The organism is Streptomyces sp. NPDC002536, assembly GCF_053594995.1.
This window is the reverse complement of record NZ_JBSFWU010000062.1, coordinates 1-44,556: the sequence shown is the minus strand read 5'-3', so window position 1 is coordinate 44,556 and position 44,556 is coordinate 1. Positions and strand designations below refer to the sequence as shown.

At 72.1% G+C, this 44,556-nt stretch carries 37 protein-coding genes and 1 pseudogene; 15 read left to right on the top strand and 23 right to left on the bottom strand.

Features of this window, described 5'->3' with window-relative positions; translation table 11 throughout:
• Positions 1-23: 23 nt before the first annotated feature.
• Positions 24-122: pseudogene (locus ACWD4B_RS22490) on the top strand (roadblock/LC7 domain-containing protein); the annotation flags it as partial.
• 488 nt (positions 123-610) lie between these two features.
• On the opposite strand, the gene ACWD4B_RS22485 reads toward ACWD4B_RS22490, so the two are convergent.
• Positions 611-940 (bottom strand): hypothetical protein, encoded by a 330-nt coding sequence (locus ACWD4B_RS22485; protein ID WP_451422409.1) that lies wholly within the window; start codon positions 938-940, stop codon positions 611-613.
• Positions 941-1,152: 212 nt separating this feature from the next.
• On the opposite strand from ACWD4B_RS22485, the gene ACWD4B_RS22480 reads away from it, so the two are divergent.
• The gene (locus tag ACWD4B_RS22480) at positions 1,153-2,418 is read left to right on the top strand and encodes an MFS transporter (RefSeq protein ID WP_451422408.1); all 1,266 of its coding nucleotides are present in this window, start codon (positions 1,153-1,155) and stop codon (positions 2,416-2,418) included.
• Here ACWD4B_RS22480 and ACWD4B_RS22475 read toward each other — a convergent pair.
• The 8 genes from ACWD4B_RS22475 to ACWD4B_RS22440 form a co-directional block, all read right to left on the bottom strand.
• The gene (locus ACWD4B_RS22475) at positions 2,390-3,619 is read right to left on the bottom strand and encodes an aspartate kinase (protein ID WP_451422407.1); all 1,230 of its coding nucleotides are present in this window, start codon (positions 3,617-3,619) and stop codon (positions 2,390-2,392) included. The two genes, ACWD4B_RS22480 and ACWD4B_RS22475, sit on opposite strands and share 29 nt — an antisense overlap.
• A gap of 44 nt (positions 3,620-3,663) precedes the next feature.
• Positions 3,664-5,067, bottom strand: a complete 1,404-nt coding sequence (locus ACWD4B_RS22470; RefSeq protein ID WP_451422406.1) for an aspartate aminotransferase family protein — start codon at positions 5,065-5,067, stop codon at positions 3,664-3,666.
• Between the two features lie 51 nt (positions 5,068-5,118).
• The gene (locus tag ACWD4B_RS22465; protein WP_451422405.1) at positions 5,119-9,117 is read right to left on the bottom strand and encodes a Pls/PosA family non-ribosomal peptide synthetase; all 3,999 of its coding nucleotides are present in this window, start codon (positions 9,115-9,117) and stop codon (positions 5,119-5,121) included.
• A gap of 503 nt (positions 9,118-9,620) precedes the next feature.
• The gene (locus ACWD4B_RS22460) at positions 9,621-11,003 is read right to left on the bottom strand and encodes a M1 family metallopeptidase (protein WP_451422404.1); all 1,383 of its coding nucleotides are present in this window, start codon (positions 11,001-11,003) and stop codon (positions 9,621-9,623) included.
• A 4-nt stretch (positions 11,004-11,007) separates the two neighbouring features.
• Positions 11,008-11,871 (bottom strand): ABC transporter permease, encoded by an 864-nt coding sequence (locus tag ACWD4B_RS22455; RefSeq protein WP_451422403.1) that lies wholly within the window; start codon positions 11,869-11,871, stop codon positions 11,008-11,010.
• Complete coding sequence (locus tag ACWD4B_RS22450) at positions 11,831-12,709, bottom strand: ABC transporter ATP-binding protein (protein ID WP_451422402.1); 879 nt, start codon at positions 12,707-12,709, stop codon at positions 11,831-11,833. Before ACWD4B_RS22450 ends, ACWD4B_RS22455 begins: the two co-directional genes overlap by 41 nt.
• Positions 12,706-13,161: a MarR family winged helix-turn-helix transcriptional regulator gene (locus ACWD4B_RS22445; protein WP_451422401.1), complete on the bottom strand. Its 456-nt coding sequence runs from the start codon at positions 13,159-13,161 to the stop codon at positions 12,706-12,708. The genes ACWD4B_RS22450 and ACWD4B_RS22445 overlap by 4 nt, the downstream gene beginning before the upstream one ends.
• 4 nt (positions 13,162-13,165) lie before the next feature.
• Complete coding sequence (locus tag ACWD4B_RS22440) at positions 13,166-14,266, bottom strand: DUF1259 domain-containing protein (RefSeq protein ID WP_451422400.1); 1,101 nt, start codon at positions 14,264-14,266, stop codon at positions 13,166-13,168.
• Positions 14,267-14,383: 117 nt separating this feature from the next.
• Between ACWD4B_RS22440 and ACWD4B_RS22435 the strand changes: the two genes are divergently transcribed.
• Complete coding sequence (locus tag ACWD4B_RS22435; protein WP_451422399.1) at positions 14,384-15,238, top strand: SAM-dependent methyltransferase; 855 nt, start codon at positions 14,384-14,386, stop codon at positions 15,236-15,238.
• Here ACWD4B_RS22435 and ACWD4B_RS22430 read toward each other — a convergent pair.
• The 3 genes from ACWD4B_RS22430 to ACWD4B_RS22420 form a co-directional block, all read right to left on the bottom strand.
• Entirely contained in the window at positions 15,192-16,484 is a 1,293-nt protein-coding gene (locus ACWD4B_RS22430) for an aspartate kinase (protein WP_451422398.1), read from the bottom strand. The two genes, ACWD4B_RS22435 and ACWD4B_RS22430, sit on opposite strands and share 47 nt — an antisense overlap.
• 91 nt (positions 16,485-16,575) lie before the next feature.
• On the bottom strand, positions 16,576-17,889 hold the full coding sequence (locus ACWD4B_RS22425) for an aspartate aminotransferase family protein (protein ID WP_451422397.1): 1,314 nt from the start codon (positions 17,887-17,889) through the stop codon (positions 16,576-16,578).
• The gene (locus ACWD4B_RS22420; protein WP_451422396.1) at positions 17,886-21,959 is read right to left on the bottom strand and encodes a Pls/PosA family non-ribosomal peptide synthetase; all 4,074 of its coding nucleotides are present in this window, start codon (positions 21,957-21,959) and stop codon (positions 17,886-17,888) included. The genes ACWD4B_RS22425 and ACWD4B_RS22420 overlap by 4 nt, the downstream gene beginning before the upstream one ends.
• Before the next feature lie 456 nt (positions 21,960-22,415).
• On the opposite strand from ACWD4B_RS22420, the gene efeU reads away from it, so the two are divergent.
• Together efeU and efeB are read left to right on the top strand one after the other, a co-directional pair.
• A complete protein-coding gene (gene efeU, locus ACWD4B_RS22415) occupies positions 22,416-24,488 on the top strand; it encodes an iron uptake transporter permease EfeU (protein WP_451422395.1) in 2,073 nt (690 codons plus the stop codon).
• A 39-nt stretch (positions 24,489-24,527) separates the two neighbouring features.
• Complete coding sequence (efeB, locus tag ACWD4B_RS22410) at positions 24,528-25,796, top strand: iron uptake transporter deferrochelatase/peroxidase subunit (protein WP_451422394.1); 1,269 nt, start codon at positions 24,528-24,530, stop codon at positions 25,794-25,796.
• A gap of 147 nt (positions 25,797-25,943) precedes the next feature.
• On the opposite strand, the gene ACWD4B_RS22405 is transcribed toward efeB, so the two are convergent.
• Positions 25,944-26,714 (bottom strand): G1 family glutamic endopeptidase, encoded by a 771-nt coding sequence (locus ACWD4B_RS22405; protein WP_451422393.1) that lies wholly within the window; start codon positions 26,712-26,714, stop codon positions 25,944-25,946.
• A 141-nt stretch (positions 26,715-26,855) separates the two neighbouring features.
• Here ACWD4B_RS22405 and ACWD4B_RS22400 point away from each other — a divergent pair, with 141 nt between their 5' ends.
• A complete protein-coding gene (locus ACWD4B_RS22400; RefSeq protein ID WP_451422392.1) occupies positions 26,856-27,836 on the top strand; it encodes a helix-turn-helix transcriptional regulator in 981 nt (326 codons plus the stop codon).
• A 96-nt stretch (positions 27,837-27,932) separates the two neighbouring features.
• Positions 27,933-28,736: a transporter substrate-binding domain-containing protein gene (locus ACWD4B_RS22395; protein WP_451422391.1), complete on the top strand. Its 804-nt coding sequence runs from the start codon at positions 27,933-27,935 to the stop codon at positions 28,734-28,736.
• On the opposite strand, the gene ACWD4B_RS22390 is transcribed toward ACWD4B_RS22395, so the two are convergent.
• Positions 28,652-29,905 (bottom strand): MFS transporter, encoded by a 1,254-nt coding sequence (locus tag ACWD4B_RS22390; protein ID WP_451422390.1) that lies wholly within the window; start codon positions 29,903-29,905, stop codon positions 28,652-28,654. The two genes, ACWD4B_RS22395 and ACWD4B_RS22390, sit on opposite strands and share 85 nt — an antisense overlap.
• 194 nt (positions 29,906-30,099) lie before the next feature.
• Here ACWD4B_RS22390 and ACWD4B_RS22385 point away from each other — a divergent pair, with 194 nt between their 5' ends.
• Positions 30,100-30,732 carry a response regulator transcription factor gene (locus ACWD4B_RS22385; RefSeq protein WP_451422389.1) on the top strand — a complete coding sequence of 211 codons (633 nt, stop codon included), beginning with the start codon at positions 30,100-30,102 and terminating at the stop codon, positions 30,730-30,732.
• Positions 30,725-31,582, top strand: coding sequence for a cyclase family protein (locus tag ACWD4B_RS22380; RefSeq protein ID WP_451422388.1), 858 nt, complete (start codon positions 30,725-30,727; stop codon positions 31,580-31,582). Before ACWD4B_RS22385 ends, ACWD4B_RS22380 begins: the two co-directional genes overlap by 8 nt.
• A gap of 64 nt (positions 31,583-31,646) precedes the next feature.
• Here ACWD4B_RS22380 and ACWD4B_RS22375 read toward each other — a convergent pair whose 3' ends face one another.
• A complete protein-coding gene (locus ACWD4B_RS22375) occupies positions 31,647-32,189 on the bottom strand; it encodes a hypothetical protein (RefSeq protein ID WP_451422387.1) in 543 nt (180 codons plus the stop codon).
• Entirely contained in the window at positions 32,186-32,542 is a 357-nt protein-coding gene (locus ACWD4B_RS22370) for a hypothetical protein (RefSeq protein WP_451422386.1), read from the bottom strand. Before ACWD4B_RS22370 ends, ACWD4B_RS22375 begins: the two co-directional genes overlap by 4 nt.
• On the opposite strand from ACWD4B_RS22370, the gene ACWD4B_RS22365 reads away from it, so the two are divergent.
• On the top strand, positions 32,537-32,737 hold the full coding sequence (locus ACWD4B_RS22365; protein WP_451422385.1) for a hypothetical protein: 201 nt from the start codon (positions 32,537-32,539) through the stop codon (positions 32,735-32,737). The two genes, ACWD4B_RS22370 and ACWD4B_RS22365, sit on opposite strands and share 6 nt — an antisense overlap.
• A 32-nt stretch (positions 32,738-32,769) precedes the next feature.
• Positions 32,770-33,330, top strand: a complete 561-nt coding sequence (locus ACWD4B_RS22360; RefSeq protein ID WP_451422384.1) for a hypothetical protein — start codon at positions 32,770-32,772, stop codon at positions 33,328-33,330.
• Between the two features lie 31 nt (positions 33,331-33,361).
• Here ACWD4B_RS22360 and ACWD4B_RS22355 read toward each other — a convergent pair whose 3' ends face one another.
• Genes ACWD4B_RS22355 through ACWD4B_RS22345 form a run of 3 tightly spaced genes read right to left on the bottom strand, consistent with a single transcriptional unit; the run spans position 33,362 to position 35,284 of the window.
• Complete coding sequence (locus ACWD4B_RS22355) at positions 33,362-33,775, bottom strand: arsenate reductase ArsC (protein WP_451422383.1); 414 nt, start codon at positions 33,773-33,775, stop codon at positions 33,362-33,364.
• The gene (arsB, locus tag ACWD4B_RS22350) at positions 33,768-34,868 is read right to left on the bottom strand and encodes an ACR3 family arsenite efflux transporter (protein ID WP_451422382.1); all 1,101 of its coding nucleotides are present in this window, start codon (positions 34,866-34,868) and stop codon (positions 33,768-33,770) included. Before arsB ends, ACWD4B_RS22355 begins: the two co-directional genes overlap by 8 nt.
• Positions 34,865-35,284: an ArsR/SmtB family transcription factor gene (locus tag ACWD4B_RS22345; protein ID WP_451422381.1), complete on the bottom strand. Its 420-nt coding sequence runs from the start codon at positions 35,282-35,284 to the stop codon at positions 34,865-34,867. The genes arsB and ACWD4B_RS22345 overlap by 4 nt, the downstream gene beginning before the upstream one ends.
• A 98-nt stretch (positions 35,285-35,382) precedes the next feature.
• Between ACWD4B_RS22345 and arsM the strand changes: the two genes are divergently transcribed.
• Entirely contained in the window at positions 35,383-36,153 is a 771-nt protein-coding gene (gene arsM, locus ACWD4B_RS22340) for an arsenite methyltransferase (protein WP_451422380.1), read from the top strand.
• An 88-nt stretch (positions 36,154-36,241) separates the two neighbouring features.
• Here arsM and ACWD4B_RS22335 read toward each other — a convergent pair whose 3' ends face one another.
• Both ACWD4B_RS22335 and ACWD4B_RS22330 read right to left on the bottom strand, forming a co-directional pair.
• Positions 36,242-37,033: an SDR family NAD(P)-dependent oxidoreductase gene (locus tag ACWD4B_RS22335; RefSeq protein WP_451422379.1), complete on the bottom strand. Its 792-nt coding sequence runs from the start codon at positions 37,031-37,033 to the stop codon at positions 36,242-36,244.
• The gene (locus tag ACWD4B_RS22330; protein WP_451422378.1) at positions 37,030-38,736 is read right to left on the bottom strand and encodes a dihydroxy-acid dehydratase; all 1,707 of its coding nucleotides are present in this window, start codon (positions 38,734-38,736) and stop codon (positions 37,030-37,032) included. Before ACWD4B_RS22330 ends, ACWD4B_RS22335 begins: the two co-directional genes overlap by 4 nt.
• A 246-nt stretch (positions 38,737-38,982) precedes the next feature.
• Here ACWD4B_RS22330 and ACWD4B_RS22325 point away from each other — a divergent pair, with 246 nt between their 5' ends.
• Together ACWD4B_RS22325 and ACWD4B_RS22320 are read left to right on the top strand one after the other, a co-directional pair.
• The gene (locus ACWD4B_RS22325) at positions 38,983-39,783 is read left to right on the top strand and encodes a YmdB family metallophosphoesterase (RefSeq protein ID WP_451422377.1); all 801 of its coding nucleotides are present in this window, start codon (positions 38,983-38,985) and stop codon (positions 39,781-39,783) included.
• Between the two features lie 17 nt (positions 39,784-39,800).
• The gene (locus ACWD4B_RS22320) at positions 39,801-40,604 is read left to right on the top strand and encodes a class II aldolase/adducin family protein (protein ID WP_451422376.1); all 804 of its coding nucleotides are present in this window, start codon (positions 39,801-39,803) and stop codon (positions 40,602-40,604) included.
• Between the two features lie 8 nt (positions 40,605-40,612).
• On the opposite strand, the gene ACWD4B_RS22315 is transcribed toward ACWD4B_RS22320, so the two are convergent.
• On the bottom strand, positions 40,613-41,044 hold the full coding sequence (locus ACWD4B_RS22315; RefSeq protein WP_451422375.1) for a DNA mismatch repair protein MutT: 432 nt from the start codon (positions 41,042-41,044) through the stop codon (positions 40,613-40,615).
• A gap of 257 nt (positions 41,045-41,301) precedes the next feature.
• Complete coding sequence (locus tag ACWD4B_RS22310) at positions 41,302-41,766, bottom strand: NUDIX domain-containing protein (protein ID WP_451422410.1); 465 nt, start codon at positions 41,764-41,766, stop codon at positions 41,302-41,304.
• Between the two features lie 531 nt (positions 41,767-42,297).
• Between ACWD4B_RS22310 and ACWD4B_RS22305 the strand changes: the two genes are divergently transcribed.
• A complete protein-coding gene (locus ACWD4B_RS22305; RefSeq protein ID WP_451422374.1) occupies positions 42,298-44,439 on the top strand; it encodes a protein kinase domain-containing protein in 2,142 nt (713 codons plus the stop codon).
• Positions 44,440-44,556: the final 117 nt, after the last annotated feature.

Sequence of the window (44,556 nt, the reverse complement as noted above, 5' to 3'; positions counted from 1 at the left end):
CCGACGGCAAAGAACTCGAGGGACTGCTGGACGACTTGGCCCAGCGCGTCGAATCGATACGGTACGCGCTGGTGCTGTCCAACGACGGCCTGGTGCACGGATGTTTGGGCGGCGGCCGCCGGGGCCGTCAGGCCCGCCGCGGTCGGTACGGACGTCAGCACGACCAGGCTCGCAGCCAGTGCCGACCAGCGCATACGTCTGATCCTCACCACTTTTCTCCCCTGCCCTCTCGGTGTCATGTCGCGATGTCATGTCACGGACTGTCGCCGCAGTGTGGACGCGCAGCATGTCGCCTGCGCGAACACTCCGCTCAGCATGGCGGAATGAGGGGAAAACAGGGATGGGGCGGGAGTGCCGACTCCGACGGCTGATCCCCGGGTGAAGAACACCCGCGATGGAGGCATCATGCACAGCATGGACCCCGATGAGCTCAGCGCCGATGAGATCAACGACCTGCTCGACGAGAACGAGCAGGATTCCGGGTGGTACGAGGACGACGCCTACGACTGGGTGCGCTGACCTCCCGGCCGGCCGCGCGCAGGCGAACGGGTGAACGCACGGCCGGAAGGCCCCCCGTGGTGCCTTCCGGCCCTGCCGCGCGCGTGCGGGCTCAGCCGCGGACCTTGTGGAACCACAGGCCGACGTTCGCGCCGCCGCTGAAGACGGCGCACACGTGCCGGTCGTAGCGGTTCCGGTCGTAGGGGTGGCTGTAGGCGTACTGGTTGCAGTTGTCGAAGGTCCAGAACCAGGTCTGGTACTCGTAGCACGGGTTGACGTTGCCGTTGTCGGCGCAGTCGGGGGCCGGGGACTCCATGATCCTGGCCGTGGCGGCGGGGTGTGCCCGGACGGCTCCCGATGCGGTGGCGCCGGTGGTGCCCAGGGCGCCCAGGGCGAGTGCCGCGGTGAGCGCGGCGGCGGTGCGGCGGAGCTTGGTCGTCATGAGGGTCCTCCTCGGTGGGCCGGTGCCGGTGCACCAGCGTGGCCGGGTCCGCGGAGCGCGGCCAAGCAGTTCGGGGAGGGCTGAAACGTAGGCCATGGATCGCCGGTTGGGGTGTTTCGCCCCTCTCGCCACGATCGGGTGTTGTTTCAGGAAGAGTCATGCTTTGTCTGCCATGTGCCCTCTAGCGTGGCGCCGTTCGGTCAGGAGGGCGCATGGAATATGTGCGGCTGCTGCGGATGCGGCCCGTGCTGGTGCTGTGGCTGGCCCGGAGTCTCTCCGTACTCGGCGACCACCTCTACGCGGTCGCGGTGATGTGGACCGTCTACGCGAGCACCGGTTCGGCCTCGCTCATGGGGCTCGTGGCGACCCTGGAGTCGCTGCCCTACGTCCTGCTCGGCACGGCGGGCCGCCGGCTGGTGTCCCGCTGCGCGTCCTACCGCGCCCTGTCCCGGGTGGACGCCGCGCGGGCCGGCCTGGTCCTCGCCCTGCCCTTCGTCTGGACGCCGGACGGCCGGGGCGTCTCCGTCCTGCTCATCGGCGTGTTCGTGCTCGGCATCCTCGGCGCCCTCTTCGACCCGAACCTGGAGGCGCTGCTGCCCGGGCTCGCCGGACCGGAGCGGGTGCAGCCGGTGACCGGGCTGTTCGACCTGACCAGCCGCATCGCCCGCATCGGCGGCCGGGCCGGCGCCGGCGTGCTCCTTCTGATGGTCTCCAAGCTGCAGCTCTTCGCGTTCGACGGCGCGGCCTTCGCGGTGTCGGCCGCGGCCCTCGGCTGGCTCGGCCGCCGCGGCGCCGCCGTGCCGCAGCACCGGCCCCCGCCCGGTCCGGACCCCTCGGTGCGGGCCTGGCCGCTGCTGCGGGCCCACCCCCGGATCGGCGTGGCGATCGCGGTGCACGGCCTCGTGCCGTTCTGCTCCGCCGCGACGAGCGTGGCGATGCCGGCCCTGCTCGCCACCCGGTTCGGCGCCGGCGCCGGGGTCTACGGCCTGGTGACCGCCGCGCTCGGCGTCGGGGCGCTGATCGGCAACCCCGTGGCGGGCAACTGGCGGCCCGGGGGCTGGCCGGTCGTGTGCTGCTGCGCGTGGGCGGTCGAGGGGCTGACGACCGTGTGCATGGGACTGGTGGGACGGGTCTCGGCACTGGAGGGTCTGTCCCTGGTGATGGGGCTGGCCGCCCCGCTGGGCACGGTGACGCTCCGGACGCGGCTGGCGCGCTTCCCCTCGGCCCAGCGGCTGCGGCTGATGGCCGTCGAGCACACGGCGGCGCGGTCGGGAGCGGTGGCCTCGACGCTGCTGGTGCCGATGCTGGCCGATGTGTCGGTGCGGGGGGCCTTCGGCATGGCGGGGGCGGTGGTCACGGCGGCTGCTGTGGGGGGCTTTTTCCTCCCCACTCCGCCCTTGCCGGGGTCCGGGGCGCCGCCCCGGGCCCCGGACCGTGCCGCGTCCGGCGTCACGCCCCCGCAGGTGCCGGGGCGTTGAGCCCGAACGCCGAGTGCAACACCCGTACCGCATCGCAGAGATGGTCGTCCTGGCACAGCACCCGCACCCCCGGCCGCAGGTACGTCACCGCCTCGATGCCCACGCCGGCATCGGCGAGCACGCTGCAGCAGCGGGCCACCGAGCCCGGCCCCGCCGAGGGAGCGGCGCCGATCACCGAGATGCTGCCGATGCGGTCGTCGCAGCGCACCCGGACCGGGTCCGGGGCGCCGGCACCGGCGTCCTCGATGGCGGCGAGGACGGCGGGGATGTGGTCCGCGTGCAGGACGAACGACAACTCCCCGGGCCCGGCGTCGTGCTGGCGCACCTCGATGTCGAACCCGCCCTCGGCCGCGGCGGCCGCGTGCAGAATGCGGCCGGCCGCACCGCCGCGCCCGGGCGGGGCGGCGACGGTGATCCGGGCGGCCTTGTGGTGGGTGACCCCGGTGACGGAGCCGCCGGGCGCCCCGGAGTCCTCGCAGAGCAGGGTGCCTTGCCCGGGGCCGTGCGCGGCGCGCACCCGTACCGGCACGCGATGGCGCTGGGCGTACGCGACCGAACCGGCCGCGAGGACCTGGGCGCCGCCCGCCGCCAGCCGGCGCATCGCCTCGTAGCCGATGCGGTCCAGCCGGCGGGCGTCGGGGACGATCCGCGGGTCGGCCGTGTAGACGCCGTCGACGTCGGTGCAGATCTCGCACAGCTCCGCGTCGAGGGCGGCCGCGAGCGCCACGGCGGTGGTGTCGGAGCCGCCCCGCCCCAGCGTGGTGATCTCCGGGCCGCCGTCGGCCCGCCCCTGGAAGCCGGCCACCACCGGGACGAGCCCGGCGTCCAGGGCCTGCCGCACGCGCTCCGGCGCGACGCCGGTGATCTGCGCCCGGCCGTGGTCCGCCGTGGTGGCGATGCCGGCCTGCGCGCCGGTCAGTGAGCAGGCGGGGACGCCCAGCGCGTCCAGGGCCATGGCGAGCAGGGCGCTGGATATGCGCTCGCCCGCGCTGAGCAGCATGTCGGTCTCCCTGGCGGGCGGCAGCGGGGCCACCTGGGCGGCCAGGTCGAGCAGGTCGTCGGTGGAGTCGCCCATGGCGGACACCACCACGACCACATCGGTCCCGCCGGCGCGGGACTTGGCGACGCGTTCGGCGACGAGCTTGAGCCGCGCGGCGTCCGCGACCGACGAGCCACCGTACTTCTGAACGATGAGGGCCACGGGTACCTGTCTCCTTCAGTGGGTGAGCCGACAGGGGGGGGCGGCTACCGGCCTGCGGCCGGGACGGTGACGGAACCGGGGGCGGCCGTGCACTCCTCGATGGCGGACACCAGGATGCTGCAGGCGGTGTCGACGACGTCCTCGGTGACGTTGAGCGGCGGCAGCATCCGCACCACGCAGTCGTCCCGGCCGCCGAGTTCGACGATCAGACCGCGGCGCAGCGCGTGCTGCTGCACGGCCCCGGCGACGGCGGAGGCGGGCCGCCCGTCGCCGGGCACGGCCAGCTCCACGCCCCACATCAGCCCGAGGCCGCGCACCTCCCGCACCCACGGGCAGCTGCGCAGCGCGCCGAGCCGGTCCTCGAACTGGGCGCCGCGGGCCCGCACGTTGGCGAGGACGTCCTCGTCGTGGATGATGCGCACGGCTTCGGCGCCGGCCGCGAAGGCGAGCTGGTTGCCGCGGAAGGTGCCGGTGTGGGCGCCGGGGGCCCAGGTGTCCAGCCGCTCGTCGTAGAGGATCATGGCGACGGGGGTGCCGATGCCGCTGAGCGCCTTGGAGGCGACGATCACGTCGGGCTCGATGCCGTACTGCTCGAAGGCGAACCAGGTGCCGGTGCGGCCGCAGCCGGTCTGCACCTCGTCGACGACGAGCGGGATGCCGAGCTCGCGTGTGATCTCCCGGACCCGGGTGACGAATTCCGGCCGGGCCGGGATGACCCCGCCCTCGCCCTGGACGAGCTCCATCACCACGGCCGCGGGGGCGGCGACGCCGCCGTTGCCGTCGCGCAGCGAACGCTCCAGCAGCGTCGCGCAGTTGGTCTCGCAGGTCTCGGGCGACAGGGCCAGCGGGCAGCGGGTGCAGTAGGAGTACGGGAAGAAATGCGTGCCGGGCATGCCGTTGGGCACCGGTTGCTTCTGGGCGACGAGCCCGGTGAGCGCCATGGCGGCGTGGCTGCTGCCGTGGAAGGCGCCCTGGAAGGAGACGATGTCGCCGCGGCCGGTGGCGGTCTTGCACAACTTGACGGCGGCGTCGACCGCGTTGGCCCCGGTCGGGCCGCACATGTGCACCTTCATCCGGTCGCGGAGGGCCGGCGGCAGCATCGACAACTGGGCCTCGATGAAGGCGTCCTTGGCCGGGGTGGGGAAGTCCAGGCCGTGGGCGAGGCTGCCGAGCTGCCGGGCCGCGGTCGCCACCAGGGCCGGGTGGCTGTGCCCGAGGGACAGGACACCGGCGCCGGCCAGGAAGTCGATGAAGACGTTGCCGTCCACGTCCCTGACCCAGGGCCCGGAGGCCTCGGCCAGGGCTATGGGGAGCCGGCGCGGGTAGGTGCGGGCGTTGGACTCCCGCCGTTGCTGGCGCGCCAGCAGCTCGGCCGAGCGGGGGCCGGGCAGATCGCCGTGGATCCGGGGCCCGGTCCAGGTGGCGGGATCCGTCAACTGCACTGTCATGGTTGCTCCGTGGAATGGGGGAGAAACGGAAGGGGACGGGGGTGCGGCGGTTCAGTACGGTCGGGCCGGGATGCCGCGCCAGTTGCTGCGGGCCGGCAGGTTCTCGCCCTTCATGACCAGCGAGAGGGCGTCGAGACAGGTGCCGTCGCCGACGTGCGCGTCGTAGAGCACGACGCAGCGCGAACCCACCGAGGCGCCCTCGCCGACCCGGACCCGGGACATCTTCATCACCCGGTCCTCGAACAGGTGGGTCTGCAGGGACGTCGCCTCGCCGACCGCCGCGTCGTCGCCCACCTCGACCAGGTCGAACTCGGTCATGAACGTGGTGTTCAGCCAGGTACGCCGGCCGATGCGGGCGCCGAACAGGCGCATGACGGGGGCCATCCACGGGCTGCCGGTGAGAAGGTTCACCAGGCCGGGCACGACCAGGTTCTCGAACAGCCCGGTGATCAGCTCGGTGCGGCGCACCCAGATGCCCCACAGCGGCTCCGTGCGCGCCCGGTAGCGGCCGATCACCAGCCACTTGAGGGCGACGACCACGAGGGTGGCGGCCAGCGAGGACGCCAGGAGCAGCCCGGGGGCCAGGGCGAGCAGGGCGAGCGGGGGAGCGGTCTCGGCGGTCAGCGCCATGGCGTAGAGCAGGGCCAGTATGGTCAGCCCGCCGAGCGTCGCGGGCAGGGTGACCCGGAAGAACTCGATGGCCAGGCGCGCCGCGATGAGCCCCGGGGTCGGGGCGAAGGTGTACTTGGCGGGGAAGTCCGGGCTCTCCTCGCGGGTCGGCAGGAACAGGGCGGGCGAGCCGAGCCAGGTCGTCTCCGGCTCGATGTCGCCGGGCGGGGCGACGGAGTGCACGCCCAGCAGGCTGTTGTCGCCCAGCCGCGAAGAGCCCGGCACCAGCGCCCCGTTGCCGACGAAGCTGCGCCGGCCCACGGTGGCGGGCGCCAGGGCGAACCGCCCGTGGTGGAAGACCGCCGGGCCGACGACGGCGATGTCGGCGACGAAGCTGCGCTCGCCGATCTCCAGCAGGTCGGGGTCGACGAAGCTGACGGTGGCCACCTCGGCCCAGCGCCCGGTCCGGGCGCCCAGCGCCCGCAGGAACGGCACGAGGTAGAGGGTGGAGTACAGGGCGTGGGTGGCGGTCAGGCTCAGCGTCATCATCCCGTCGCCGAGCCACTTGGCCGCGCCGAAGCCGCTGCGCTCGCGGTGGATGCCGGTACGGGCCCGGGGCAGCAGCCCGCGCTTGACGGCGAGGACGAGCAGGCAGGTGGAGACGGCGGCCAGCGGCCCGGCCGCCGCGGCGGCGGCCAGCGCTCCGGCGGGCCCGTGCTCCGCCGCCGCCCAGGCGGTCAGTATCCCGCCCGGCGCGAGCACCAGTGCGGGGGCGAGCATCAGCAGTACGGCGCCCAGGGCGTAGCCGGCCAGTACGGGCAGCGGCCAGCGGCCGTGGTCGGGGTCGGCCTCCAGCCGGGCGAGCAGCGCGGGCTTGCCGCTCTGCCGCACGGCGGGGGAGCCCGCCCAGTACTCCCCGTCGGGGACGGCGTGGTCGGCGGGCACGAGCGACTGGTCGCCCAGCGCGGCGGCGTCACCGATGTCCGCGCCGGGCAGGACGACGCTGTTGGTGCCCAGGTGACTGCCCGCGCCGAGGCGTACGGGGGCCAGCCGGAGCCAGCCGCCCTCGACGGCGAACGGCTGGACGCGTGCCCCGTACCCGATGCTCGCCGCGTCGCCGATCTCCACCAGCGACGGCACGGCCGGCGGGGCGGCGATGTGGCAGCCGCGGCCCACCCGGGCGCCGAGCAGTCTCAAGTAGGGCGGCAGCAGCGGGGATCCGGCCAGCACGGCGGCGGGGGAGAGGGCCAGTATCTTGCCCTGGAGCCAGAAGCGCAGGTACGTCGCGCCCCACAGCGGATACCAGCCCGGCCGCACACCGGCCATGAGCAGCCGTCCTGCGAAGGCGGGCAGCAGGACGAGGTCCACCACCGTCCACGCGAGGTCGACGGGGACGAACTCGCCCCAGCCCAGGTGCGCCAGGGTGCCGACCGGACCGCCGCCGATGCCGTCGACGGGCAGGGCCAGCGTGACGCACAGCCGGTAGAACAGCACCAGGAGCGGCAGACTGAAGACAAGCAACCAGGCGTACAGCAAACCGAGTTGGGCCAGACCGCAGGCCCATACCCGGAGCGTCGAGTGTCGCCGCGGGGCCGGGGCGGGCACGGCCGGGCGCTGCGGGGGAGCGGCGGCGGCCCCGGCGCGTTCCCGGAGGAGGGCGGCGAGCCCGCGGACGGTGGGACGGGCGTAGAGGTCGCCCATCGCCACGCCCTCCAGGTCCGGTTCCCTGCGCAGCCGGGAGACGAGGCGGGCCGCGGACATGGAGTGGCCGCCCAGGTCGCAGAAGAAGTCGTCGTCGGCGGAGAGTTCGGCGGTGCCGAGCACCTCCTGCCAGACGGCGGCCAGTTGCCGCTCCGCAGCGGTCTCCGGCGCGGTGCGGCGGGTGCGGCGGCGGCCGAAGGGGGCCGACGCGGGGGCGGGGAGCCGCGAGCGGTCCACCTTGTCGGCGGCGAGCAGCGGCAGGGCGTCGAGGACCTCGACGAAGGCGGGGATCATGTAGTCGGGCAGCCTGCGGCGCAGCGCGGTGTGCAGGCGCTCGCGCAGCTCGTCCTCGTCCTGCCGGCCGCGGTCGTGCAGGGTGAGGTAGCCGACGAGGGCCTGTGCGCTCCCGTCGGTCCCGTGCGGCACGACGACGGCGCTCTCGACGGCCGGGTCCTCGCGCAGGACCTCCTCGATCTCGGCGCATTCGATGCGGTAGCCGCGGATCTTGACCTGGGTGTCGACGCGGCCGAGGTACTCGATCTCTCCGGTGGGGGTGAACCTGCCGAGGTCGCCGGTGCGGTAGAGGCGGGGCACGTCGGCGCGGTCGGCCTCGACGGGGTTGGCGATGAAGCGTTCGGCGGTCAGTTCGGGACGGTTGACGTAGCCCACGGCCACGCCCGGCCCGCCGACGCAGATCTCGCCCTCGGCGCCGTCGGGGACCGGCCGCAGCCGCTCGTCGAGCACGTAGACCCGGTAACTGGGCAGCGGGCGGCCGATGGTGACCGGCTGGTGCGGGTGCAGCTCGCCGCAGGTCGCGGTCACGGTGGACTCGGTCGGCCCGTAGGCGTTGAGGATCCGCCGCCCGCTGCGCGACCAGCGGTGCACCAGGTCGCGCGGGCAGGCCTCGCCGCTCACCAACAGGCTGCGCAGGGCGGGGAGTTCACCCTCGATGGTGGTGAGCAGGGTGGGCACGCAGCACAGCACGGTGATGGCGTGCTCGGCGAGGAAGTCGGCGAGCCCCTGGCCGACACGGCGTTCGCCGCCCGGCCCGGTGTAGAGGGTGGCCCCGGCGATCCACGCCGGCCAGATCTCCTCGACGGAGAAGTCGAAGGCGAGCGAGAGCCCCTGGTAGACGCGGTCCTCGCCGTGCACCTGGTAGATGGGGGTGGCCACGCGCAGGAAGTTGACGACGTTGGCGTGGCTGACGGCAACACCCTTGGGGCGACCGGTGGTTCCGGAGGTGTAGATGATGTAGCACAGCGACGAGGGGTCGTCCGGCGGGACGGCGCGGTCCGGGGGCAGGTCCGCCGCCTCGGCCTCGGCCAGGTCGACGTCGAGCACCGGGCAGGCCGCCAGGGCGGTGCGCTCGCGCAGGGCCGGGGCGGTGAGCAGGCACTGCACTGCGGCGTCCGCGGCGATGAACGCCACCCGGTCGGCGGGGAACGCCGGGTCGAGCGGCACGTAGGCGGCACCGGCCTTGAGCACGGCGAGCAGGGCGACGTAGGTCTGCGGCGAGCGGTCCAGGAGGATGCCCACCGTGCCGCCCTCGTGCACCCCGCGCTGCCGGAGCAGCCGGGCCAGCCGGTTGGCGCGGGCCTCCAGCTGCGCGTACGTCAGCCGGGTCCCCTCGCAGACGACGGCGACGGCCTCCGGCGTCCGGTCGCAGGTCCGCTCGAAGAATTCGAAAAGGAATCGTACGTGGCGTACTCCGTCACCTTGTACCGGGTCGGGAGAATTCATGACGTGAGCCGGTGCGGTGGGCACCGGGCTCACTCTCGTTTCGGGCACGTGTCCCCCAGGTGAATGGGACGTACAGATATTTCCGCACGCCTTCGCGGCAGCTTCGGGAGGGGCCGTGAGGTGGGCGGATTTCACGGGCGGAAGATTTGGCTGCCGTTGCCGGCGGTGAGTTTTCCGGGCGGCCGCCATTAACAGCGCGTCAGGAAAACTAGGTGGCTGTATCCCGGGGGAACAGCGGGATTCTAGCCGACGTGGGACGCCCCAATTCACGCCATCAGGGCATGTCACGCACGTGGCGGATGTGGTGTGGGTGAATCTCTGCGGCGCTTGGTCCGGACAGGGGACGCGGTGATGCCGATATCCGTCCCGTGGTCAAGGTGAAATCAGGCCCGGCCGGTGTGCGTCGCACGGCTGGTTCCCGCTGGTTGCGAAGACACGCAAGTAAAAAATTCATCTTGTTACTTTGCGGTGCTGTAAACACCGGGCCAAGAATTGCTTGGTGATTATTCCGGACGACCCGCACCGGGCCCGGTACCGGGAATTCCGGGTACCGCCCGGCCATTGATCCAGTCCCCGAAAAATCCGCCGAGGGGCATGTCCGCCACCTGCTCGGCGAGGGCGATGAAACCCCTGGTGCCGCCATTGCCGCCGCGATACCGGGCGAGCCACTCGCGGATCAGCCGGAAAAACTTCTCGTCCCCCGCGGTCAGCCGCAGCGCGTACATGGTCAGGGCGCTCCGGCTGTACACCCAGTCCTCGAACAGGGCGGCCGGGCCGGGGTCCGCGAGCACCGTGTCCGGGTCCGCGGCGCGCACCTCCGCCAGGTGCTCGGCCGCCAGCGTGCGCGCATCGGCCTCGCCGCACGCCTCCCACCACAGCCACTCGGCGTAGGTGGCGAGCCCCTCCTTGATCCACAGGTCCTGCCAGCCGGCGATCCCGGCGCTGTTGCCGAACCACTGGTGGGCCAGCTCGTGCGCCACCTCGTCCTCGTACCCGCGCCGGCCGTCGACGCGGTCGGTGCCGAACACCGCGAACGTCTGCGCCTCCAGCGGATCGCCCACGTCGTCGTCGACCACCACGGCCCCGTACGCCTCGAAGGGGTACGGGCCGAACAACTCGGTGAACACGGTCAGCATCTGCGGCTGGCGGCCGAAGTCGTGGGCCGCGCGTTCCGCCAGACGCTCGGGGAAGGCATTGCGCAGCAGCACGCCCGGCGGGCCGCCCGACTGCTCGTGGAAGACGAACCGGCCGATGGCCAGGGTCGCCAGGTACGGCGCCATCGGCCCCGCGTGCTCGTACACCCACGTCGTGCGCCCCCGCCCGGCCGGACTGCGCAGCGTGAGCGTGCCGTTGGCGCACACCTGCCAGCCGTCCGGGACCGTCACCTCGAACCGGTACGCCGCCTTGTCGTCCAGCCGGTCGTTGCAGGGGAACCACGACGGCGCGCCCACCGGCTCGCTGGAGACGCGGATGCCCTCGCGGGTGGTGAACCAGCCCGCCTCGTCGTCGAGTTCGGGGATCCCGACGGGCCGCGGGACGCCGCGGTAGTGCACCGTCACCTCGACGGGCTCCCCGGCGGGCAGCGGCCGCGGAGCGGCGACGAGCAGCTTCCTGCGGCGGTGCCGGAACCGGGCCGGTGCCCCGGCCACGTCGACGCGGGACACGTGCAGCCGGGCCAGGTCGAGCTCGATGACGTCGATCTGCTCCGCGGGCACGACGGTCAGCTCCGCGGCCGCCAGGATGCGGCCCGAACCCGGCTTCCAGTCCAGACGGATGCGGTAACGGCGCACGCCGTAGCCGCTGTTGCCGTGACCCGGGAAGTACATGTGCGCCGGTCCGGGCATCCCGATGCCCCCGGCGGGACGGCGGCGGGCGGGGCGGCGCATCGGCTCAGCGGGCCAGCCGGCCCAGCAGCGAGGCCGCGGAGGCGATGCCCAGCGCCGCGGCGACGACGAGCACGGCGAAGTCGGTGCCCAGATGGGCGGGCGTGCCGATGAGCAGCCCGCGCAGCGCGTCCACCTGGTAGCTCAGCGGGTTCGCCCTGCTGACGACCTGCAGCCAGCCGGGCATCGCGGACACCGGGTACAGCGCGTTGGAGCCGAAGAACAGCGGCATCGTGATGGCCTGGCCGATGCCCATGAGGCGGTCGCGGGTGAGCACGATGCCCGCGATCGTCATCGACAGGCAGGAGAAGAAGGCCGAGCCGAGCAGCACCACGACCAGGACGCCCAGCAGCCGCAGCGGATTCCAGGTCAGGGCGACGCCCAGCGCCGCCGCGATGGCGATCACGACCACGGCCTGGATGACGGCCTTCACCCCGGCGGCGAACGCCTTCCCGGTCACCAGCGCGGCCCGGGGCGTCGGGGTGACGAGCAGCTTGGTCAGCACGCCCGAGTCCCGCTCCCAGATGATCATGATGCCGTAGAAGATGGCGATGAACATCGCGGACTGGGCGATGATGCCGGGCGCGAGATAGTCCAGGTAGGGCACGTGGCCGGTGGGGATGGCACGGATGCGGGTGAAGGTCTCGCCGAAGATCAGCAGCCACAGGGCGGGCTGCACGGCACGCGTGTAGAGCTCGGTGCGGTCGTGCCGCAGCTTCTGCAGCTCGACGGCGCACATCGCGGCCACCCGGGCCGGCACCACCCGCCAGCCGCTGCGGGCCTGCGGCGGGGTCAGCAGCAGGGCGTAGCGCTCCTCCGGTGGGAGGGGGTCAGCCGATGCGGGAGGCGGTGCGGCGGGTGCGGCGGACATCGCTGAACTCCCCTCGTTCGTCGGGGCCGGGCTCGTCGAGCCCGCTTCCGGCGAAGTGCCGGAAGACGTCCTCCAGGGACGGCGGGGGAGACTCCGCCCCGCCGGACTCCCGGCGGTGGGCGACCAGCTGGTCCTTGAGCTCCGCAGGCGTGCCCAGCGCGCGGATCCTGCCGCGGTGCATCAGCGCCAGCCGGTCGCAGCGCTGGTCGGCCTCCTCCATGGAGTGGGTGGTCACCAGGACCGTCATCCCGGTCCCGGCCCGGATGTCGGTGATGCGCTCCCAGACGCTGTCGCGGGCGATCGGGTCGAGGCCGATGGTCGGTTCGTCCAGGATCAGCAGCCGGGGCGCGCTGACCAGGGCCTGCGCCAGCTCCAGGCGGCGCACCATGCCGCCCGAGTACGTCGCGGCCGGCCGGTCGGCGGCGGAGGTGAGGCCCACCGCGTCCAGCGCCTGCGCCACCCGGGCGGCGCGCTCGCGGCGGGCCACGTCGAAGACCCGGGCGAAGAGGGCGACGTTCTCCTGTCCGGTCAGGCTCCCGTCGGCGGAGAGCTGCTGCGGCACGTAGCCGAGGAGGCGCCGCACCGCCATGCGCTGCCGGGCCGCGTCGTGGCCGAAGACGCTGACCACGCCCGGCGGCACGGGCAGCAGCGTGGTGATCGCCCGGATCGTGGTCGTCTTGCCCGCGCCGTTGGGACCGAGGAGGCCGAAGACCTCGCCCGGCTCCACCTGCAGGTCCACGCCGTCGACGGCCTTGGTGCTGCCGAACGCGTAGTGCAGGCCGGTGCAGCGGACGGCCGCGACGGGCTCGCCCCCTCCGGTGTCACGGACCGGGTTCACGGAACCTCCCCTGTCTCGCGCAGCGACTCGGCCAGCCTGCGCAGCGCCGGGAGCGCCGCCGTCAGAGCGGCCCGGTCGTCGGCGGCGAGCCTCTCCATCCGCTCGTGGAACAGGGCCGTGCGCTGCGCGTCCCAGTCCCGCAGCTGCTCCCGGCAGGCGGGGGTCGGGTGCAGCAGTGCGGCGCGCCGGTCCTGCGGGTCGGCCTCGCGGTGCAACAGCCCTGCCGCCACCAGCTGGTTGACCAGGGTGCTGACCGAATTGGCCGCCAGGCACAGCTCGCGGGCGGCGGCGGAGACGCCGATGCCCGGCCGGGCCGCCACCACGCGCATCAGCTCGGCCTGGGCCCCGCGGAGCCGCGGCTGGGGCATCGCCCGCCACAGCCGGCGCCGGGCCAGCCGCTGGATGCCCGCCAGCACTCCGGCGAGCTCGTCGGGGAGACCACCTGCGGCCATATCATCAGGTTAGCTCTGTGTGAGAGCTAACGGAAGGCGTTCGCACGGCGCCCGGGCGCCGGGATGCGCCGTGTTCTCGGTGTGCGCCGGGTTCCGCCGGGTCATGGGAGCCGGCCGGGTGCGCGGGCTCGAACGGGGCGACGTCGGTGGCATCCACCGCGCGGCGCAGGGTCCGGGCGATCTGCACGGCGTCGCCCACCGCCCAGAAGTGGACGAAGAACAGCCGCGGTTCGTCGTCCAGTCCGTGGTTGTGCAGCTCGATGATGCTGACGCCGCCCCGGTGCAGCGCCGCCAGCACGTGCTGGACCTCGTCGGCCGTCATCGCGAAGTCGCCGTTGACCGCCGCCCGTCCGCCGCCGAGCGGCTGGAAGAGGAACGCCGACATGGCCCCCAGTCCGGGCGGCATCACCAGGCAGCCCATCGTCACCGTCTCGCGGCGGAAGAAGAGGCACTTGTGGACCCCTTCGTCGTCGAACCCCTTGACGCCCAGAACGGCGGCGATCCCCTTGGTGTCCAGCCCCTTCACCCGCTCGACCGGCCGTGCCCGGGCCGGGGTCGCGGTCCGGTCGAGCGCCGAGCGCAGCGCGCCGGCCAGGGCCTTGGCGTCGTGGCGGTGACCGTGGACGTGGACCCACCAGACCTCGGGGGAGTGGGCCAGCAGGTGCTTGTGGATCGCCGTTTGGTGCAGGCCCTTCGCGTGCAGGGAGCCGATCACGTGCTGCAACTCGCTCTCGGCGATGGCCAGATCGCCCATCAGCAGGGTGCTGCCGTCGTCGTAGCGGACGAAGGACACGTGGGAGCCCACGGCGAGCGCCGGGTGCACGGACACCCCGCGGGAGGTCACGCGCAGGTCGTCGCGCAGGAAGCCCAGCTGGTACTCGGTGCCCGCCATGATGCCCGTCCGGCCCATCGCCCGGGCGACGCCGTGCCAGTCCTCGGCCTTCGTCGTCACGGGCCGCAGCCGCCTCGTGGCGCCCGCCCCGTCCTGCACCGCCGGTCTGCCGCCGCGCGCCGCGGCCGTTCCCGCACCGGCCAGGACCGGGGCGAGCGCGGCGGCGGTCAGTACCCGCCGCCGCAGCACGTTCTCAGAATCGGAAGTATCCATGCCCTGCTGCGTACTACGAAGCTGCGGACAATGCACTTATTGAAGGGTGAAGCATGATCAACTACGAACAAATGGACCAGTGGTTTGCGGCGGAAGGGATCGGAAGAGGTATCAGGCATGACCGAGAGCAAAGCGGCGCATGCCGCCGATGTGGCGCGTACGTACTACGACTCCGACGATGTCAACGGCTTCTACGTCCATGCGTGGGGCGGTGACGACATCCACGTCGGGATCTACGCCGACGGGCACGACACGGTCGCCGTGGCCTCCCGCCGCACCGTCGGGCACGTGGCCGGGAAGGCCGCCGACCTGCTTCGTCCCGGCGGCACCGTGCTGGACCTGGGATCCGGCTACGGAGGCGCGGCCCGCGCCCTGGCGGAGCAGTACGGCTGCCGGGTGACGGCCCTCAACATCAGCGAGGTCCAGAATCGCCGGCACCGCGAACTCAATGCCGCACGCGGCCTCGACGGGCTCGTCGACGTGGTCACCGGCAGCTTCAACGACATCCCCTTCCCCGACGGGAGCTTCGACGTCGTCTGGTCCCAGGAGGCCCTCTGCCACAGCGGCGACCGCGCCCGCACGCTCCAGGAGGCGGTACGGGTCCTCCGGCCCGGCGGCCGGCTGCTCTTCACCGACACCATGGCCGCCGAGGACGCCCCCGAGGAGGAACTGCGCCCCCTCGCCGAGCGCCTGACCAACGCCGACTTCGCCACCCCCGGCTACTACCTCGGCCAGCTGCGGCAACTTGGCCTGTCCGACGTTCAGTTCGAGGACCTCACCGCCCACATGCTCACTCACTACGAGCGCATCACGGGAGAGGTCGAGGCGCAGGACCCGCAGCTGCTGGGCGCCGTGAGTGCCGCGTACGTCGAACGTCTGCGGGAGAACCTGCCCCGCTGGGCGTCCGCCTGCCGTGCGGGCCTGCTCAGCTGGGGTGTCTTCGACGCCCGCCGGCCGCCTGCGCCACAGTGATGCCCTCGCCGAGTCCGAAGGCCTTGTGCAGGGCGCGGATGCCCTCCGGGAGCCGGGGGGAGCGGCAGACCGCCGAGATCCGGGTGTCCGAGGCGGAGACCGTCCCGACGGGCACCCCCGCCCCGGTCAGCGCCTCGCGGAACGCCGCGAGCGCGCCGGTCCGCTCCTTCATCCCGGACCCGACGAGCGAGACCCGGCCGATGTCGTCCCGGTACGTCACGCCCTCGTAGCCCAGCTCGTCCCGGTGCCGGCGCAGCTCGGCCAGCACGGAAGGGGCGTCGCCCGCGGGGAGCACCAGGGTGATGTCGCTGCGCGGCCCGTCCGGCGACGGCACGGCGTGGTGGACGACCAGGTCGCTCTCGGCGCCGGCGTCGGCCAGCAGCCGGAAGACGTCGGCCGTGGCCCCCGGCCGGTCCGGGACGGCCGTCATGGTGACCTCCGCACTGGCCAGGTCGTGGGCCACGCCTGTGAACGCGGCCGGGGGGGTGCGGAGTTCCTCCGGCGCCCCCGCGGACACCATCGTGCCGGGGCCGTCGCCGTCGCCGTCGTCGGAGGAGCGGACGTGGACCGTCACCCCGTACCGGGAGGCGTACGCGACGCTGCTCGCCGCCAGCACCTTCGCCCCGCCGGCGGCCATGGCCTGCATGGCCTCGTACGTCAGGTGCTGCAGCTGCCGGGCCTCCGGCACGATGCGCGGGTCCGCGGTGTAGACCCCGTCCACGTCGGTGTAGATCTCGCACACGTCGGCCTTGAGGGCCGCGGCCAGGGCTATCGCGGTGGTGTCGGAGCCGCCGCGGCCCAGCGTGGTGACCTCGTTGGTCTCCCGGCTCACCCCCTGGAACCCGGCGACCAGCGCGATCGTGCCGTGGTCCAGGGCCTCCCGCACGCGCCACGGTTCGATGCCGATGATCCGCGCCCTGCCGTGCGCCGAGCTCGTGATCACCCCGGCCTGCGCCCCGGAGAAGGAGCACGCAGGGGCGCCGAGCGTGTGGATCGCCATCGCCGTCAGGGCGTTGGATATGCGCTCGCCCGCCGTCAGCAGCATGTCGAGCTCGCGGCGCGACGGCACCGGACCCATCTCGTGGGCCATGCGCAGCAGATGGTCGGTGGTGTCGCCCATGGCGGACACCACCACCACGAGGTCGTGCCCCTCGGCGTGCGCGGCGACGACGTGCTCGGCGACGTGCTTGATCCGATCGGTGTTCCGGACCGAGGAGCCGCCGTACTTCTGGACGATGAGTGCCATCAGATCGCGCCTTCCCCGGAGGCCGCACCGCCGTCGGGGCGGCCGGTGGACAGGGCCGGCCGGTACGGTCCCGGCCGGGACGGGCGGAGCGTCACGGACTGCATGACGTGACCGCCTTCACGAGAATCGAACAGGCCGTGTCGACGACCTCGGCCGTGACGTTCAGCGGCGGCAGGATCCGTACGACGCAGTCGTCCCGGCCGCCGAGTTCGACGATCAGCCCCTGCCGCAGCGCATGGGCCTGCACCGCCGAGGCCATCGCCCCCGCGGGCCGGCCGGTTTCCGGGTCCGCCAGCTCGATCCCCCACATCAGGCCGCGGCCCCGCACCTCGCGCACCCACGGGTGACCGCGCAGCACGGCGAGCGCCTCCGCGATCTGGTCCCCGCGCGCGCGGACGTTGTCGAGGACGCCGTCGCGCCGGATGATGCGGATCGCCTCCACGCCTGCGGCGAAGGCCAGTTGGTTGCCGCGGAAGGTGCCGATGTGGGCGCCCGGCCCCCACTTGTCGAGCACGGCGTTGTAGAGGATGAGGGCGACGGGCAGGCCGGCGCCGCTCAGCGCCTTGGACGCCACGATCACGTCCGGCTCGATGCCGTACTGCTCGAAGGCGAACCACGTCCCCGTGCGCCCGCAGCCCGTCTGCACCTCGTCGACGATCAGCGGAACGCCGAGCTCCCGGGTCACGGCCCGGACCCGCTGCGCGAAGTCCAGGCGCGCCGGGACGACACCGCCCTCGCCCTGCACCAGCTCCATCAGCACCGCGGCCGGCCGCGGCATCCCGCCGAGGCCGTCGGCCAGCGCCTCCTCCAGCGCGCCGGGGTCGTTGTACGGGAAGAAGTGCACGCCGGGCATGGTGTTCTGCACGGGCTGCTTCGCGGTCACCAGCCCGCTGAGCGCCATGGCGGCGTGGGTGCTGCCGTGGAAGCCGCCCCGGAAGGAGACGACGTCGCCGCGCCCGGTGGCGATCTTGCACAGCTTGACGGCGGCCTCCACCGCGTTGGCGCCGGTGGGCCCGCAGAAGTGCAGCTTCATGCGGTCGCGCAGCCCCGGGTCCAGCATGGACAGCTGGGCCTCGGTGAAGGCGTCCTTGGCCGGGGTGGGGAAGTCCAGGCCGTGCGTGAGCAGGCCCAGTTGCCGGCCCACGCAGGCGACGAGCTCGGGGTGGCCGTGCCCGAGGGAGAGCACCCCGGCACCCGCGAGGAAGTCGATGAAGACGTTGCCGTCGACGTCCCGGACGAAGCTCCCGGAGCCCTCGGCCAGTGCGACGGGCAGATGGCGCGGGTAGGTGCGGGCCGCGGACTCCCGCTGCTCCTGCCGCGCGAGGAGGGCGGCCGACTGCGGACCGGGCAGGTCGCCGGCGACGTGCGGGCCGGCCCAGGTGCCGGGACGGGCGAGAACGGTCATGACAGGCCTCCGCCAGAGTGAGCCGGTGCAGGGTCGCAGGGACGGGCCGGAATGCCTTGCCACCGGGTCCCGTCCGGCAGCGCTTCGCCCTTCATCACGAGAGACAGCGCATCCAGCCGGGCCCCGGTACCGACCCGTGCGTCGTAGAGCACGACGGAACGGGCACCGACCGAAGCACCTGCCCCGACCGTCACGTGGGACATCTTCATCACCCGGTCCTCGAACAAGTGGGTCTGCAGCGAGGTGACTTCGCCGACCGCGGCGTCGTCGCCCACCTCGACCAGATCGAACTCCGTCAGGTACGTCGTGGCCAGCCACACCCGCCGCCCGATGCGGGCGCCGAAGAGCCGCAGCACGGCGCCGATCCACGGGGTTCCGGCGAGGAGGTTGACCAGCGAGAGCACCACCAGGTTCTCGTACAGACCGGTCACCAGCTCGGTACGGCGCACCCAGATGCTCCACAGGGGTTCCACCCGCGGCCGGTAGCGCCCCACGACCAGCCACTTCAGCGCCACCGTGATCAGCGTGCAGGCCAGGCCCGCGCCCAGCAGCAGGGCCGGGGCGAGGAACAGGAGCGCGGTCGCCGGGAAGCGCCGGGCGATCTCCATCGCGGCGTACAGGATGCCCAGGCCGCTGAGCGTGCCGACGGTCGCGGGCAGGGTCACCCGGAAGTACTCGATGGCCAGCCGGGCCGCGATCAGAGGGCGGGTGGGGGCGTAGGTCAGCTTCTCGGGGAACGGCAGGCTCTCCTCGCGGTGCGGCAGGAAGATCGCGGGCGACCCCAGCCAGGTCGTCTCGGGGTCGACCGGCCGGAGCGGGGCGAGGGAGTGCACGCCCAGCAGGCTGTTGTCGCCCAGCCGGCCGGCGCCCGGCAGCAGGGCCCCGTTGCCGACGAAGCTGCGCCGCCCCACCTCCGCGGGCGCGAGCGCGATGCGGCCGCGGTGGAAGACGGCCGGGCCCACGACGCTCACGTCGGCCACGAAGCTCTGCTCGCCGACGACCAGCATGTCGGGGTCGACGAAGCTGACCGTCGCCACCTCCGACCAGCGGCCCGTGCGGGCGCCCAGCCCGCGCAGGAACGGCACGAGGTAGAGCGTGGAGTACAGGGCGTGCGTCAGCGTCAGGCTCATCGTCATCATGCCGTCGCTGATCCACTTGCGGACCCCGAACCCGCTGCGCTCCGGGCGGATGCCGGCCCGGGCCACGGGCAGGACGGTCCGCTTGACGAGGAGCGCGGACGCGCAGAGGGCGAGCACGACCAGGGGGCCGCTCGCGGCGACGGCCGCCAGGCCCCAGCCGGCGCCGTGGTACCAGGCGGCCCAGGCGACGAGGGTCGCGGCCGCGGCCGTGGTCAGCAGCGGGATCAGCAGGAACAGCAGGGCCCCGGCCGCGTACCCGGCCAGCACCCCGGGCGGCCAGGGCCGTTCGTCGGCCTCGGCGTCCAGGGCCGCCAGCAGCGGCGGACGGGCGTCCTGCCGGGCGGCCGGGGCGCCGGCCCAGTGCTCGCCGCCGGGCACGGTGACGTCCTCGGGCACCAGCGACTGCTCGCCCACCGTCGCCCGGTCGCCGATCACGGCACCGGCCAGCACCACGCTGTTGGTGCCCACGAAGCTGCCGGACCCGATTCGCACGGGCGCCAGCCGCAGCCGGCCGCCCGCGACGGTGTACGGCTGGAGCCGGGCCCCGTAGCCGATGCTCGTGCCCTCGCCGATCTCCACCAGCGGGACCGGCAGGGGGACGGCCGAGAGATGGCAGTGCCGTCCGACCCGGGCGCCCAGCAGCCGCAGACAGGGCGCCAGCAGGGGCGAACCGGCCAGCAGTGCGAGCGGGATCAGCGTGAGGATCCTGGTGTGCAGCCAGAAGCGCAGATAGGTCACGCCCCACAGCGGATACGTCCCCGGGCGCACCCCGGCCATGAGGAGCCGGCAGCCGAGCAGCGGCAGCACCAGCATGCTCACGGCCAGCCAGGCCGCCTCCAGCAGCACGAACCACGGCAGCGGGATGTCGGAGAGCACGTCCAGGGCGCTGCCCGCCACGGGCTCCTGCACGGGGACGTCCCAGGCCTCGAACAGCCGGTACAGCAGGACCACCATCGCCAGGCCGGGCAGCAGCAGCCACACGTACACCCCGGCGAGCTGGGCCACCCCGCACGCCCGGACGCGGGCGGTGGAGTGGCGCAGCGGGGCCTGCGCCTCGGCGGGCCGCGCGGCGGGGACGGCCGAGGCCTCGACGAAGGCCGCCAGGTCCCGGACGGTGGGGTGGGCGTACAGGTCGCCCATGGCCAGGCCCTGCAGCTGCGGGTCCTGGCGCAGCCGGGACATCAGCCGGGCGGCGCTCATCGAGTGGCCGCCCAGGTCGCAGAAGAAGTCGTCCTCGACGGAGACGTCGTCGGTGCCGAGCACGTCCCGCCACAGTGCGGTGAGCCGGTGCTCCAGCGGAGTCCCCGGCGCGGCGCCCGGCCCCGGGCGCCGGGCCAGCGGGGGAGAGGAGGGCGCGGGCAGGGCGGCGCGGTCCACCTTGTCGGCGGCCAGCAGCGGGAACTCGGGGAGGATCTCCAGGTGCGAGGGGATCATGTAGCCGGGCAGTCTGCTCTGCAGCCGGACGCGCAGCCGTTCGCGCAGTTCCGCCCCGGCCACGGGGGAGGGGCCGCGGCGGAGGGTCGCATAGGCGGTCAGGCCCTGGGCGGCCCCGTCCCGCTCCAGCGGGGTGACGACGGCGTTCTCCACCGCCTCGTCCTCGCGCAGGACGGCCTCGATCTCGGCGAGTTCGATGCGGTAACCGCGGATCTTGACCTGGGTGTCGACCCGGCCCAGGTACTCGATCTCGCCCGTGGCCGTGAACCGCCCGCGGTCGCCCGTGCGGTAGATGCGCGGCACGTCCGCGTCGTCCCGGGCGACCGGGTTGGGCACGAAGCGCTCGGCGGTGAGTTCGGGACGGTTGACGTAGCCGATGGCCACGCCGGGGCCGCCGATGCAGATCTCGCCGCTCTCGCCCTGCGCGACCGTCCGCAGTCTGTCGTCCAGGATGTAGACGCGGTAGGTGGGCAGCGGGGTGCCGATGGTGACCGGCCGGTGCGGGAGGAGCTCGCCGCAGGTGGCGGTGACGGTCGCCTCCGTGGGCCCGTAGGCGTTGAGGATCCGGCGCCCCGGGCGCGACCAGCGGCGCACCAGGTCGGGCGGGCAGGCCTCCCCGCTGACGAGCAGGCTGCGCAGGCTGGGGACGTCCGTCTCCAGGGTGGAGAGCAGGGTGGGCACGCAGCACAGCACCGTGATCCCGTGCCGTACGAGGAAGTCCGCCAGCTCCTGCCCGGCGCGCCGGCCCTCGCCGGGCCCGGCGACCACGGTCGCCCCGGCCGCCCACGTCGGCCAGATCTCCTCGACCGCGAAGTCGAAGGCGATCGACAGGCCCTGGTAGACCCGGTCCTGCGCGGTCACCCCGTAGACCGGGGCGGCCACGCGCAGGAAGTTGACGATGCTCGCGTGCGAGACGGCCACGCCCTTGGGCCGGCCCGTGGTGCCGGAGGTGTAGATGACGTACGACACGGACGCCGGGTCGACGGCGATGCCCGGTCTGCTGTCCGGCACGGCGGCCAGCGCGCCTTCGGACCGGTCGAGCTCCAGCACCGTGCAGGGCAGGTCCCGGGTCCGTTCGCGCAGCGACGACGAGGTCAGCAGGGCGCACAGCCCGGCGTCGCGGGCGATGTACGCCAGCCGGTCGGCGGGGAAGGACGTGTCGAGCGGGACATAGGCGGCCCCCGACTTGATGACGCCGAGCAGGGCGGCGTAGCTGTCGGCGGACCGGTCGAGCAGGATCCCGACGGCGCTGCCCTCCGCTGCGCCGTGCGCCCCGAGCAGGTGGGCGATGCGGTTGGCGCGGCGGTCGAGCTCGGCGTAGCCGATGCGCCTGCCGTCGCAGAGGACCGCGGTGGCGTCCGGCGTCCGATCGCACGCGCGCTCGAAGTAGGCGGCCAGGGTGCGGACGTCCGGGAGAGCGTGGCCGGACGTCCGTGACGGTACGCCCGGGTCTGCGTCCGTCCCGACGGAATCGGTTGTCGCTGTCGCCTCTGCCATGGCCTTCTCCCTGCGCGCTCCTGCGCGGCAGATCGCCGTGCCCGGCACTGCTCATCCATGAATACGGTCGGGGGCCGGGTTCGACTCAGGCGGAACGCCCGAATTCCCGTGCCACATCCGGCAAATTCTTGCCATCGATGGTTAAAGGAAAAGGAAAACGGGGAGGTCGGCCGACCGTCCACAGCGGTCACGGGAGGGATGCTCCGCCTCCTCCGCCCCTCGGTGCTCTTCCCACGGTAAGTAGCCATCCGGAAAAGGGAAAACGGGGGCGGTGCAGTACCCTGCGTCCGCGGCGACGGACACCCGAGAGCGTCCATTTGTGCCGTTTCTGCCGGTCAGGGGCGGGTTCCAGCGAAGATGATCTTGTGACTACAGATCTGTAGACAGCTTAGGCTTGCCTGAATAAGGTATGGCTTCGCTAACCAGCACTACCGACGCCGCGGCGGGGAGAACAGCATGTGGGACGACGCGTTTCCGAGCTTCTTGATAGGTCTGAGAGAAGGGCTGGAAGCCGGACTCATCGTCTCGGTCCTCGTCGCCACCCTCGTGCGCGCCGGCGCCAAGTCCCGCCTCCCGCAGGTGTGGACGGGCGTCCTGGGCGCAATAGCCCTCTCCCTGAGCTTCGGTGCGGTGCTGACCTTCACCGCGGCCAGCCTCTCCGCCACCGCCCAGGAGGCGTTCGGCGGCACGCTCAGCGTCATCGCGGTCGCCTTCGTCACCGCCATGGTCTTCTGGATGCGGCGCTCGGCCCGCAACCTCTCCGGTGAGATCCGGGAGAAGGTCACCAGCGCCCTCGCCATGGGCACCGGCATGCTGATCGTCACCTCGTTCCTCGCCGTGGGCCGCGAGGGCCTGGAGACCGCCCTGTTCCTCTGGACGACGGCACGCGCCGCCGGCGAGTCCGCGGGCCCGATGCTCGGCGCCGGCATCGGACTCGTCATCGCCGCGGGGCTCTGCTGGGGCCTGTACCGCCGGGTCCTGAAGATCAACCTCACGAAGTTCTTCACCGCCACCGGCGTCGTCCTCATCGTCATCGCCGCCGGCGTCCTCGGCTACGGACTGCGCGACCTCCAGGAGGGCGGCGTACTGCCCGGGAAGACCGCGTTCGCGTTCGACCTGAGCCAGAACATCGACGCCGGATCCTGGTACGGCACGCTCGTCCAGGGCGTGTTCAACCTGACCCCCTCCATGACGTGGCTGCAGGTCGTCTCCTACGCCGCCTACCTCGCCGTCGTCATGACGCTGTTCGTACGGGGCGTGCGCGGCACCCGCCCGGCGAAGGCGGAGGCCAAGGCGGAGGCCAAGACCGAGGCTGCGCAGGCCGGTTCCGCCGCCGCGGAGGAGAAGGACGCGCCCGGGAAGACGCCGCGCCGCCGCCCGGCGTGGCTGGTCCCCGCGGCCGTCGTCGCCGTGCCCGCCGTCGCCGCCGGTGCCGTCGTCGCCTTCAGCGGCTCCAAGCCCGCCGGCGCCCAGACCGTCGCCGTCTCCGAGAAGGAGTGCGGCAAGGGCTTCACCGCCCCGCAGCCCGGCCGCCAGACCTTCCAGATGCACAACACCGGCGACAAGGCCTCCGAGGTCTACCTCGTCGACCCCGCCACCAACGCCGTCTACGGCGAGATCGAGGGCCTGGCGCCCGGCACCACGCGCGACCTCGTCGCCACCGTCGGCAGCGGCGAGTACGCCTGGCGGTGCGTGCCCACCGGCGGCAAGGCCGTCACCTCCGCACCGGTGCGCGTCAGCGGCGGCGGCAACGTCAAGGCCGTCAAGCCCGTCTCCGAGGAGGACCTGGCCGGCCCGCTGAAGGCCTACAAGGACTACGTCGGCAAGGGCCTGGCCACGCTGACCGACCAGACCGGCAAGCTCAGCGACGACATCCAGAAGGGCGACCTCGACGCCGCCCGCACCGACTGGCTCACCGCCCACCGCACCTACTCCTCCCTCGGCGCGGCCTACGGCACCTTCCAGGACTTCGACAAGAAGATCAACGGCCGCACCGCCGGACGCCCCGACGGCGTGCGCGACAAGGACTTCACCGGCTTCCACCGCGTCGAGTACGGCCTGTGGCACGGCGAGTCCGCCGACGACCTGCGCGGCCCGGCCCAGCAGCTGCAGCAGGACACCCAGGGCCTGCAGAAGGCCTTCCCCACCCAGGACTTCGACCCCTCCGACCTGCCGCTGCGCACCCACGAGATCCTGGAGAACACGCTCCAGTTCGAGCTCACCGGCGACGCCGACCAGGGCAGCGGCACCACGCTGGCCACCGCCGACGCCAACCTCGCCGGCACCCGCGAACTCCTCGACGTCCTGCGGCCGCTGATCGCCGCGCGCGGCCCGCAGCTGCTCACCACCGTGAACGGCGACATCGACCGCGTGCAGAAGCTGCTCGACGCCGCGCACCACGACACCGCGTGGACCCCGGTCGACAAGCTCGACGCGACCGGCCGCGCCCGGCTGAACGGAGCCACGGGCCAGCTGCTCGAGGACCTCGCCCCCATCCCCGATCTCCTCGAGATCCGCAAGTCCGCCTGACCCGTGCCCCACGCCGAACCCTCCGAAGGGAACCAGAACATGACCGCCGAATCCGCCTGCCCGATGGGCTTCGCCGCCGGCCGCCGCGGTTTCGTCAAGACGGCGCTCGGGGCGGGCGCGGCCGGTGCCGCCCTCGCCGGCGGCGGCTTCGCGCTCGGCCAGGCCGGCGCGGGACAGGCGCAGGCCGCCGACACCAGGAGCGCGGGCAAGGTCGACTTCCACGGCGCGTACCAGGCGGGCATCCTCACCCCGCAGCCCGCCGCCGCGGCCTTCCTCTCGCTCAACGTGATCGCCGACAACCGCAAGGAACTCGCCGACCTGTTCCGGACGATCACCGAGCGGGCCCGCTTCCTGACCGCGGGCGGCGCCCCCGTCGACCTGGGGGTCGGCGCACCGCCCTCGGACAACGGCATCCTCGGCCCGACGGTCCCCGCCGACCGGCTCACCGTCACCCTCGGCGTGGGCGCGTCCCTCTTCGACGACCGCTTCGGGCTCGCCAAGGCCAAGCCCCGCAAGCTCACGCCGATGCGGACGTTCCCCAACGACAACCTCCAGGCCGCCGAGTGCCACGGCGACCTCTCGCTGCAGATCTGCGCCGAGAATCAGGACACCGTCCTGCACGCCCTGCGCGACATCGCCCGGCACACCCGCGGCGCCATGCAGATCAAGTGGCGCATCGACGGCTTCCAGAACGCGCCCCGCCCGACGGGCGCGCAGCGCAACCTGCTCGGCTTCAAGGACGGCATCGTCAACCCCGACACCGAGTCCGCGCGCGAGATGAAGCGGCTGGTGTGGGTGACGGACCAGCTCGGCGAGCCCTCCTGGGCCGTCGGCGGCAGCTACCAGGTGATCCGCATCATCCGCATGCTCGTCGAGTTCTGGGACCGCGTCTCGCTCACCGAGCAGGAGAAGATGTTCGGCCGCCGCAAGGACACCGGTGCGCCGCTGGACGGGGCCAAGGAGACCGACAGCCCCAACTACGCCAAGGACCCCAAGGGCGAGGCGATACCGCTCACCGCCCACATCCGCAAGGCCAACCCCCGCACGCACGACACCGACGACTCCCGCATCCTGCGCCGCGGTTACAACTACGACCGGGGCGTCGACAACGTCGGCAACCTCGACATGGGCCTGGCCTTCTGCTGCTACCAGCAGGACGTCAAGCGGCAGTTCGAGGCCACCCAGGAGCGCCTGATCGACGAGCCGCTCGTCGACTACATCTCGCCGACCGGCGGCGGGTACTTCTACGCGGTGCCCGGTGTGAAGGACTCCAAGGACTGGCTGGGCCGGGGCCTGTTGGAGAGCTGAGCCGCGGCCCGTGGGCCCCGTCACCGGACGAACCCGGTGACGGGGCCTTCGTGTTGCGGTGCGTGTTCGCGCCCGAAGGGGCGCGGGGAACTGCGCGACCGGCCACGACGAGCCGACAGCCGATGCACCGGCCGTCCAGCGTAGCGCTCAGTATCGGATGCTCCCGGGCCGGGAGACCGGCACAGGGGTGCGCGGGCCGCCGCCGGGCGCCATGCTGAACGCCCCGCCCTGCAGCGGCCCGGGTGCGTAGCCGCCGCTGGTCAGGGCCTGCGGCTGGTCGCTGTCGAAGGGCTGACCGTCCACCGTGATGCCGGAGAAGTCCAGGCGGGCGAAGGACGGATAGCTCTGCGTCGGCGACTCGATGACGGCCTCGGCGCTCGCGTTCTGCCCGCCGATGTTCTGGTCGATGTGCTCGGACCAGCCCTTGGTGGTGTCGCTGAGGGTGAGGGTGTAGCTGCCGCCGCCGTTGGAGACCACCGTCGCGGTGATGGAATCGCCCTCCGAGACCGGGTCGTTCCAGTAGACGGGCGGGGACGGGTACATCTCGTACCAGGCCGAGAGCACGGGCGAGCCGCTGGAGCAGTCGGTCTGCACCCCGGCCTGCTCCACCGACTGCGAGCCGTAGCCGTCGATGCCGACCCAGGGGGCGAAGAGGTCGTTGGAGGAGGTGCAGGTGGCGTGGGGTTCGGTCCACGAGCCGGTGATCGTGGAGAACGAGCCCTGGGCGACGTAGCCGCCCCAGTTGCTGTCCTGCAGGCGGGCGTTCAGCGGGCCGAAAGCGGAGGCGTGGGCGCTCGCGGTGCCGGCCGGCACCAGGGCTGCGGACAGCAGGAGTGCTGCTGCCGCAGCCCTGGCCGTGGGGGGTCTGCGGGGGCCGGATCTGCCGATGGTGCGTGCGATGCCCGGGGATATGCCCATGGGGCACGCTCCTTGGGGGTGTGGTGTGCCGGTGGGGGGTGGTCGGCCAACCGGGGCTCATGGTGGGGGTGACGGTGCACGTCCTCAAGCAGCTCGGTCCGGCCGGAATCCGCTATGGCGGGAACATGTCATGATGTTTGGGTGGTGGTCCCTCACGAGTCCCGCCCGGCCTCCTCCGGCCTGCTCGAAGCGCTCGGCCTGTCGGAGCACGAGGAGGCCGCCTACCTCTGCGCGGTGGCCGCACCGTTCTGCACGGCCGCATCGCTCGCGGACGAACTCGGCACCTCGGCCGAACGAGCGGGCCGGCTCCTGAAGTTGCTCACCGCGCGGGGCCTGCTCCACCACTGCGACGGCGACCCCGCCCGCTGGTCGGCCGCCGCCCCCGACCTGGCCGTCGAGGCACTGCTGCTGCGCCGCGAGGCGGAACTCCACCGCACCCGCGGCCGTATCGGCGAACTGATGCGCACGTACCACTCCGCCCGCCGCCCGTGCGCCACCGACCTGGTCGAGGTCCTCACCGGCACCGCCGCCATCGCCCAGCACTGGCGGTCGATGCTGGCCGGCGCCCGCCGCCGGGTGCTGCTCTTCGACAAGCCCCCGCACATCGTCCGCTCCGACCCGGGCCTCGAACGCGCCCTGCTGGGACGGGGCGTGCAGATCCGCGTGGTGTACGAGGCCGGTTCGGTCGGCGCCCCCGGCCGGCTCGCCGAGATCCGTGCGTGCGTCGGCGCGGGGGAGCAGGCCCGGGTGCTGCCCGAACTCCCCTGCAAACTGGCCGTCGTCGACGACCGGTGGGCGATGCTGCCCCTGTGCACCGGCTCCGAACTGCACGGCGCCATGCTGGTGCGCGCCTCGTCCCTGCTGGACGCGCTGACCGGCACGTTCGAGGCGTACTGGAACCGCTCCGTACGGGTCCCGGACACCCGGGCCCCGGCGGGCGGCGACCCCCGGGCGGAGCTGCTCACGCTGCTCTGCGCGGGATACACCGACGACAGCATCGCCCGCCTGCTCGGCGTCTCGCCGCGCACCGTCCAGCGCCGGGTGCGCGAGGTGATGGACGCGCTGGGTGCCCGCACCCGCTTCCAGGCGGGCATCCAGGCGGCCCGGGCGGGGCTGTTGTGACGGGGCGGGCACTCCGCCTGCTGCTACCGTGACGCCACCGCCGCCGACGGGAAGGTGCCCACTGCCGTGCTCGCGCTTCGAGGTTCCCGCAGGGCCGTGGCAACCGCCCTGGCGTGCACAGCCGTTCTCCTCGCTGCGGGTCCTGCGGCGTACGCGGCAGCGCAGGCCCCGCTCAGGGTCTGCACGACCGGCGACTACAAGCCGCTGACCTTCCGCGACGCCGAAACCGGCGAGTACGGCGGCATCGACATGGCGCGCGATCTCGCCGCGCACCTCGGCCGGAGCGCCCGGTTCGTCCCGACGACCTGGCCGACCCTGATGAACGACCTTGCAGTGCAAGGGAAGTGCGACATCGCCATGGGCGGCGTCTCCGTCACCGACGAACGCCGGGAACGGGCGGACTTCACGGACCCGTACCTGACCGACGGCAAGGTCCCGCTCGTCAGGTCGGAGGACGTGGACCGCTACCGGACGCTGGACCGGATCAACCGCAAGGACGTCCGGGTGATCGTCAACCCCGGCGGCACCAACGAGAAGTTCGTCGAGGAACACCTCCCGGACGCCACGGTCACCGTCTGGAAGGACAACGCCACCGTCTTCGACGAGATCGCCGAGGGCCGCGCGGACGTGATGATCACGGACGCGCTGGAGGCCAGGTACCAGTCCGGGCAGCACCCGGGGCTGGCGCCCGTCCACCCCGACGAGCCGTTCACGGTGGTGGAGAAGGCCTACATGCTGCCGAAGAACAGCCCGCTCACCGAACAGGCCGACGACTGGCTGACGGCAGCCGTGGCGGACGGCACCTTCCAGGCGTACTACGACAGGTGGATGCCGTCGAGCCGTACGGAACGGACCGCGGTGGCGGCGGAGAGCAGCGCCGTGGTCTCCGCGAAGAGGTAGAACGTGTGCACCAGGCCGAACCGGGTGGTGAGGAAGCCCGCCAGCACGGACGGGACGGAGAACGCCAGGTAGGCGACGACGAAGAACGCGGCAAGGGTCTCCCCGCGCCGCGCGAGCGGAGCGGCCTGGGTGATGCGGCGGCTGCTGCCCATGAACGCGAGACCGAATCCGACGCCGGTCACCGCCGACCCGGCGAAGAACAGCACCGGGCTGCCCGTGAACAGGGCACCGGCGACGGCCAGGATGCCGAGGCACAGCGCGGCGCAGCCGACCGCCGAGGCGACCCGGTCCGGGACGGAGCTCCAGCGCAGGGCCCAGGTCAGCTGGGCGGCTCCGGCGACACCCTGCATGCTCAGAATCACCAGGCCCGCGACGAAGGAGTCCGATCCGTGGAGCAACTCCTTGACCAGGCTGCCCGCGAGGCCCAGGTACAGCCCTCCGACCGCCCAGGCGACGGCCACCCCCATCGCGGCGACGAGGAACTCGCGGCGCGCCTCGGGCGGCACCCGCAGCGGCTGCAGGCGTACCACCCGTGACCACTGCCGCCCGGGCACGGCGACCGTCTCGGGGACCCACGCGCTGATCGCCGCGAGCACGACGAGCGAGACGCCGGCGACCACGAGGAAGGGGGAGCGCAGTGGCGCCGGCCCCCACTGGGCAAGCGCGCCGCTGATGGTGGCTCCCACCGCGAGGCCGCTCGGCATGGCGGCGCTGTTCACCAGCCCGGCGGTCCGGTGGTCGGCGCGGGGGTGCAGATCGGCCAGGGCCGCACCGGCCGCACCGGTGAACACCCCGGTCGCCAGCCCCTGGACCGCGCGGGCGCAGTAGAGCCACGTCACCCCGTCCGCGGCGAGGAACAGCGCGTAACTCGCGATCAGCGCGCAGAGGCTGCCCTGCAGGACCGGGCGGCGCCCGATCCGGTCGGACAGCCCGCCGACGAGCAGGAGCGCCGCCAGGACCCCGGCTGCGTAGACGGCGAAGACGGTGGTGAGCGTGGTGGCGGAGAACCCCCACCGCTCCTGGTAGGCGACGTACAAGGGCGTGGGGGTGCTGTTCGCGGCCAGGACCGCTCCGACGCCGAAGGCCACGGTCCGGAAGGGGCGTGCGGGCCGGTGGGTGTCGCCGTCGTCCCCGGTGTGCGCGGACGGTCGGTCGTCGTACGTGGTCATGCAGCCGTCCTCGCGTCCGGAGCGTCGGCGGTAGGGGCAGGTGTATCACCCAATGAACTTCCCCGGCAGCCCTCAAGTTCCCTGGCTCTGACGGGTGTTGGGGCCTTGACTGTGCAGATTGGCGCGAGTATTTGTACGTCGTCGAGCGATGGGGGCGTCCCGTTTCCGAGAATCAAGATTGCATCAGCATTGTCTTGGCTCACCCCAACTCCCTGTACCGCCAGGGAATCACGGCGCTGCTGAGCACGGATGCCGACTTCTCCGTCGTGGGGCAGGCGGGCGACGGGGACCGCTGCATCGAGACGGTGGAGCGCGAGCGGCCGGACGTCGTGCTCATCGACTGCGGCATTCCCGGCCCGCCCCTGGAAACCCTGATCGCGCTCATCGGCGCGCTGACCCCGCGCACCAGAACCATGGTCCTGCTGGCCAGACGCGACGACCCCGGCCTGCTGCGCAGACTGGTACGGCTCGGGGTGCGGGCCTTTCTGGTGCCCGACGGCGACCGCGACGAACTCCGCTCCGCCGTACGGATGGTGGTGAACAGCGGCGACCGGGTCGTCATGTCGATCCCCCGGGACATGATGCGGGGCCTCGACGAATCCGGCCGGCTGCTGTCCCGGCGCGAGGTCGAAGTGCTCCGCCTCGTGGCGAAGGGCCTGACGAACAGCGAAGTCGGAGGAACGCTCTTCATCGCCGAAGGAACAGTGAAGCGGCATCTGACCAACATCTACACGAAGCTCGGCGTGAGATCGCGGATTCAGGCCGTCAACAAGGCTTTTCTGCTGGGTGTGATGGGTGACAGAGGAGGTGTCTCGTCGCATGGCTGACGGATCCCCGGAGAACGGCCGGACAGCCTCGCTGCCATGGGCCGGGGGGTACGAGATCGTCGACCTTTCCGTGCTGGTGGCCGAGGACATGCCCTGCTACTGGCCCACGCATCAGCCGTACCAGGCGAAGGTGTGGAACTGGTACGAGAACCGGCAGGACGTCGCCTCGGCCCCGCTGTACAGCCGGGAGGGCCCGTACGCGACCCGTTGGCTCGCGCTCGACGAACACACCGGAACCCACTTCGACGCACCCTCCCACTTCATCCCGCAGGCGGACTCCGGACTGCCGTACGCGGGGGAGTGGGGCGCGGTGTCGGCGGACCGGGTCCCGCTGTCCCAGCTCAACGGCCCCGCGGCCGTCGTCGACGTCTCGGCGCTGACGGGCTCGGCCGGGGAAGCGGCCGTCAGTCCCCTGGTGACGGTGGATCACATCACCGCCTGGGAGGACGCGCACGGCGAACTGACCGCGGGCGACGTGGTGCTGTTCCGTTCCGGGTGGGACTCCCGCTACCGCCGCGGCCCGGCCGGGCAGGCGTATGCGCACGACGTCATCGTCACCGGGCGCGGCGACGCCTGGCCTGCACCTGACGTCGCCACGATCGAACTGCTTCTGGACCGCGGCGTCCGCTGCACGGGCATCGACGCCCCCAGCATCGCCCCCGTGCAGGGAAAACTGCCCGTCGAGGTGCACGTGACGGGCCTCGGCGCCGGCGCGGTCTTCGTCGAGGGGCTCGCCGGCCTGGATGCACTGCCCCCGCGCGGCGCCTGGTTCTGCTTCCTTCCCGTCAAGCTGGAAGGGGCAACGGGGGCGCCTGGTAGGGCGGTTGCCTGGGTGCCGCGGGCAGGGTGACGCGGCTGACGACTGAGCCGCCGCCGTCCGGTACATGGACGACGGCGGCGGTATCAGGTGAGCGTCAGAGGACGCGGGCGGACAGCGCCACCGGGGCCAGGCGGCCGAAGACGGCCTGACCGTCGTTGGGCTGCGCACCCGGCTGGGCGTCGGGCAGGGCCCGGATGCCGAGCGTGTGGATCAGGGCGGTCTTGTCGGTGGTCCCGGTGTTGAGGTGCGGGTTGGACGAGATGACGAGCGTCCTGCCGCCGTCCTCCAGCCGCGTGTCGAGGTTCCCCGTGACGTACGGCTGGACGTGGTAATAGCCGTACGAGGCGCTGCCGGTGAAGACGAAGCCCGTCGGCGCGGTGATGCGCTGCTCGATGGTGCCGGGGTTGACCGGCTGGTTGCCGAGCGAGCGGATCTCCAGGTTGAACGTGGTGACCTGGCCCGGTGCCGCCGCCGGCACCGATTCCTGCACCACGCGCAGTGCGGTCTCGTCCTGGGCGGTACCGGTGACCTTGCCGGAGAGCTGTACGGGCGCGTGGCGGCCGATGCTGGCCGAGCCGTTGTCGTACCGCCCGGGCACGGCGTCGGGGCGGGCCTGGACCGGGATGGTGTAGATCACCGAACCGGCGTCGCTGGTCGTGGTGTTGACGTGCGGGTTGGCCGTGATGACCAGGGTCCGGCCGCCGTCCTGGATCTGGTGGGCGAGGTGTAGCGGACGTTGAAGACGGTCCGCTGGCCCGGCGCGACCTCGGGGACGGTGTCCTGATAAATCGTCAGTGCGGTCTCGTCCGCCACGGGGGCCGGTACGACGATCGTGACGGGCAGTCGGTAGGTGTTGTCCTTCAGGTTCAGGTCGCCGCTGTACTGGATCTCCAGCGTGGACTTGTAGGTGCCGGGCGGCGTGGTGTCGGGTGCGCTGACACGGAAGACGCCGTCCAGCTCTTCGACGACCCCCGCGTCGGCGGCGTGCAACTGGGCGTACGCATCCGCAACCGCCGGGGCAACTTCCTGACCTGGTTCCAGGACTACCAGTTCTGGGTGATGGCCGCCGTCACCCAGTTCGGCCGCAACCTCACCTCGACCGTCAGCCTGGGCGGGAACGGTCAGTTCACCCGGCTCCGCGGGCACTGGACGGCCTGGGCGAACGCCCCTGGTCGTAGTCGCTGACCGAGGACCTGGACCTGGCCATCAGCCTCGCCGTGGGCGGCTGGCGGCTGCGGACCACCGCCCATGCCTCCGTGGACCAGCAGGGTGTCAGCGATCTGAGGCGGCTCGTCCGGCAGCGGACCCGCTGGTACCAGGGCCATATGACGGCGATCCGGCGGATGGGCGAGATATGGCGCGCGCCCCGGATGCGACACCTGGCCGCCCTGGAGATGTTCTCCTATCTGCTGGTGCCCTGGGTGCTGGACCTGCCCTGGTCGATCCTCTTCCAGTACTGCCTGATCTGGTTCGTCCGCAGCCCCAACGTCCTGGTCCTGCGCGGTCGGAGAGCCGGCGCCGTCAACGCCACCTGGCTGAAGTGGCCGGCCAATCTGCTGGCCTGGTACCTGCTCGCCTTCGCTCCCGCGCTCGCCACGTCCTGGACGTATCTGCGCCGGGACAAGGGAGTGGGGGTGGCGCGGGCGCTGGTGCTCGGGCGTTCCTTCGTGGTCATGAACTACATGTCGTTCGTCTGTGCTTGGAGTGCGCTTTTCCGCATGCTGCGGGGGCAGACCGGGTGGACGAAGACCACGCGGGAGGCCGAAGCGGTGGGCTGACTCCTGGGAGCTGCGGCTGCTGCCTGGGCGATCACGCAGGCAGCAGTTCAGCCAGCAGACCACGGACACGGGCTTCGATCGCATCACGGATCGGGCGGACGGCCTCCAAACCCTGCCCGGCAGGGTCCTCCAGTTTCCAGTCCACGTACTGCTTGCCGGGGAAGACGGGGCAGGCGTCGCCGCAGCCCATGGTGATCACGACGTCGGACGCCTGCACGGCCTCGGTGGTCAGCACCTTCGGAACCTCGGCGGACACGTCGATGCCGATCTCGGCCATGGCCTCCACGACGGCCGGGTTGACGGCCCGGGCGGGGGCGGAGCCGGCCGAGCGGACCTGGACGCGGCCTTGGCCGAGGCGGGTGAGGAAGGCGGCGGCCATCTGCGAGCGTCCGGCGTTGTGGACGCACACGAACAGCACCGACGGCTTCGAGGAGATGTCAGACACGGGCAGTACCTTCCGTTGGAGCGGCCGCGGTTGCGGGCGAGTGGGGGAAGCGACGGCGGGCCGCGAGGGCGACATGGACCAGGCCGATCAGGACGGGGACCTCGATGAGGGGTCCGACGACCCCGGCCAGGGCCTGCCCGGAGGAGGCGCCGAACGTCGCGATGGCGACCGCGATGGCGAGTTCGAAGTTGTTGCCCGCGGCGGTGAACGCCAGCGTCGTCGCACGCGGATAGTCCAATCCGACCGCCTTGCCCAGGGCCATCGAGCCGGTCCACATCACGGCGAAGTACACCAGCAGGGGCAGCGCGATGCGGGCCACGTCCAGGGGCTTGGAGGTGATCGCCTCGCCCTGGAGGGCGAACAGCACGACGATGGTGAACAGCAGGCCCCACAGGGCGAACGGGCCGATGCGGGGGATCAGTTCGGTCTCGTACCAGGTCCGGCCGCGGGCCTTCTCGCCCAGACGGCGCGTCAGGAACCCGGCGGCGAGCGGGATGCCGAGGAAGATCAGCACGCTGCGGGCGATTTCCCACACCGACACGTTCAACTCGGTGGCCTCCAGGCCGAGCCATCGCGGCAGGACGGAGAGATAGAACCAGCCCAGGGCGGAGAACGCGATCACCTGGAACACCGAGTTCAACGCGACGAGGACGGCGGCGGCCTCGCGGTCGCCGCAGGCCAGGTCGTTCCAGATGATGACCATGGCGATGCAGCGGGCCAGCCCCACGATGATCAGCCCGGTCCGGTATTCCGGCAGGTCCGGCAGGAACAGCCAGGCGAGAGCGAACATCACCGCCGGGCCCAGGACCCAGTTCAGGACCAGGGACGGCACCAGCAGGCGCTTGTCGCGGGTGACGGCATCAAGGCGGTCGTAGCGGACTTTGGCCAGGACCGGATACATCATCACGAGCAGGCCGAGGGCGATCGGCAGCGAGACCCCGGTGACGGTCACTTTCGCCAGCGCGTCGCCCAGACCCGGGACGAGACGCCCCAGGCCCAGGCCGGCACCCATGGCGAGAACGATCCACACGGCCAGCAACCGGTCCAGGAACGACAGTCGCCCCGCCACCGCCCCGGCGGCCGTCCCGCTCACGAGGCGGCCCCGGCGAGTTCGGCCGCCTCGTCGGGGACCTTATGTCCGGGACGGGTGAGCACGGCGGCGAGCTTGTCCGTCATGGCAGGCAGGAGCCGGTAGTACACCCACGTCCCGCGGCGCTCGGAGGCGATCAGACCGGCCTGCTTCAGCAGCTTGAGATGGTGGGAGATCGTCGGCTGGGACAGGTCGAACGCGGGCGTGAGGTCGCAGACGCAGATCTCCCCGCCCCGGCGGGAGGCGATCATCGACAGCAGCCGCAGCCGCACCGGGTCGCCCAGGGCCTTGAAGACCTTCGCCAGCTCCACGGCCTGGTCCTCGCCCAGCGGGGCGGTCAGCAAGGTCGGGCAGCACCCATCCGTGCTGTCGTCCGTGCTGTCGTTCTGGCCGAGCACCACAAGCTCTTGTTTCGACATCCTTCTATGTTGACGTTCTTCGATCCAAGGTGCAACCTTGCATTCAAGAACGTCAATGCAGCCGGTCCGGCGGCCGGACACCGACGAAAGGCACGATCATGAGCGAGCAGCGTGCCGACCTGCGGGAGACCGTCCGCCGCCGCTATGCGGCCGCCGCCGTCCAGGTCACCGAAGGCGGCACCGCCTGCTGCGGACCGCAGGCCATCGAGATCGACGATAATTTCGGCTCCGCCCTCTACGCCGCCGCCGACCGCGACGAGCTGCCCGCCGAAGCCGTCGCCGCCGCCCTCGGCTGCGGCAACCCCACCGCCGTCGCCGACCTCCGCGAAGGCGACCGCGTTCTCGACCTCGGCTCAGGCGGCGGCATCGATGTCTTCCTCTCCGCCCGCAGGGTCGGCCCCACCGGCAAGGTGTTCGGACTGGACATGACCGACGAGATGCTCGCCTTGGCACTGGCCAACGCGAAAAAGGCCGGCGCCACGAACGTCGAGTTCCTCAAGGGCGCCATCGAGGCCATCCCCCTCCCGGCGAGCTCGATCGACGTCGTGATCTCCAACTGCGTGATCAATCTGTCCACCGACAAGGCGGCCGTCTTCGCCGAGACCTACCGCGTCCTCAAGCCGGGCGGCCGCGTCGGCGTCTCTGACGTTGTCGCCGACGACACCCTCACCCCCGAGCAGCGGGCCGAGCACGGCGACTACGTCGGCTGCATCGCCGGCGCCCTGTCCTTCACCGAATATCGTCAGGGCCTCGAAGCCGCCGGGTTCACCGACATCGAGATCACTCCGACCCTCCAGGTCGCCGACGGCATGCACTCCGCCATCGTTCGCGCCACCAAGACCGAGCCCGGTTGCGGCTGCCGAAGCTGAGCGCCCCGGAGCTCATTTCCCGCGCCCGAGTGGCCCCCCACGCACCGGTTCCGGCCCGCCCGGGACCGGGGCGGGCCGGAACCGCCGCTCACTGCGCCAGGTATCCGCCGTCCACGGGCAGCACCGCCCCGGTGATGAACGAGGCCTCGTCCGAGGCGAGGAAGGCGATCGCGGCCGCGACCTCGTCCGGTTCGCCGATCCTTCCCATCGGGTGCCTGCGCTCGATCTCGGCGAGGTACGCCGCGCCGCCCGGCTCGTCCGGCAGCCGGCGCACCCGGTCGGTACGGATCGTCCCCGGCGCCACGGCGTTGACCCGGATGCCCTGCGCCGCCCATTCCACCGCGAGGTGCTTGGTGAGCCCGGTGGCCACGAACTTCGCCGGGCCGTAGGTGCTCTGGCCCGCCTGGCCGGCGACCCCGGAGATGGACGACAGGCACACGATCGCGCCGCCGCCGGCAGCGGCCATCTGCTCGATGGCGAACTTGCAGGTGAGGAACATGCCCCTGCCGTCGACCGCCATGACGTGGTCCCAGTCGTCCGCGGACGCGTCCGTGATCCTGATCAGCGGCAGGATCCCGGCGTTGGCGACGAGCACGTCCAGCCTGCCGTACGCCTCGACCGCGGCCGCGATCATCCGCTCGGCGTCCGCGGGCACCGACACGTCCCCGACCACCGTGGCCGGCTCGGCGCCCTGTGCGGCCAGGTCCGCGGCCAGTTCGCCGAGGGCCTTGCCGTCCACGTCGGTGAGGGTCAGCAGTGCGCCCTCACGGGCGAAGCGCAGGGCGGTGGCGCGTCCGATACCGCGGGCCGCTCCCGTGACGACCGCGGACTTGCCGGACAGCCGGCCGGGCCTGTGCTCGGGGGACGGAGCCGGGCTCATGGGTTCTCCGTTCGGTCGCGGGAACGCGGACGCGTGGTGATCGCGCCGATCGCCGCCGAGGAGACGACGTCGCGGTACTTGGCCATCACCCCGGCGGGACACCGGGACGGCGGTGCCTCCCATTCTTTCAGGCGCTGGGAGAGCTCGGCCGGGGAAAGGTCCACGTCGACCACCCGGCGGTCCAGGTCGATGGTCACGAGGTCGCCGTCCCGCAGGGCGGCGAGAGGCCCGCCGTCGGCGGCCTCCGGCGCCACATGACCCACCATCAGACCGAGGGTGGCCCCGGAGAACCGGCCGTCGGTGACCAGCCCCACCGAGGGCCCCAGACCCCGGCCCACCAGGGCGGCCGTGACACCGAGCATCTCCCGCATCCCCGGGCCGCCGCGCGGGCCCTCGTACCGGATCACCACCACGTCGCCCTCGGTGATGGCGCCGGACTGCACCGCGCTCATGGCCAGTTCCTCGGAGTCGAACACCACGGCGGGGCCCGTCAGGCTGCGCGTGCCGGTCCCCGTGGTCTTGAGGACGGAGCCTTCCGGCGCCAGATTGCCCCTGAGCACGACCAGCCCCGACGACGGGGCGAACGGGGCACCGGCGGGCGCGATCACCTGCTGGCCCGGCCGCTCGACGGCTTCGGCCACCTCGTCGGCGAGCGAACGTCCCGTCACCGTCAGCGCGTCCCCGGCCAGCAGCCCCGCTTCGAGGAGGCGCCGCCCGACGAGCCGGGTGCCGCCCGCGATGTCCAGGTCGACGGCGGTGTACCGGCCGCTGGGCCGCAGGTCGGCGACGAGCGGGGTGCGGGAGCTGATCGCGTCGAACTCGTCGATGTCCAGCGGGATGCCGCTCTCCGCGGCGATGGCCAGCAGGTGCAGGACGAGGTTGGACGAGCCTCCGGTGGCCGCACACGCGGTGATCGCGTTGCGGAAGGAGTCCTTGCTCAGGATCGCGCTCGGGGTGAGACCGTCCTCCACCAGGCGGGCGGCGAGCACCCCGGCGTCCCGGCAGGCATCGGACTTGCGCGGGTCGCCGGCCGGCGGATCCATCGAGCCGAACGGCGACAGACCGAGGAACTCCATGGCCATCGCCATGGTGTTGGCCGTGTAATGGCCTCCGCACGCCCCGGCGCCCGGGCAGGCGCTGCGCTCCAGTTCGGCGAGCCCCGCGTCGTCGAGCTCACCGGCCGCATGCCGGCCCACGCCCTCGAAGACGTCCTGCACGGTGACGTCCTTGCCCCGGAAACGGCCGGGAAGCGTCGTACCGGAATAGACGATGACACCGGGAATGTCGAGGCGCACATGGGCCATGGCCGCGGCCGGAATGGTCTTGTCGCAACCCACCAGCGTGACAAGCCCGTCCAGTGCATGACCCCGGCCGACGAGTTCGATGGAATCGGCGATCACCTCGCGGCTGACCAGCGAGGTGCGCATGCCCACGGTGCCCATGGTGATGACATCCGATATGGCAATGGTGTTGATTTCCAGCGGAGTTGCCTCGGCCGACCTGACCCCGTGCATGGCCGCCTCGGCCAGTACGCGGTGGTTGAGATTGCACGGCATCGTACCGATCCAGCTGTGCGCGACACCGATCATCGGCTGGGCCAGTTCCCTGCCGGACAGGCCTGTTGCACGCAGTGCCGCCCTGGCCGCCGCCCGGTCGGGGCCCGTCAGTATGTGATTGGCCCGGGAAGGACGAGATCCCGCCATCGCATCCACCTTCCGTTTCTGGGAGGGCGCTCACCCTAATCGCTCGACCGGTGCACGGAACGAGTCGGCCGGAGGGCAGAACAAAGAATCCGCTTACGTAGCAGATGCAGTGTGCCGAAGGTCGTAGCGCGTGAATGTGACGATGGTGGGATGCGGCTCCGCATGGCCCTGGGCAGAGTTGAATGACCTGATCGGGGCAGCACAGCACAGCGAAGGCGGGCTGGACTACCTATTGGGGGCGGCCAGGTGATAGTTCTCTACATCGGTGACGTCGTGGGAACGGAAGCCGCGGAGCTCCTCGTCCGCAGGATCGAGGACATGCGCCGGGCGTACGGCGTGGACCTGGTTCTGGTCAACGCGGAGAACTGCGCTCCGGACGGATTCGGTACGACCGTGGAGCAGTTGGAGCGGCTGCTCGCCGCCGGGGCCGACGTCATCTGCGGCGGAAACCACTCCTGGGACAGCCCGCAGGCCGTGGCGTCACTGGACCTGCCGCGGGTCCTGCGCCCCGCCAACGTCGAGGACGGCGTCCCGGGACGGGGCGTCCTCACCGTGGAGGCGGCCGGCACCACGGTGACCGTGGTCAACCTCGCCGACGCCTGCGCGATGCACTCCGCGAGAGGCGTGGCCGACAAGTTCTTCCCCGCCTACCGGGCCTGGAAGTCGGCAGAGAAACAGGGCGCCGTCATCGTCGACTACCACGGCGACCACGTCCTGGAGAAACAGATCTTCGCGCACGCCGTCGACGGAGAGGCGGCGGCGGTGCTCGGCAGCCACACGCACGAGCCGACCATTCCCCTGCATTTCCTGCCGGGCGGCACCGTACTGGTCACCGACGTGGGCATGACCGGCCCCGTCGGAGGAGTCCAGGGCTTCGACCCGACACACCTGGTGTGCAACCTGCGCGAACGGGGAAACCCCTTCGCCGGTGAACTGCCGGTACCCGTCGCCGGAGCACCGATCACCTTCGGCGCGGTGGTAATGAGCATCGTGGGCAACAGGACCGTCAAAGCGGAGCGACTGGACGACGCCGTGCTGACCGGCTGAGCAGGAGAGGAACCGGGATGACCAGGCCGACCGACGGAACCTTCGCCGCATCCCTCACCCCCCGCGACCCGAAACTCCCCGGACCGCCGGAGTTCGCCACCGTGGAGGAGGAACGCCGGCACCGCAGGGAACAACTCGCCATCGCCTTCCGGATCTTCGGCAAATTCGGCTACGGCGAGCACCTGGCCGGACACATCACCGTGCGGGACCCGGAACTCCACGACCACTTCTGGGTGAACCCCCTCGCACGGTCGTTCTCCCGGATCCGGGTGTCCGACCTGATTCTCGTCAACTCCGACGGATTCGTCGTCCACGGCGACGCGCCCGTGAACAAGGCGGCCTTCGCCATCCACTCCCAACTGCACCACGCGCGCCCGGACATCGTCGCAGCCGCACACAGCCACTCCCTCTACGGAAAGGCCCTCGCCGCGCTGGGACAACCCCTGCTCCCCATCACCCAGGACGCCTGCCTGTTCTTCGAGAACAACGTCGTCGTGCCCGACTTCCAGGGCATCGTGTACGACCCGGCGGAGGGCGCCCGCATCGCCAAACAGCTCGGCACCATGAGCACGGCCATCCTGGCCAACCACGGACTGCTCACCGTGGGGCGCAGCGTGGAGGAAGCGGCCACCCTCTACGTCCAGGCCGAACGCGCCGCACAGGTCCAGCTCATCGCGGCGGCGGCCGGCGAACTCCGGCCCATCGACCCCGAGGTGGCCCGGTTCACGTACCACCAGACGGGGCTGCAGGGCCAGAACTGGCGCGGATTCCTGCCGCTGCGCGAGGAGATCCTCCACGAACAGCCGGATGTTCTGCAGTGAGGTGATCGTCAGCCTTCCTGCTGCACCACCCAGTACGTGCGCACGGGCGGATGGTCGACGGGAAGGTCCGGCCGCCAGGTGCGCAGGGCCTGGGCGGAGGGCACGAACAGCGGATCCGGAAGCTCGTCCAGGGCTCTCCACTGCCGGCTGCTCACCAGGTGCGGCTCGGTCGCCGCAGGCGTCCCGTCGAAGGCCGTGACGACCGCGACGGCCGTCATGCGGTTGATCCCGCCGACCTCGTCCAGTACCAGGGCGATCGCGTCGAGGACGGTGATGTCCTCGACGAGGAATCCGGCATCGACCAGGAGGTCCTCCCACAGCGTGGGGCTGAGCGCCCACATGCGTACGGTCAGCTCCCCGCCGCCGGTCAGGCGCAGGATCTCGTCGCGGGCGGCGAGTGCATCCGACGGGCCGATGCCATGCGAGTCGGTGTGCAGCACGGAGAAGGCGAACCGGCCGCCCTCGCGGACGCGGGGCGCGAGGGCGGGGAGAAGCCGGTGCGGGTCGATGTAGGCAAGGCCGTGGACGGATTACACGACGTCGTACGTACGCGCTTGCCCGCCACGTCCCCCAGCACCTCGGTGCCGGGACCCGTACCGCCGGGCCCCCAGTCCAGAGCAGACCAGCGGCCCGCCGAACAGCAGCTGCTCCGACGGCGACCCTTCGGCCTGCTGCTTCCTTCTCTCCGCCGTCCGCCTCACGCCGCACCGCCTCCTGCCGGCCAGCCGTGCTCGGACAGCAGGTCTCCGGCACAGAACCGGCGCAGGACCGCGGCGGTGTACGGCACGCAGTCCGCCGGTGGTCGCGCGGGATCCGCCCACACCAGCGCGGAGCACTTCTCCGGCTCGCGGACGCACGGCTGGCCCGCCCACCGCTGCGCGGTGAACACCACCCCCATGCGGCCCTGCCCCTCGGGGCCGCGGTGGTGGATCACGTGGCAGAACTCCAGGTCACGGCGTGCGATCGTGACGCCGACCTCCTCGGCGACCTCGCGCAGGGCCCCCTGGGTGACGGTCTCGCCGTCCTCCAGGTGCCCGCCGGGCGGGCACAGCAACCCGGAGGCGTAGACGTGCCCGGCCCGGCGGAGCAGCAGGACCCTCCCGTCGTCGCGGACCATCAGCACCATCACGTCGACCACGAGCCGATAGCGCGGACACGTCATCACCGAGGCCTCCTCGTGACCGCCTCGGCGAGGCTCCGGAAGGGCCGTTCCTGGACGTGGTGTTCGACTCGCAAACGCACCCCCGTGGCATGTGCGAGGCGGGTGTGGCGGTGATGCACTGTGCCCCCTCATTGACAGGTCGATCGGACGAGTGCTCGGAAAAACGCGCCCGAACGGGCGAGGTCACGGCTGCCGGAGGGCGTTTTATCGCGCGGAAATTCGGGGGAGGGTCAACCGCCCTGCCATCACTGGGCGAGGTGCCGGAGACGGGCTGTGCGATTCACTCCACCGTGGCTGCTCACCCGATACGGGACTTGCGTTGCGGCCGGAAACGATCAAGTGGCCGGCTGTCGCCTGTGACTCCCGGCGCGACGGCTGCCGGCTTTGCAGACGAGGGTCGGCGGGCGCCGGGGCGGTCGGCCCGGTCCGTAGCCGCACACCGGCTGGGATGCCCGATACCTCCTGAGGTTCAATGGGGCACGTTTGCCAGGTGGTGGCGGTGTGCCCGACAAGGGGCGGGGGAGAGTGGCAGTGCGCGTTCTTGCGGGCCGGTACGAGCTGGTGGCCTTCGTGGGCCGGGGCGGTATGGGCGAGGTGTGGGAGGGCCGGGACCGGGTGATCGGCCGTCGTGTCGCGGTCAAGCTGCTGCCCCACCACCGGGACGACCCGGGCGGTGCGGAACTGTTCTTCCGCGAGGCACGGACCGCGGGCGCCCTGAACCACCGCGGCGTGGTCACCGTCCACGACATGGGCCAGGACTCCGGGGACGGCACGCTGTTCCTGGTCATGGAGTACATCGAGGGCCGGGATCTGGCAGCGGTGTTGCGCGCGGACGGTCCGCCTCCGGTACAGGCCGTGGCGGAGTGGGCGGCCCAGGCCGCGGCCGCGCTGGCCGCCGCCCACGCGGCAGGCGTGGTGCACCGGGACCTCAAGCCCGCCAACCTGATGCTCACTTCGGACGGCGAGGTCAAGGTCCTCGACTTCGGCATCGCCCGCTACATGGCGGCCAGCGACAAGTCCAGCAAGGTCATGGGCACCCTCGCCTACATGGCCCCCGAGCGCTTCGCCGAGGAGAGCGGGGACGCGCGCTCCGACCTGTACGCGTTCGGCTGTGTGCTGCACGAACTCCTCACCGGGGCCACGCCGTTCCAGGCCACCGGGCCGGTGACGATGATGACCGCCCACCTCAACAAGGCACCCGTGCCGCCGAGTCGGCTGCGGACGGACGTCCCGGCGGCGCTCGACGCCCTGGTGCTCAGGCTCCTCGCGAAGACCCCGGCAGACCGGCCGGCCTCGGCAGCCGAGGTCCACGCCGCCCTCCGCGCCCTGCCCATCGCACCCCCGGCCGTCCCCACGGTTCCGGATGCCCCCAGGAAACCGCCCGTCGCCCCGCACGACCTCCCCACCCGGACCGCGGCGACCCCGACCCCGACCCCGACCCCGCCCAGGCCGGCGCAGCCGCCGTCCGCCGCGAAGGCGGCCGAGCCCCGGTTGCCCACCCGCCGCCGCGCGTTGTGGCTCGGCCTCGGCGCGGCCGCGGTGGCCGCCACGGGAACGACCGCCGCGCTGCTCTACCGGGACGGTGACCCGGACACCAAGTCCTCGGCCGGGCAAGGCCGGGAGGCCCCTGCCGGAGGTGGGGTCTCCGCATCGCCCGCCGTACGCCCGTGGCGCTTCGACATGCACACCCCCTTGCCGTCCGTCCCGGTGCTCTCCGGTGGCACGCTCCACTTCACCGACGGACAGACGATCTACTCCTTGGACGCCCTCACCGGCAGCAAACTGGGTGCGATCCGCATGCCCAACGAGGTGAGTCAGCTGGGTGTTGCCGACGGCATCGTGTACGTCGGTGACGAGCGGGACAAACTGCACGCGGTGAACGGCAGCGACAAGTGGCAGTTCGCCGCGCAGGACAGGATCCGCAGCAGACCCGCCATCGCCGACGGCACCGTCTTCTTCAGCAGCCTCGACAAGAACGTGTACGCGGTGGACGCGGCCACCGGTGCCAGGAAGTGGAGCTTCGCCACGGGGGAGGAGATCTTCTGCTCCCCGGCGGTCGCCGACGGGACGGTCTACATCGGCGTCGACGGCGAGGGCCGGAGCCTTTATGCGCTCGACGCGAAGACCGGTGCCAAGAAGTGGGCGTACCAGGAGGGCGTCGGCTTCCCCTACCCACCGGCGGTGGGCGGCGGCCTCGTCTACTCCAGCGGCAACGACGACACCCTCTACGCCTTCGACGCCGCCACCGGCACCAAGAGATGGTCGGTGCCGTTCAAGCGCAAGGCGGGCGCCGAGTCCTGGTACCGACTCCAGCCCCCGGCTTTCGCCGACGGCACAGTCTTCGTCGGCGGCAGCGACTACGCCCTGCACGCGCTGGACGCGAGGACCGGCGCCCAGAAGTGGGACTTCGTCATCGGCGGCCCCATCCTCCCGTCGACCCCCGCCGTGGCGGACGGCAAGGTGTACGTCGCCGACCTGGCCGACTCCCTGAACGGGATCGTGTACGCCGTCGACGCGGGCTCCGGTGGCCAGCGTTGGTCCGTCAGGACCGGGGCTTCCGTGAACAGCCTGACGTGGCACAACGCCCCGGTCGCGGCCAACGGCTTCGTCTACGTGACCAACGAGAAGGGCCTGCTGGCCATCGACGCGGCTACGGGGACGCTCCCTTCCTGATCACTCGTGGGTGCGGTGCGCCCCGTAAGGGGCGCGGGGAACTGCGCGATCGGCCACCGACGGCCTGCAGCCGACGCACTACCCCAGGGTCCGGGGCGCAGCCCCGAGAACCTCGAC

Coding starts and splice junctions, on each gene's coding strand:
- ACWD4B_RS22485 (WP_451422409.1), bottom strand. CDS start 940: ATGACGACCAAGCTCCGCCGCACCGCCGCCGCGCTCACCGCGGCACTC.
- ACWD4B_RS22480 (WP_451422408.1), top strand. CDS start 1,153: ATGGAATATGTGCGGCTGCTGCGGATGCGGCCCGTGCTGGTGCTGTGG.
- ACWD4B_RS22470 (WP_451422406.1), bottom strand. CDS start 5,067: ATGACAGTGCAGTTGACGGATCCCGCCACCTGGACCGGGCCCCGGATC.
- ACWD4B_RS22465 (WP_451422405.1), bottom strand. CDS start 9,117: ATGAATTCTCCCGACCCGGTACAAGGTGACGGAGTACGCCACGTACGA.
- ACWD4B_RS22460 (WP_451422404.1), bottom strand. CDS start 11,003: ATGCGCCGCCCCGCCCGCCGCCGTCCCGCCGGGGGCATCGGGATGCCC.
- ACWD4B_RS22455 (WP_451422403.1), bottom strand. CDS start 11,871: ATGTCCGCCGCACCCGCCGCACCGCCTCCCGCATCGGCTGACCCCCTC.
- ACWD4B_RS22445 (WP_451422401.1), bottom strand. CDS start 13,161: ATGGCCGCAGGTGGTCTCCCCGACGAGCTCGCCGGAGTGCTGGCGGGC.
- ACWD4B_RS22440 (WP_451422400.1), bottom strand. CDS start 14,266: ATGGATACTTCCGATTCTGAGAACGTGCTGCGGCGGCGGGTACTGACC.
- ACWD4B_RS22435 (WP_451422399.1), top strand. CDS start 14,384: ATGACCGAGAGCAAAGCGGCGCATGCCGCCGATGTGGCGCGTACGTAC.
- ACWD4B_RS22430 (WP_451422398.1), bottom strand. CDS start 16,484: ATGGCACTCATCGTCCAGAAGTACGGCGGCTCCTCGGTCCGGAACACC.
- ACWD4B_RS22425 (WP_451422397.1), bottom strand. CDS start 17,889: ATGACCGTTCTCGCCCGTCCCGGCACCTGGGCCGGCCCGCACGTCGCC.
- ACWD4B_RS22420 (WP_451422396.1), bottom strand. CDS start 21,959: ATGGCAGAGGCGACAGCGACAACCGATTCCGTCGGGACGGACGCAGAC.
- efeU (WP_451422395.1), top strand. CDS start 22,416: ATGTGGGACGACGCGTTTCCGAGCTTCTTGATAGGTCTGAGAGAAGGG.
- efeB (WP_451422394.1), top strand. CDS start 24,528: ATGACCGCCGAATCCGCCTGCCCGATGGGCTTCGCCGCCGGCCGCCGC.
- ACWD4B_RS22405 (WP_451422393.1), bottom strand. CDS start 26,714: ATGGGCATATCCCCGGGCATCGCACGCACCATCGGCAGATCCGGCCCC.
- ACWD4B_RS22390 (WP_451422390.1), bottom strand. CDS start 29,905: ATGACCACGTACGACGACCGACCGTCCGCGCACACCGGGGACGACGGC.
- ACWD4B_RS22380 (WP_451422388.1), top strand. CDS start 30,725: ATGGCTGACGGATCCCCGGAGAACGGCCGGACAGCCTCGCTGCCATGG.
- ACWD4B_RS22345 (WP_451422381.1), bottom strand. CDS start 35,284: ATGTCGAAACAAGAGCTTGTGGTGCTCGGCCAGAACGACAGCACGGAC.
- arsM (WP_451422380.1), top strand. CDS start 35,383: ATGAGCGAGCAGCGTGCCGACCTGCGGGAGACCGTCCGCCGCCGCTAT.
- ACWD4B_RS22335 (WP_451422379.1), bottom strand. CDS start 37,033: ATGAGCCCGGCTCCGTCCCCCGAGCACAGGCCCGGCCGGCTGTCCGGC.
- ACWD4B_RS22330 (WP_451422378.1), bottom strand. CDS start 38,736: ATGGCGGGATCTCGTCCTTCCCGGGCCAATCACATACTGACGGGCCCC.
- ACWD4B_RS22320 (WP_451422376.1), top strand. CDS start 39,801: ATGACCAGGCCGACCGACGGAACCTTCGCCGCATCCCTCACCCCCCGC.
- ACWD4B_RS22310 (WP_451422410.1), bottom strand. CDS start 41,766: ATGACGTGTCCGCGCTATCGGCTCGTGGTCGACGTGATGGTGCTGATG.